Genomic DNA, 57,671 nt, shown 5'->3' on the forward strand with positions numbered 1-57,671 from the left:
GACCATGGGATGTCTGACCCGTCACTCGCGCGGCACGAGCGAGGCCACGAGCGCCGCGCCGCAGACCACCAGCGCCACGTAGGTGCCGGGAACCCCGGGCGGCGTGCCCTGGGTGACCAGGGGCTTCATCCCGCCCACGAGCAGCCGGAGCAGCGCCTCCAGCACGGCGACGGCCAGCATCAGCGGCACGAGCCCGCGGTAGCGCGCGAGCACGACCCAGCCGAGCAGCGCCACCAGCAGCTGCGCGCCACCCCACTGCGCGAGCAGGGCGACCGCGTTGCCGCCGCCCTCGACGTCGAGGTCGATCGTCGCGATCGAGCCGGCGCCGCTGTCGCCCAGGAACAGGTGCAGCAGGCTGCGCACCGTCGTGACCGCGGTGTAGCCGGCCAGGACGACGACCGCCCACCGGGCGCCGCGGTACTCGGCCGCCTGCCGGGGGAGCAGCAGCCCGGGCTGCGGGCGCACGGGAGGTGCCTAGACCCAGAGCTCGAACTGGATGCCGTCGGGATCCTCGAAGGAGACGAACCGGCCGAGATCCAGGACGCGCACCGGCGAGTGCGGCACCCCCAGCTCGTCGAGGTGGGCGATCCACCGGTCCAGCTCCGCCTCGTCGGCGACCTTGAAGGCCAGGTGGTCCAGGCCGGTGCGCCGGTGGTCGAAGGCGTCCGCGGGGCCGTCGTCGTACTGGCAGAGTCCCAGGACGAAGAACGTCGAGGGCTCGAGCAGCAGGATCCGCGGCGAGCCGGCCTCGTCGCCGCCGTAGCGGCGCAGCTCCTGCAGGCCGAGCACGCGCTGGTACCACGCGGCGCTGGCCTCCATGTCCCGGACGGTGAGGGCGACGTGCGACGCGCCGGAGAGGGTGGGCATGCCGCGATCGTGGCAGCCGCCCGGCGGCCTGACCAGCAGCGACGGACCGTCACCGACCGTTCGTGGTGATGTGCCCGACAATTCGTTCCGGCTCCGCTCCGGCCGGCGGTAGGTTCTCGCTGCCGTTCCACGGCATCGCGGGCGTGCCGAGCCACGACCCTCGCGCACACGTCGCCTTCGGACCACCAGGAGCACCGCCCGTGACCACGCACGCGCCGACCAGCGAGCAGGCGTACCCCGAGAAGATCGACGGGGCCGTCCTCAGGATCGCCGGCGTCGTCGTCCTCGGCGCGATCATGTCGATCCTCGACATCACCGTCGTCAGCGTCGCGCTGCCGACCTTCCAAGAGGCCTTCGGCGCCACCTACGCCACCGTCGCCTGGACCATGACGGCGTACACCCTGGCCCTGGCCACCGTCATCCCGCTCACCGGCTGGGCCGCCGACCGCTTCGGCACCAAGCGCCTCTACCTCGCGGCGCTGTTCCTCTTCACCGCCGGATCCGTGCTGTGCGCGATGGCCACCTCGATCGAGCTGCTCATCGCCTTCCGGGTCGTGCAGGGCCTCGGTGGCGGCATGCTGATGCCCCTGGGCATGACGATCCTGACCCGAGCGGCCGGCCCCGACCGGATCGGCCGGCTCATGGCCATCCTGGGCATCCCGATGCTGCTCGGCCCGATTACGGGGCCGATCCTCGGCGGCTGGCTCATCGACATCGCCTCGTGGCACTGGATCTTCCTGATCAACCTGCCGATCGGCATCGCCGCCCTGGCCTACGCGCTGTGGGTGCTCCCCGCGGACGAGCCGAGCGAGAGCGAGTCGTTCGACTTCCTGGGCATGCTGCTGCTCTCGCCCGGCCTGGCGCTGTTCCTCTTCGGCGTCTCGTCGATCGCCGAGGGCGGCGAGGGCGCGTCCTTCGGTCCGCGGGTGTGGGTGTCGGCGGCCATCGGCGTGCTGCTGATCCTGGCCTTCGTCCGGCACGCCCTGCGCACGGAGAAGCCGCTGATCGACCTGCGGCTGTTCACCAACCGCCGGCTGACCATCGCGACGGTGGCGATGTTCGTCTTCGTCATCGCCTTCATGGGAGCCGGGCTGCTGTTCCCGTCCTACTTCCTGACCGTGCGCGGTGAGACGACCCTGATGGCCGGCCTGCTGATCGCGCCGCAGGGCCTGGGCGCGATGGTCACGATGCCCATCGCCGGCGTCCTCGCCGACAGGGTGCCGATCGGCCGCACGGTACCGGTGGCGCTGCTCGTGATGGCCGCCGGCTTCTTCGTCTTCACCCAGGTCGGCGCCGACACGTCCTACGTCGTGCTCTGCGGTGCGCTGTTCGTGATGGGCCTCGGCATGGGCGGCACGATGATGCCGATCATGACCTCGGCGCTGAAGTCGCTGACCCACCAGCAGGTGGCCCGCGGCTCGACGCTGGTGAACATCGTCCAGCAGATCGGTGGCTCGATCGGGACGGCCGTGCTGTCGGTGGTGCTGACCAACCAGCTCACGTCGACGCCGTCGGGTCCGGTGGACCCGCTGGAGTTCGTCGCCGACGGCTTCGGGACGACGTTCACCGTGGCGTTCGTCCTGGTCCTGCTGGCGCTGATCCCGGTCGCCTTCCTGCCCCGCAGGCGCGAGCCGTCGCAGCTCCTGGACGACGTCGACGGTCCGGCCGCCCCGGTCCTGGTGCACTGACCCGCGCGCACGGCGCGATCAGGCCCGGTCGAGCAGCTCCTGCAGAGCCGCGGCGGCCAGCTGCACCGAGGTGATCGCGCTCAGCCCGACGAGGTTGCGCTGCGCGTCGGTGAGGGGCAGCGCGTCCAGGAGCTCGTCCAGCTCCGCCCCGTGGTGCGGGTCCAGCTCGGCGTGGAGGAGCAGGGTGCGGAACGCCTCGGCGCCGTACCCGGTCGCGGTCCGCATCCGCTCGATCTCCTCCGGCGCCGGCGGATAGCCCTCGAGCAGCCCGATGTAGCCGAGCAGGCCGACGGGGTGGACGTGCTGGACCCAGTAGTACTGGGCGCCGACGAGGGCCGCGACCGACGGCGAGGGCACGACGGCGCGGACCTCCTCGGCCGCGACCCCGACGGCCGCCAGGTCGGCGAGCAGCCACTCGTCGTGGCCGCGTTCCTCGGGGACGTGGTGCTCCAGGTAGTCGGCCAGGAGCACGGCGACCGGGTCGTCGGGCAGCCGGCGGCAGGCGGCCAGCGCGGTCTCCATGAGCGGCACGCTGGCCCGGATCTTGGTGTGCGCGAGCACCAGGTACCGCGGATAGAGCTCGCGCAGCGCGGGGTGGCCCATGAGCCGGCGTCCCTGGACGAGCAGGACCGGGAGCGCCAGCTCCAGGATGCCGCGCAGCCGTCGGCTCTCCGCCGTCGTCGAGGACGTCGGGCCGGCGCTCGGCGGGGCCACGGCGGGGCCTACAGGAATTCCTGCTGGCCGCCGGGGTCCTCGAAGTAGAAGTGGTTCTCGACCAGCACGCGCATCGTCGCCATCAGGGCCCGGCGCTGGTCGGGCGTGAGGCTCCGCAGCTGCTCGCGCACCGGCTCCGGGATCTGGTCGTAGTACTCGACCTGGGCGCCGAGCTTCTCGGGATCGGTCTCGGGATCCCGGGTCATGAGCCGGCCCAGGTCGGCGAGCGCGACCCTGGCAGCGTCCCAGCGGGGTGCTTCGTCCATCGGACCTTCCCCCTTCCGACCGGTGGGGCCCGGCCAGTAGGGCGCAGCCCCGCCGGCCTGTCAAGCGGGTCCGTCGCGGTGCGCGAGCCGGGCCGGCGTCCCTTGTGGAGCGTCGGCCGGTTGCCCAGACTGGCCAGCGGCCGAAGACGGGCCACCGCACGAGACGAGCGGCGTCATGGTCAGCAGCCCGCCGGACCGGGTCGACAGTCCACCGGTGATGGCGCACGGCTCGCGCAAGATCGTCACGGTGCTGTTCGCCGACATGGTCGAGTCGACGGTGCTGGCCGAGGAGCTCGACCCGGAGGCCTTCCGCGGGCTCATGGACCGCTACTTCGCAGCGGCCGAGGAGGCGGTCACCCGGCACGGCGGGTACGTAGAGAAGTTCATCGGGGATGCCGTGATGGCGGTGTTCGGCATCCCGAAGCTGCACGAGGACGACGCTTTGCGCGCCGTCTCCGCCGCCGTCGAGCTCCGCGACCGGGTCCGGGCGCTGGGCGAGGAGTTCACCGCCGCCTACGGGCAGACCGTCGTCCTCCGCCTCGGCGTGGAGTCCGGCGAGGCGGTGGCCGGCGTGCGCGGCCGCGACGAGCTCTACGTGACCGGCCCGACGGTCAGCACGGCGGCCCGGCTCGAGCAGGTCGCCCCGCCCGGGAGCGTCCTCGTCGGGGAGGCTGCCTACCGCCTCGTCCGGGACGCCGTGGTGGCCGACGAGCACGGCCCGCTGGCGCTCAAGGGCAAGCGGGACGCGGTGACGGCGTGGGAGGTGCACCGGGTCGTCCCCGGGGCCGCCGGCCTCAAGCGGCGGCTCAACGCCGTCCTCGTGGGCCGCGAGGCAGAGCTCGACCGGCTGCTGGCCGCCTTCGACAGGACCACCGACGGCGGCTTCCAGCTGGTCACCGTCATCGGGGACGCCGGCGTGGGCAAGACGCGCCTGGGCAGGGAGCTGGTCACCCGGCTCGACGGGCGCGCCCGCGTGCTCACCGGCCGCTGCCTGCCCTACGGCGAGGGCATCACCTTCTGGCCGGTGTCCGAGGTGCTCCGCGAGCTCGCCGGCATCGGCGTCGCCGAGTCCCCGGCGGACGCGGTGCGGAAGCTGCGGACCCTGCTCCCGCCCGGCCGCGAGGCCGAGCTGGTCGTCGCCCGACTGGCGGGCCTGCTCGGCGACGACACGACGCAGCCGGCGGTCCAGGAGCTGTTCTGGGCGATCCGCAAGCTGCTCGAGCTGCTGGCCGGCGAGCGCCCCCTCGTCGTGCTCTTCGACGACATCCACTGGGCCGAGCCGACGTTCCTCCAGCTGCTCGAGTACCTCGCCGACTGGGCGGTGCGCGCGCCGATCCTGGTCTGCTGCATGGCGCGCCGCGAACTGCTCGACGACCGGCCCGACTGGGCGATCTCCCGGCCGGGCGCCGAGGTGCTGACGCTGCAGCCGCTGGACGAGGAGCAGACACGGCGGCTGGTCGAGGGGCTGGTCGGCAGCGGCCGGGTGGACAGGGACGCCGAGGCGCGGATCAGCAGCGTGGCGGAGGGCAATCCGCTGTTCGTCGAGGAGATGCTGCGCATGCTCGCCGACTCCGGGGAGCTCCGCCTGGAGGACGGGCAGTGGGTGCTGGACAGGTCGCTGGCGGAGGTGCCGATCCCGTCGACGATCCAGGCGCTGATGTCGGCGCGCCTGGAGCGGTTGGACCCCGAGCAGCTCGGCGTCCTCGAGCGGGCCGCCGTCGTCGGGCAGGTGTTCGGCTGGGGCGACGTGGCCGCGCTGTGCGAGGACGACGGACTGGCCACCCGGACGGCGGCCAACCTGCAGGCGCTCATGCGCAAGCAGCTGATCCGGCCACGGCACGACGACCCCGGGGACGACGACGCGTTCGAGTTCGCCCACGCCCTCGTCCGCGACACCGCCTACCAGCTGATCCCCAAGGCGACGCGGGCCGCGCTGCACGAGCGGTTCGCCGGCTGGGCCGACCGCACCCTCGGCGGCGGGGCGCCCGGCTTCGAGGAGATCGTGGGCTACCACCTCGAGCGGGCCTACCGCCTGCTGCTCGAGCTGGGGCCGCCGACGGCGCACACGGCGGAGCTCGCCGACCGGGCGTTCGCCGAGCTCTCCGTGGCCGGGCTGCGGGCCTACGCCCGCGGCGACATGCCCGCCGCGGTCACGTTCCTGGACCGGGCCCGGCGGGTGCTGGCCGAGGGCCGGCCCGAGCGCGCCACCGTGCTGCCCCGGCTGGCCTTCGCGCTGATGGAGACCGGTGCGCTCGGGCTGCTGCAGGACGTCATGGCGGAGCTGGACACGGCGGCGGAGACCGGCGACGAGGCGCTGCGGGGTCGCGCGACGGTGCTGCGGCTCTACCTGCGGCTGTTCACCGATCCCATCGGCTGGGCCGACGTCGCCGGCCCCGAGGCGGAACGGGCCGCGGGCGCCTTCACCGCGCTGGGCGACGAGCGGGGCCTGGCCATGGCCTCCTCGCTGCTCGGCCTGGTGACGATGATGCAGGGCCGGTTCGGTGCGGCCGAGGGCCGGTGGACCGAGGCGAACCTGCACGCGCGCCGGGCCGGGGACACCCGCGACGAGCTGGAGGCGCTGTCGTGGGTGCCGCTGGTCGTGTGGGCGGGACCGACGCCGTCGGACGAGGGGTTGCGCCGCTGCGCCGCCGTCCTCGTGCAGGGCGAGGGCGACAAGAAGGTGATGGGCAGCGCGTTGACCGCGCGAGGGGCGTTCCAGGCCGGCCTCGGCAGGTTCGAGGAGGCCCGCGACTCGCTGCGGCGGGCGCACGGGCTGCTGGACGAGGTGGCGCTGGCGGTGTGGCTGGCCGGTCCCTACGCGCAGTTCGCCGGCTGGGTGGAGCTGCTGGCCGGGGACACCGGCGCGGCCGAGCGGGTGCTCCGCGAGGGCTTCGTGCGGCTGCGCGAGATCGGGGAGATGTCCTGGTTCTCGACGGTCGCCGGACTCCTGGCGGAGGCGGTGCTCCAGGCGGACCGGCTCGCGGAGGCCGGGGGGCTGGCCGCCGAGAGCCGGGACGCCGCCGCACCCGACGACGTCTACTCGCAGGTCGTCTGGCGGACCGTGGCGGCCGCGGTGGACGCGCGCGGCGGGCGGACCGACGACGCCGAGCGCCTCGCCCGCGAGGCCGTCGAGCTGGTGTCGCGGACCGACTTCCTGCACCTGCAGTGGTACGCGCTGCTCGGCCTGGCCCGCGTCCTGGAGCTGACCGGCCGCGCCGAGGAGGCCGCGACCGCCGCCGACGAGGCAGCGGACGCGGCTCGCCGCAAGGGCAGCACGGTGGCCGAGGCGCGCGCCGTGGAGACGGCGTCCCGGCTGCGGGGGAGCGCGACCGCGACGCCGGGGTGACCGGTCAGCCGGCCCGCGACGGGAGCGGGGGCAGCCCGACGGTGGGGTCGCCGAGGACCACCATGCTCTGCCGGTCCCGCGCCGCCAGCGTCGTGGCCATCGCGACGCCCGCGGTGTCCTCGCCGTCGTCGAAGGCGCGGTAGGCGCTGTCCCGCTCGGCGAAGAGCTCGCCGACGTGCGCGTACGTCTCGCGGAGCGCCAGGCCCACCGCGGCGGGCCGGAACAGGCCGTCGTACAGCCCGGTCCGGATGCTGCTGGTCAGCTTCTGGCCGTTGTAGGGGTTCTGGATGGTCCAGTCGAAGGTCGGCTCGACGTGGCCGATGAAGGCCCGCAGCGGCCGGGGCGCTCCCAGCAGCGCCTCGGGCAGCGGGGCGACGTGCGCGCCGATGCCGGCGATGCCGGTGAGCACCTGGTCGGCCCACGACCCGGGTTCCAGCAGTCCCTCGTAGATCGAGCTGCCGTCGCTGCCGGCCGAGCAGCAGGCGTGCGCGTACCAGATCGCCCCGTCCGGCTGCCAGGCGTCGAGCAGCCGCGCCGGGTCGAGGGTCGAGTAGTCGTCGTCGACCGGTAGCCCGAGGTCGCGCAGCGTGGCGGCGGTGTCGGTCAGCGGGCCGGTCTTGCCGTGGCTCGTGGTCACGACGAGGCCCGGCGAGCGCTCCGGCGAGGGCCTGGCACAGCGCCGCCGCGGTCGCCTGGTGCTGCCCGCCGTCCAGGTACAGGGCGCCGGCGCCGATCTCGGAGTCCCCGGCGAGGGCCTTCTGCACCGGGGCCGCGATCGCCGTGCGCATCACCCGCGTGATGTCGGGGGGCCCGTGGTCCGCGGCCCACACGACGGTGTGCGTGGGTCGGCTCGCCGACCCCGGCCAGTTCCCCAGCAGCGCCGTCACGTAGTTCTCCAGGGCGACACCGGTCAGGGTCAGCCGGCCGACCGCCGCCGACTGGTTGGCGAGGTACTGGAAGTCCCACGGGATGACGTCGGGACCGCCGTGGAGGAGCAGGTACCGGGGGACGGCTCCGACGCCGGTGCCGCGTGTCGAGCCGCTCAGGGCGATGTCCTGCGCGGGCCGGTCGGGATAGTGCCGGCGCAGATGGGTGAACCGCAGCGCCGTCTCCGTGCGGTACCGCAGGACCGGCGAACCGGGTCGGGCCGCCAGGAGTTCCCGGAGCGGTTCGGGGGCGTCCTCGCCGCGGGCCTTCACGTCGTCGGGCAGCGCGTCGTCGTCGGGCAGCACCAGGCCCCAGCCCACCCGGGGGTCGGCCCAGTCGGCCGGGTCCGCCGCGGGCTCGGGGGCGAGGAGCTGGGGGAGCCCCTGGCCGTGCCCGGACAGCGCCCAGCCGCGCGCCCGAGGACCGAGCGGCCCGGCCTGCGCCTCGTCGCCGGTCCAGGCGTTGAGCCGGAGGGCGGACGGATACGCGGGTCCGGGCTCGGTGGTCACCGGGACGGGCTCCTCAGCGCCTCGAGCGCCCGGTCGATCTCCGCGTCGATCATCGCCAGGACGTCGGCGGCGGTCCCCGGCGGGTGCTCGCGGCGGAACCGCAGCAGGATGTCGAGGTAGTCAGTGCTGTCCTTCTGCGTCTGCGCGTCGTGCGAGGGGTCCGCGACCAGTTGCTCTATGACCAGCGGGTCGCGGCGGACGTAGAGGACCGGGAGGGTCCAGTCCCGGTGGACGGCGGCCGCCGCGGTGGGGTCCGCCGCCTGGTGGGTGTCCCGCAGGTCGCGCCGCGGTGCCGCCAGCGCCGCGGCGAGCTCGAGGTCTACCTCCTGGCCGGGGACGAGCTTGTCCCGCAGCTGACCGAGCAGGGCGGCGTAGAAGCCGTAGGTGAAGACCGCGGCGACCGCGCTCGACACCGGCTCGCGCATCCCGACCACCGCGGGACAGCCGGCCCGGGTCAGGAGGTAGGCCAGCGACCGGGCGCCCGCCGAGTCGCTCGCCCCCTCGCACGCGTTGAGCGAGATCAGCCAGGTGGATCGGCCGACGCTGTGCAGCTGGAGGGGCTCGAGGACGACCGAGCTGCCGTGCCCGACCTCGTGCTCGCGCTTCGTGGCCAGCAGGAGGAAGGGGGAGACCCCGCCCCGACCGTGGCAGAACAGGTGGAGCAGATGCGGGTCGAACTCCTTGAGAGCACGCACCAGGTCGTTGGCACCGGTCAGGTACTGCACGGAGCCGGAGAGCCCGTCGTCGGCCAGGTCCGCCTCGATCTGCGTCGCGAGGGCCTCCTCGCCGACCCAGACGGACACCGTCACGCCGACGCCGCCCGGGCTCTGCCGGAGCGCCCGCCTCAGCGCTGCCCATTCGCGTGCCGCGGACACACCGATCGCCGACATCACCGCCATGAGCCGGATCGGCGCCGTGAAGGTCCGCACGCCCCGCTCCGGTGCCGTCGACGCCGCCCGGCGCGCGATCGGCCAGCGGTCCTGGAGCGCGAGGAAGCCGGCGCTGGGTTCGAAGAGCGCCTCCCACGGGATCGCCGCGGCGGCCTCCGACCCTTCCAGGTCCAGGTACACGGGACAGGACTCGTCCGGCGGGGTGTGGTCGAGCGCATAGCGGAGCGCCGCCTGCGTCGCCTCGTGCCGGGCGAGCTCGTCGAGCAGCGCCGTGCCCACCACGCGCATGTTCTCGCACGACGGCGGGTCCTCCTCGAACTGCCGGACCAGCGCCGGATCGCCGTCGAACGGGTAGTACCGCCCGAAACCCGGCACCGTCGCCGGCTCCTCCACCGAGACGAAGACTGCCTGCTGGGCATGGTCGGCGCTGGGCATCGTGCCCACCCGCATCACGACGCGTCTCACCGGTCGTCCCCCTTCGCCCGGACCCCGTCCTCCTGCGCCCGGACCGAGGTCTCGATCGACCTGCTGATGAACGCGAGCGCGTCGGTCACGCCGCGGGAGGCGGGCGTCGGCGCGGCGGGGTCGACCTCGGTCGCCAGCAGATCCGACGTCCAGCGCTCCAGGATCCGCTGGCTGGACGCGACCCAGGCCGACGGCTCGGTGCTGCCCTTCCGGGCCTTGATCAGCACGTCCTCGTCGAGGGTGCAGTCCCGGAGAGCGCGTTCGATCCAGTCCACCGCCGCGTCGTCCTTGTTCGGTGCCGACGACGTCGTCCGCGAGCGCACGAGGAAGGGATGGCAGGCCACCATCAGGCTCGGTGTCGCCGGCATCGGCTGGTGCGACGGGGTGTGCAGGAACCGGTAGGCCGCCGCCAGGTCGTCGGCCGGTCCGGCCGGTGCCTGCAGCACGACCGGGCCGGACAGCAGGCCGGTCATCCGGTGCATGAAGATGCGCAGCCCCGCCTCGCCACGCCGCGGCGTGCGGTCCCCGGGCATGGCCACGCTCAGGCTCCAGGCGCCGAGCCGGGTGAGGACGTCCAGCAGCTGCCCGATGCCGACCAGCCGGATGCTGCGCGGGTTCTCCGTGCCCGCGGGCGAGGCGCCGAAGTCGAGCATCCCGTAGTTCTCCGACACCCGTGCCGGGCAGATCAGGTGCACGACGTCGACGGTGCCCGGCCCGATCTCGTCCAGCATCCACAGCAGCCACGGGTTGTCGGGGCGCGGGTCCGCCGACGGACGCCCGGGTGCCGGCGGCGGCGCCTGTGGGTCCTGGGTCGGAGGCAAATGGAACCGCACATCGGCGTCGGGAGGCACGGCTTCGGCGGCGGTCGTGTCGGCGGCGAAGACGTCGACGCGCGCGCCCGGCAGCACCGGGACGACGGTCCGGAGGAAGTCGCGCAGGGCCGTCGTCCGCACCCACGGCGCGCACACGGCCACCCGGAGGTCGTCGGGTGCCGCCGGGGGCAGCACCGCGGAGAACGGCAGGCGCACCACCGGGCGCCCGAGGTGGGGGACGAGCATGCGCTCCCACGGAACGGCCGGGAGGTGACCGAACGGCCGGCGGAAGTCGAGCCAGACCGGCTCGTCCGGAGGCGCCGGCTCCAGTGCCTGGAGCAGCTCCGTGCGCCACGCCTCGGGAAGCGCCGCCGGCCCCCCTTCGGCCAGGGCCTCGTCCAGCCCGATCAGGTCCAGCGGCAGGCCGAGGTCCTCGACGGTGAGGGTCCGCGGGAGGTGCAGGCCGTCGGGCAGCTCCACCTCCACGTGGACCCCTTGCGGATCAGCCGGATCCTCGCCGTCGGCCAGGTGGAGCGAGGCCCCGATGACGGTCAGCGCGTACGCGTGGATGAGCAGGGCGGCCATCAGGACCACATCAGCTCGCGGAGCGCCCACCAGGTCCGCGGGCCGCTGATGTCGCCGTGCCCGGTGATGCCCTGCGTGCCGTCGAGCGCGACCAGCGTGCGTCCGGGGTCGAGCCGGTACGGGGTGCCCTCGGGCTCCAGCACCCGGCGCTGCGTGTCGGCGTCGGCGCCGTGCGGACCGAACCCGCCGAGGGCGGCGTAGACGCTGGGTGGGTCCGGCCACGGGGCGGGCAGCGGCTCCCGTCGGTCCCCGTCGCGCCGCAGGGCCCAGTGGAAGAACCGGGTGAGCGGCTTGTCATGCGGGCTGTAGGTGCTGAACACGTGCGTCCCCACGCGGTCCAGGACGACGCGGTAGCCGCCCGCCGGTTCGCCGTCGCCGGCCTCGGCGAAGCAGAGGTGGTTCACCGCCGGCTGCAGCAGCAGCATCGAGTGCACCGTGCGGGGGAGTGGTTCGGTCGCGACGGCGGAGAGCACCACCTTGGCGCCGAACGAGTGGCCGACGAGGTGGACCTTCGCCTGGCTCTCCCCGAGGGCATGCCGGATCAGGGGACCGACGGCGCGCGCGCCGACGCGCCCGGCCCGGTCCTTCATCAGCCAGACCGAGGCGCCGCGGATCGCGTTGCGGGGATCGAGGACGTCGCGCAGCCCGGCCGGCTGGGGGCCGTCCCGGGGGCCGGTGACGACCGTGCCGAAGTCGTCGTCGTCCGTGGTCGTGACGGGCGCGGAGACCTCCACCGGAGGCGGAGCGGACAGCCAGCTCGCGGCCAGCACGGGGCCCTCCGGCGGCTCCGGGTGCTCGCCCAGCTCCGGGCCGCCGCTGCGGTAGACCGGTGCGAGCAGCCGTGCGAGCTCCGTGGTGGCGGACGCGTCGAGGGTCGTCCGTGCGGCGAGCTCGCGGACCCGCGCCGCGTCGTCGGGCGGGAGTTCCCCGGCGACGTCCTCCAGCGCGGCGGAGTCCGGATCGGCCGGCGGCGCCGCCTGCCCATCACCACCGGCGGCGAGGTCCGGTTCGCGTTCGCCGGGGAGCACCAGCAGCGCGCTCGGCCAGAAGATGCCCACGAGCAGCGCCCGGCGGCCGGGGTCGTCCGGGAACCGGCCCACGCTCCCGTCGACGAAGTGGTCGTACCGCTTGGTCGCGGCGGCCCAGTCGTTGTTCCAGCCGTGGGCGAAGACGACGACGTCGGTGAAGTGGCCGGACGCCATGGCGTCCCGCACCTGCTGCAGCGTCTCCGGCGAGCGGCTGGCGCCCTTCTTGTCGTACTGGAGGATCCAGAACGGGTTGCGCGCTCCGACGGTTCGATAAGGCTCGAGCTCCGATGTCGTCATCGGGTGCCCCTCGGGGAGAGTGTCGACGACCTGCCGGGTGCGCCTGGGTTACCGCTCTGACCTGCTCCGGTCAACCCGTGCGGGCGCGGCGTCGGCGTCGGCTACCGAGTGCGCCCGGTTCGCTGCGGTGGGTCCGCTGCCTCCCTGACGCGCCGGCTCGATCAGCCCCGCAGCGCGCGGAGCAGGAAGGCGGGCACCGGCTCGCTCTTGCCCTTGACGGGGACCGGCTCCCGGGCCTCCACGACCGCCCGCGCCCCGAGTTGCGCAGCGGTCCGCTCTCCGACGACGACCTCGCCCGGCCCGGCGAGGCCCTGGAGCCGGGCGGCCAGGTTGGTGGTGTCCCCGATCGCGGTGAAGGTGCGCATCTGCTCGGCGCCGATGTTGCCGACCAGCGCCGGTCCGGTGTTGACGCCCACGCCGAACCGCGGCCACCCCACGCGATCCGCGGTCGTCGCGACCGCCTGCTGCAGGTCGAGCGCGGCGCGGGCGGCCCGGAGCGCGTGGTCGGGCTGCCGGGTCGGGGCTCCGAACAGCGCCATCACCTCGTCGCCGACGAACTGCACCACCGTGCCCCCCGCTCGGAGCACGACCGGGACCACCTCGGCGAAGAGGGTGTTCAGCATCGCGACGACCTCGTGCGGGGCGTGTCGCTCGGCGAACGACGTGAACCCGCGGAGGTCGGCGATGAGCACGGTGACGTCCGCGGTGCGCCCGCCGAGCCCGGCCTGGTCGGGGTCGGCGATCAGCGACGTGGCGACCGCCGGGGACATGTAGGACCGGAACAGCCCGTCCAGCTGGTGGTAGAGGCGGGCGTTCTCCAGCGCGATCGCCGCCTGGCCCGCGAACGAGGTGAGCAGGGCGCGGTCCGCGTCGGCGAACGGGCCGGAGGACCGCCGGGCCCGGAGCACCCCGGCCGCCTGCTCCTTCACGACCAGGGGCAGGGCCAGGTCCGCGCCGTCCGGCGAGACGACGGTCTCGCGCCGGTCCACCGCCTCGGCCGAGCGCCGCCGTCCCTCGCGGGTCGCTGGGCAGGCGTCGTCCAGCGGGGCCAGCTCCCCGGAGCGGACGAGCTCCAGCCAGACGTCGTCGGCGGCGAACGCGCGCCGGGTGTGCGCCTGCACGCGGTCGAGCAGGTCGGTCTCCTCCCTGATCACCCGGGCCTCCCGGCCGACGTCGACCAGCGCGCCGAGCCGACGCGCCTGCTCGCGCTCGTGCCGCAGCGCCTCGGCGCTGCGCTCCAACACGGCGAGCTGCTGCTCGGTGACGTCGAAACGCTCGGCCAGCCGTACGGTGACCGCGCCGAGAGGCCGACCCCCGCCCTGCTCCTGGGCGTGCAGCGCCTCGACCATCGACTCCAGCGCCGAGCTGTAGTCGCGGCGGAGGTCGGCGACGGTCTGGTCGAGGGCCACCGCGTCGAACAGCCCACCGCGGGAGCCCTCACGCCGGAACTGGACCCAGGCGCTGTAGGCGATGAACGCGAACGCCGCCGTCATCAGGACGTGCCACGTCCACCAGGACAGCTGCCAGTTGCGGCCGAACACGATCGCGACGGACGCCTCGGCGAGGAGCACGAACGCGGTGAGCACCGAGAGGAGCACCACCCGCGGGCGTCGTCGGTAGACCCGCAGGTACAGCGCCGCGGCGGCCACGTACAGGGCCGGGGTCAGGACGCCGAACAGGGCCTGGGTCGCCGGCGCGTCAGGCCGCTCGACCAGCGCGTCGAGCACGGGCAGGTCCGCGGCCGACATCGCGGCGAAGGCGCCCACCAGGACCCACGGCAGGACGGCCAGGGCAGGCCGACGGCGCACGAGTCGAGCGGCACCGGCGGGGGAGAGCTCGACGGCCGACGCGAGCGCCACGACCGCGCCCACCAGCAGCCCGATCGGGGTCGCCGACGTGAACGCGGGCGTCGGCGTGTCGGCCAGCACGCCCGGCGTGGCCAGCGCGTGCAGCCCGAGGAACGCTGCGGTCACCTGGAACACCAGGGCGACCAGGAACAGCCGGGCGTCGTCCCGTCGCCGTGCCGCGGCACCGACGAGGACCCCGAGGACGACGGCGACACCCGCTGTCCCCGCGACCAGCCCGACGTGGCTCCCGTGGTGCTCCCACCGGAGGTCGGTGGCCGGCCGCTCGATGAACAGCCACAGACCGAGCATCGGCAGGGCGAGGTGCAGCACCCAGACCGCGACCCGGGCGCCACCGTTCGAGCGGACGGGCGTCGCGGTCGGGCCGGGGGCGGCGGTCGGCAGAGCCGGCGTGCCGCCCGGCGGCCGAGGATCGGGCACGGCGGCGGCCACCGGGGCGTTCACCGGGGCTCTGCCGTCCATGGGCCTGCCTCCCGGGCCGCACGGTACTCAGCGGCACGGGGGGAGGACACCGGTTCGCGAGTGGCGCTAGGACCCGCGGCCGACCTCCACACCCAGCTCGAGGGCGGCGGCGAGCGTGGCCGCGTCGTGCGGTCCCGTGTGGCGCCGGCCGTTGACGAAGAACGTGGGCGTGCCGCGGGCGCCGCTGTCCTCGGCGCTGGCGACGTCGGCCCGGACCCGCGCGGCGGTCGCCTCGTCGTCGAGGTCCCGGAGGAACGTCTCGACGTCGAGGTCCAGCTCGGCGGCGTAGCCCGCGAGGTCCTCGTACTCGAGTTCGTCCTGGTGGGCGTAGAGCCGGTCGTGCATCTCCCAGAAGCGCCCCTGCGCCGCCGCGGCGACCGCCGCCCGGGCGGCGAGCTCGGCGTGCGGGTGCACGTCGGGGAGGGGCAGGTGCCGGAAGACGTAGCGCAGCCGTGGCCCGAACCGGGCCTGCAGCTCGTGGGTGACGCCCGTGGCGCGGGCGCAGAAGGGGCACTCGAAGTCGGCGTACTCGACCAGGGTGAGCGGCGCGTCCGGCGGGCCGGCGACGTGGTCGACGCCCACCTCGACGTCCCGGTCGAGGAACCGTGGCAGGTCGGCGTCGGCCTGCCCGCGTCGGGCGGCCGTCACCTGGAAGATCAGCCGGCCGAGGACGACGGCGACGACGGCGCCGATGAACACGCCCACCGTCGCCTCGTCGCGCAGGGTCGGCTCGTCGTCGAAGGCGAGCCCCGCGATGAGCAGCGCGACGGTGAAGCCGATGCCGGACAGGGCCGCCCCGCCGAGCACGTGTCCCGGGGCCACGCCCTGGGGCAGCCGGCCGAGGCCCAGCCGGGCCGCGACCAGCGCCGTTCCACCCACCCCGAGGAGCTTGCCGAGGACGAGGGCGCAGACGACCCCCCAGGTGACCCGCGACGTCAGCGCGTCGGTGAGCACGCCGCCGCGGACGTCCACGCCGGCGTTCGCCAGGGCGAACAGCGGGACGACGACGTAGCTGGTCCACGGGTGCAGGACGACCTGGAGCCGCTCGTTGACCGAGATCGCCCGGTCCAGCCCCAGCCGGGCCGAGCGGCCGACGTGGACCATCGGGGACTGGCGGAAGGCGCGGAACCGCTGCGCGGCCCCCTCCACCGCCTCGCGGGCGGGTGCGCGCGGCCACCAGCAGGCCGGCGAGCATGCCCGCGACCGACGCGTGCAGGCCCGCCTCCACCGTGGCCAGCCACAGGGCGACCCCGAGGAGGGCGAACGGCCAGGCCCGCCAGGTGCCCAGCCGGCTCAGCAGCGCGATCAGGGCGCCGAGCGCGGCCATGACCAGCAGGGCCGGGAGGGACAGTGCCTCCGAGTAGACCAGGCCGATGACGCTCACGGCCACGATGTCGTCGATGACGGTGAGCGTGAGGAGGAAGACCCGCAGCTGGGTGGCGAAGGTCGGGCCGACCACCGCGAGCGCCCCGAGCATGAACGCGGTGTCGGTGCCGATGACCACGCCCCAGCCCCGGGTGGCCTCGCCGGCGGGGACGACCGCGAGGTAGATCAGGGCCGGGACGACCAGGCCACCGAGTGCGGCCACGACCGGGATCGCGGCACGCCGGCGGTCGGTCAGCTCGCCGACGGAGAACTCCCGGCGGACCTCCAGCCCGATGACGAAGAAGAACAGCGCCATGAGGCCGTCGTTGATCCAGTGCTCGAGGTCCATCGACAGCGTCCAGTCGCCGACCGACAGCGAGATCTCCGTCGAGAACAGCGCCTCGTAGGAGCCGGACCACGGCGAGTTCGCCCACAGCAGCGCGAGCAGGGTGGCGGCCAGCAGCAGGCTGGCGCTGCCGGCCTCGGTGGTCAGGTACCGCCGCAGCGGGCTGGACAGCTGCGCCAGCAGCGACCGGCGCCGGGCACGGGTCTGGCCGGGGCGTCCGCGCCGCCATGCGATCACGTCGGTCCTCGTCCCTGCTGGTTGTCGGCGTGATGGACGCCGACAGTGTGCGCGGATGCGCTGTTCCAGGGGCAGGAACGGCGCATCCGCGCACACTGTTCGACCGATCAGCGGTCAGGGGCCGGCGAAGACGCCTTCGCCGCGGGCCTCGGAGCGACCGGGGGCCGGCTCGTCGTACTTGCCGGCCTCGGCACGGCCGACGACGAAGTGGTGCACCTCGTCCGGCCCGTCGGCCAGGCGGAGCGTGCGCTGGCTGGCGTACATGCCGGCCAGCGGGGTCCACTGCGAGACACCGGTCGCGCCGTGGATCTGGATGGCCTGGTCGATGATCTGGCAGACCTTCTCCGGCACCATCGCCTTCACCGCCGACACGTAGACGCGGGCCTGGGCGTTGCCGAGCACGTCCATCGCCTTGGCCGCCTTCAGCACCATGAGCCGGCAGGCGTCGAGCTCGATGCGCGCCCGCGACACCGTCTCCATGTTCTTGCCGAGGTGCAGGATCGGCTTGCCGAACGCCTCCCGGAACTTGCCCCGGCGGACCATCAGTTCCAGCGCCTTCTCGCCCTGGCCGATCGCGCGCATGCAGTGGTGGATGCGGCCGGGGCCCAGGCGCACCTGGCTGATCTCGAAGCCGCGGCCCTCGCCGAGCAGCATGTTGGCGGCCGGGACGCGCACGTCGGTGAAGCGGATGTGCATGTGGCCGTGCGGGGCGTCGTCCTTGCCGAACACCTCCATGGGGCCGAGCACCTCGACGCCGGGCGTGTCCATCGGCACCAGGATCTGCGACTGCTGCTGGTGCGCCGGAGCGTCCGGGTTCGTCTGGCACATGACGATCATGATCTTGCAGCGCGGGTCGCCGGCGCCGGAGATGTAGTACTTCTCGCCGTTGAGCACGTACTCGTCGCCGTCCCGCACCGCCTGGAGCCGGACGTTCTTGGCGTCGGAGCTGGCGACGTCGGGCTCGGTCATGGCGAAGGCGGACCGGATCTCGCCGTTGAGCAGCGGCTCGAGCCACTGCGCCTTCTGCTCCGGCGTCCCGACCCGCTCCAGGACCTCCATGTTGCCGGTGTCAGGGGCCGAGCAGTTCAGCGACTCGGAGCCGAGCGGGTACTTGCCGAGCTCGACGGCGATGTAGGCGTAGTCGAGGTTGGACAGCCCGCCGACCTCGGAGTTCGGCAGGAAGAAGTTCCACAGGCCGGCCTCCTTCGCCTTGGTCTTGGCGCCCTCCAGCGCCTCGAGCTGACCCGGCGCGTACGACCACCTGTCGGCGCGGCCCTCACCGAGCCTGAAGAACTCCTCCTGCATGGGGGCGACGACGTCCTCGAGGAACCGGACCACGCGGTCGTAGAGCGGCCGCGCCTCCTCGCTCATGCGCAGGTCGAACAGTTCGGCGGGCTCGGCGGTCTGCATCAGATGTCCCTCTCAGCTGGTTCCTCAGGCGGCAGGGCGACCCCGCCGGGAGCGTGGTGAGTTCGGCACGACGTGGTCCCAGCGAGGGGCGACCCCCTGAGCCTGGCATGCGAGCGGACCGCAGCACGAACCGGACCCGGCCCGACAGCCGGACGGCGGACGTCGGAGCGCGAACCTCAGCCGGGACCGGCGTCGGCGCCCCGGGGTGGGAGCACCTGGACGCCGACGATGCCGGTCACGGTGCGGGCCAGCGTGTGCAGCACCTGTTCCTCGGTCTCGGCCGACACCTGGGGGGCGCCGCGGGTGCGGCGGATGGTCGCGATGCCCTCGGCCACCGTGAGGTCCCAGCTGTCCTCGTCACCGGTGTAGTCCTCGACGAGCCGCAGCAGGTCGGTGCGCAGCTGCTCGTCCGAGCGGATGAGCGTGCGCAGCACGTCCCGGCGGCTCACGATGCCGACGAGCCGGCCGGCGTCGAGGACCGGGAGGCTGCGCAGGCGCGCTTCGACGAGGACCTCGGCGACGGCGGCGACGTCGGCGGTCGGTTCAGCGGTCCGCACCTGCTCGGTCATCACCGCGTGCACCTCGGTCGGCGGCGGCTCGGCGGCGGTGTCCTCGTCCCGGCGCAGGCTGAGCAGGGGGTTCCGGGGGAGCCGGTCCCGCAGCAGATCGGCTTCGGAGACGATGCCCAGCAGCCGGTGCTGCTCGTCCACCACCGGGAGCGCGGCGAACCCGTGCTCGGCCAGGACCTCCGCCGCCTGCTTGACCGAGGTGTCCGGGCCGACGGTGACGACGTCGGTGGTCATGACGTCACGAACCTGCACGGTTCCTCCTCGGGGGACGACGTGCGGCGAGCCTACGAGGGAGAACCTCCCGCCCGCAGGGGGTGCCGCGTGGGACGTCAGCTCCGCACGCTCCTCCCGAGCGACCGGGCGGCTCCCGCCACCGGTCAGGCGTCGAGCTTCTCCGTCTCGTCGCGGATCTCCGCACCTGCCGCGGCGAGGGCAGCCTCGTGCTCGCGCCCGTGGTGGGCGCAGAAGACCAGGTCGCTGCCGTTCGGCAGGACGGCGCGGATGTAGGCCTGGGCGCCGCAGGAGCCCCGCTGGGTCCGGCCGTCCGAGCCCCCCACCACCGCGGGGGCGTCGCAGCGGTCGGCTGCCGTCAGGGGAGCGATGGCCGGCGCATCGGTCCGGACGTCGTGGTCGAGCATGGCGTGCGTCATCTCTGGATCCTCCAAGTCGTCGTGATCGATGATCCGTTGGGGGGCTGACACTTCCGACGGGCTCAGCGGATGCTCGGTTTCGGCAGCAAGGTGAGATCTGCTGTGCGAAAGTCTTGTCGGTGGTCCCGGGCATGCTCCGGCTGTGACTCCTTCCCGCCCCCGGTTGCCGACTCGGGTGGTCGCGCCGCCGTCGGGTGTGAGCGTGGGAAGTCGGCTGAGGCTGACCGGTTGGGAGCAGCAGTTGCTGGCTGCGGTCGGCGCGCATCTGTCACGGGCGCGGGCCACGGACCTGGCCGCGGCGCAGCGGCGGGAGCGGGCCAACGACCGGCAAAAGATGCTGTCGGCGCGGTTCGGCCTCCACTCCCGGTACGCGGGCAGCATCTGCGTGGACAACGACGCCGCCGTTCGCGCCGCGAAAGAGCAGCTGTGGGCCCACCAGCGGCAGCTGCAGGCGGCGGTCGGGCAGCTGCAGCGGCGCACGGCGCTGCCGAGCAAGGCAGCGGCCTGCGGCTGCCGGAAGCGCCGCTGCGAGCGGTGCGGCGGCGGGTACGCAACGGAGAACGAGCGGCTGATGAAACGCCGCCGGCTGGACGTGCTGCGCGGTGAACTCGCCGACGTGCAACGCCGCCGCGCCGAGGGCCGCTACGGCGTCTGCCTGGGCGGGAGCCGGCTGGCGAACAGCCGCCACCATCTGGCCGACGCCGGCCTGACCGAGCAGCAATGGCGCCGAGCCTGGGAGGAGCGGCGGGCGTGGTTCGGCTGCGTCGGCAACACCGGCAAGCCCGGCGGCAACCCGTGCCTGACGTTGACCCGAGACGATTTGGACCGGCCCGGACAGTGGTTTCTCACCGTGTCGGTGCCCGGGCCGGTGCAGGCCCGGTTCGGCTGCGCCAGCCGGGTCCGGCTCACGCACCCGGTGCCGCTGCACCACCGGCGTGAGGAGCTGGAGGAGCGGCTGCATGCCCGCCGCGCCGTCCGGCTCGACATCGACGTCACCACCGACCGGCGCGGCCGCCAGAAGGTCATGCTGCGCATCGCGTGGGTCCGGCGAGCGCAGCCGGCGCTGACGCTGCAGCAGGCCCGGCTCGGTGGGCTGGTCGGCGTCGACCTCAACGCCGACCATCTCGCTGCCGCCCGGCTCGACCAGGACGGCAACCCGATCGGGCGGCCGGTCCGCATCCCGTTGCAGCTCGACGGCCTGCCGGCGACCACGCGGGACGCGCGGTTGCGCGCGGCCATCACCGCCCTGCTCGACTTCGCCGCAACGACCGGGGCGTGGGCGATCGCGGTCGAGGAGCTTGGCTTCACCGACGACACGACCCGGGAGAAACACGGCCGCAACCGCCGCTTCCGTCGCTTGCTGTCCGGCTTTCCCACGCTGGCGTTCCGGACCCGGCTGGCCGCGATGGCCGCCACCGCCGGCATCGCCGTCATCAGTGTCGACCCGCGCTACACCAGCCGGATCGGCGGCCGGGACTGGCAACGCGTGCTCGCCGGCGGCCCCACCGCCAACTCCATCAAGACGAACGTGACCCGGCACGAAGGTGCCGCGGTCGCGATCGGCCGACGCGCCCTCGCGCACGGCCTCACGGCCGGACCTCGCGGTCCGGAGCGCCGATCCGCACCCCACCAGCGCCGCCGCCCGGACACCCGTCCGGCCGGCCGCGGGGATGGAAGAACCAGCAGCCCGGCTGCTGCGGTGCGGGCACCCGGCACGCCCACGAGGCCGATCCCGCGCGACCGCGCCGGCGCAGAAGCTGCCCGCCGCACCCCGGTGGTCATCTCGGCGCCCGCCCCACCGAACTCCGGTGGGCGCGGACCCGGTGAGACGACCCGCCGAGCGGGCAGAACGCCGCGCATAGGTTCCGCGGCGCCACCAGCCTCACCGGGCTGACGGCACAACGCCGGCAGGGCGTGACGGCTGCGCGACTTGCGCACATCCATCACACCCTGCTGCCGAACCTAGCGGATGCTGATCACGTCGCCGAAGGGGAGCCGGGGCAGGCGATCCATCCACGCGTTCTCCGCGGGCTTGCCCATGTTGATGGCGACGAGCACGCGGTGGCGGCCGTCGGGGAAGAACTCGCGGGCGATCGCGTCGGCGTCGAAGCCGGTCATCGGACCGGCGGCGAGCCCCGCGGCACGGATGCCGAGGATCGCGTAACCGATCTGCAGACCGGTGTTCAGCTCCGCCGTGCGGGCCCGGGCCTCCTCGTCGCCGGCGAACAGGTCCTTGGCCCCGGGGAAGTGCGGAAAGGTGCGCGGCAGCTCCTCGTGGAAGTCGAGGTCTGCGGCGAGGACGGCGGTCGCCGGCGCCGCGGCCGTCTTCGCCCGGTTGCCCTTCGACAGGTGGGGGAGGAGGCGTGCCTTCGCCTCGGCGGAGCGGACGACCACCGCGCGGAGCGGCTGGGTGTTCATCGACGTCGGCGCCCACTTGACGAGATCGAAGATCGCGGTGATCTGCTCGTCGGTCACCGGCTCGTCGGTGAAGGCGTTGGCGGTGCGGGCCCGGCGGAAGAGGAGGTCTTGGGCACCGGCGTCGAGGTGCAGCTCGTCTGGGATCGCGGTCGTGGTCATGACTGGTTGAACGCGAAACCATCGGCCTCCCTTCCTCGGCAGGAGCGGCTCCGATCACACCCGGGGTGCCGGTGTGGCAGGGTCGGGGACGGCCCGTCCGGTCCGGAATGGGTCCCGGACGCCCTGGCGCCGGACGAGGGGAGCCATGAGCGGGAACACCACCCGGCGCGTCGACGCACCGGATCCGTCCCCGCCGCCCGACGTCCCGGTGCCGGCGGTCCCGGTGCCGGGGGTCGCGGTCCCGCCGATGCCGGACGGGACGCTGCCGGACGAGACGCTGCCGGACGGCGCGATGGCGATCCTGCGGATCGGTGCGTTCCTCGTCCTCTTCCTCAACTCCGCCGCCGTGTTCCTCGGTGTCATGGCGCAGGCCATCGCCCGCGGCTGGCTGGCGTTCGAGCTGACCGGGTCGAACGCGGCGCTCGGCGGGATCCTGCTGGCCTTCGGGCTGGCCCTGCTGCTGGCCACCCCGTGGGGCGGGGTGGTCGCCGACCGGCTGCCCAAGCGGCTCGTGCTGCAGCTCTCGGTGGCCCTGCTGGCGGTGTCGAGCGCCTGGATCGGGCTGGCCGTCGTCTTCGACGTCATCGCGTACTGGATGCTGCTCGGCGCCAGCGTGCTCCAGGCCGCCGGCTTCGCGTTGTTCGGCCCGGCCCGGATGGCCTTCCTGGCCGAGCTGCTGCCCCGCAGGGCGGTGCCGCAGGCCGTCTCGCTGCTGCTGGTCAACGCCGAGGTGAGCCGGGTCGTCGGTCCCGCGCTGGCCGGCGCCGTCATCGGTGCGGCCACGTGGGGGATCGAGGCGATCTTCCTGTTCAGCGCGCTCCTGGCAGTCGTGGGCGGCGTCCTCACCACCGCGCTCCCACCCGGGCGCCCGGGAGCAGCGTCCGGCCGGTCCCCGCTGGGCGAGCTCGCCGACGGCCTGCACTACGTCCGGCGGCACCCACGGCTGAACGCGCTGGTGTGGTGCGGCATCGGCGTCACGATGCTGGGGATGCCGTACCTGGCCTTCATGCCCACCATTTCCAGCGACCTGTTCGGCCTCGGCTCGGTCGGCTACGGGGTGCTGTCGGCCACGTCCGCGGTCGGCGGGGTCGTGGCCGGCCTGCTCCTGGGCCGGTGGGGCGCACGGGTCGGCCCGACACAGCTCTTCGTGACCTCGGGCGCCGTCTTCGGTGGTGCGGTCTGCGCGCTGGCGATCGCGCCCGCTGCCTCCGTGGCCGTGGTCGTGCTGCTCGTCATCGGCGGGGCGATGCTCGCCTTCCAGACCAGCAACCAGTCGCAACTCCTCGCGCTGTCGGACGTCGAGTACCACGGGCGGGTGCAGGGCCTGGTCATGCTCAGCTTCGGCGCCTTCGGCATCGCCGCGCTCCCGCTGGGGCTGCTCGCCGACGTCATCGGGCTGCGCTGGACGCTGGGCGGGATGGGCGCCGGCGTGGTCCTCATCGTGGCCGCGCACGCGGCCCTGGCCCGGCGGAGATCGGCCGCGGGACGGCGGTCGGGCGACCTGGCCTGATCCCGTACCGCCCCGATGACATGCTCGGCTCCCCACCAGAGAGGAACCGAGAATGGCGTTCACGGGCAGGACGGCGCTGGTCACCGGCGCGGCATCGGGCATCGGCCGGGCCGTCGCACTGAGGCTCGCGGAAGGCGGAGCCGCCGTCGTCGCCAACGACCTCTCCGAGGCCGGCGTGCAGCAGCTCGTCGACGAGATCGTCGCGAGCGGCGGCCGGGCCGTCGCGGCGGTGGGCGACGTGACCGATCCCGCCCAGGTCGAGGCGGCGGTGGCGCTGGCCGTGCGCGAGTTCGGGGCGCTGCACCTCGCCGTGAACAACGCCGGGATCATCGGTCCGGGTGGCGACGTCGCCGACATCGAGGTCGACGCCTACCGGCGGCTCATGGCCGTGAACCTCGACGCGGTCTTCTACGGGCTCAAGTACGAGATCCCCGCCCTGTTCGAGGCCGGCGGCGGCGCGATCGTGAACATGTCGTCGGTGCTCGGGCTCGTCGGCAGCTCCCTGGTCCTGCCGTACGCCGCCGCGAAGCACGGCGTCACCGGGATGACCAGGGCGGCGGCCCTGACCTACGCGGCGCGCGGGATCCGGATCAACTCGGTGCACCCGGGCTACATCGAGACACCCCTGCTCGAGGTGCTCCCCGCGGAGCTGCACCAGGCGCTCGCGGCCGCGCACCCGATGGGCCGGCTGGGCACCGCCGACGAGGTGGCCGACGTCGTCGCCTTCCTGCTGTCCGACGGCGCCAGGTTCGTGACGGGTGCGCAGTACACCGTCGACGGCGGCTACACGACGCAGTAGCCCCGCTCCTCGTCCGCGCGCGGCGCCCGGTGCAGACTGGCCGGAAGGGCGTGATCGCCGTCACCGTCGAGAGGTAGGACATGGCCGGGGACATGGCCGGGGACATGGCCGGGGACGTGGCGCAGGAGCCGCAGGTGGACGTCGTCGTCGTGGGCGCGGGCTTCGCCGGGCTGTACCTGGTGCACCGCATGCGCGGCGCCGGCTTCTCCGTGCGCGCCTTCGAGGCAGGCAGCGACGTCGGCGGCACCTGGTACTGGAACCGCTATCCCGGCGCCCGGTGCGACATCCCCACCACCGACTACACGTTCGGCTTCGACCCGGAGCTGGAGCGGGAGTGGACGTGGTCGGAGAAGTACGCCACCCAGCCGGAGATCCTGCGCTACCTGCAGTTCGTGGCCGACCGCTACGACCTGCGCCGGGACATCACCTTCGACACGCGCGTCGACGGGGCCGAGTGGGACGAGTCCGACGGCCTCTGGCGGGTGCGGACCTCACGCGGGGAGGCGGTCAGCTGCCGCTTCTACGTCATGGCGACCGGCTGCCTGTCCGTGCCCAAGGAGCCGGACATCCCCGGCGCCCAGCGGTTCTCGGGCGAGGTCTACTCCACCGGCCGCTGGCCGCACGAGGGCGTCGACTTCACCGGCAAGCGGGTCGCCGTCGTCGGCACCGGCTCCTCGGGGATCCAGTCGATCCCGCTGATCGCGGAGCAGGCGGCGCAGGTCACCGTCTTCCAGCGGACGCCGAACTTCTCCATCCCGGCGCACAACGGACCGCCGCCCGCGGAGCGGGTCGAGCGGCTGCGCACGGACCGCGAGGCGTACCGCGAGGCCGGGAAGTGGTCCTCGATCGGCGTCCCGGGTGAGCCGACCGACGTCATGGGGGTCACGGCGCCGGAGGACGTCCGCCGGCAGCGGCTGGAGGCCGCGTGGCAGGCCGGCGAGCTGCGCGAGATCTACAGCATCTTCGCCGACCAGGCGGTGAACCCGGCATCGAACGAGATCATCGCGGAGTTCATCCGCGACAAGATCCGGGTGACTGTCGACGACCCCGCCACGGCCGAGGCGCTCTGCCCGACCGGCTACTACTTCGGCACGAAGCGGCCGTGCCTGGACACGAACTACTACGAGACCTTCAACCTCCCGCACGTGCGGCTCGTCGACCTGCGCGCGACGCCGATCACCACGATCACCGAGACCGGGATCGACACCGCCGCGGAGTCGCTGGAGTTCGACGCGATCGTCTACGCCACCGGCTTCGACGCGATGACCGGCGCCCTGGTCGGCGTCGACATCACCGGCCGCGACGGCGTGACCCTCAAGGAGAAGTGGGCCGACGGGCCGTCGACGTACCTGGGTCTCACGACCGTCGGCTTCCCGAACTTCTTCAGCATCACCGGCCCCGGCAGCCCGTCGGTGCTGTCGAACATGGCCGTCTCCATCGAGCAGCACGTGGACTGGGTGACCGACTGCCTGGTCGACCTGCGCGCGAGGGGCATGACGAGGATCGAGCCGACGCCGGTGGCGGAGGCCGGCTGGGACCAGTACGTCGCCGACAGCGCGGCGATCACCCTCTACCCGACGGCGAACTCCTGGTACATGGGCGCGAACGTGCCGGGCAAGCCGCGCGTCTTCTACCCGTTCATCGGCGGCGTCGACCGCTACCGGGCGGTGTGCGACGAGGTGCGCGAGCGCGACTACCTCGGCTTCCGGTTGAGCGGCCCGGACGGTGAGCAGTGCTCCGACGGCGTCGTCCGGCGGCTGCAGCCGGACGTCGAGCGGGTGCTCGAGGCCATGGCGGAGCTGGGGCTCCCGCCGCTGCACTCGCTGCCGCCCGCGCAGCTGCGGGAGTTCATGGCCATGGCCGACGCCGGACGGCCGCCGGGTCCCGACGTCGCCGAGGTCGTCGACGGCGTCCTGCCCGGCCCGGGTGGCGACCTGGCCTACCGGCTGTTCCGCCCGTCGTCGCCCGGACCGCACCCGGTCGTCCTGTACTTCCACGGTGGCGGCTGGGTGATCGGCGATCACGCCTCCGACGAGCCGTTGTGCCGGGACCTGTGCGCGCGCAGCGACGTCGTCGTCGTGTCGGTGGACTACCGCCACGGCCCCGAGGCGCCCTACCCGGCGGCGGTCGAGGACGCCTGGGCCGCGCTGCGGTGGATGGCCGAGCACGCGATCGAGCTCGGCGGCATCCCGGACGACCAGGTCGTCGCGGGGTGGAGCGCCGGTGGCAACCTCGCCACGGTCGTGGCGCAGCGGGCCCGCGACGAGGGCGGCCCCGCCCTGCGCGGACAGCTGCTGCTGACGCCGGTCACCGACGCGGAGATGGCCACGGAGTCCTACCGGGAGAACGCCGAGGGCTACGTGCTGACCGCCGACCTCATGCGCTACTTCTGGGACCACTACTGCGACCCGGCGCAGCGGAGCGACCCCACGGCGTCACCGCTGCGCGGCCGGCTCGAGGGGCTGCCGCCGGCCGTCGTCGTCACCGCCGAGTTCGACCCCCTGCGGGACGAGGGCGTCGCGTACGCCGAGGCGCTCCGGGCGGCCGGGGTCCCGGTCGAGCACGTCGCCGCCCGCGGTCACACGCACACGTCGCTGACGATGGTCGACGTCGTGCTGTCGGGCGCTCCGGTGCGGGAGGAGCTCGCCCTGCGGCTGCGCGCGCTGTTCCGCGAGCCCGCGAGCGTCTGACGGAGGAGCGACCGGTCCACGGCCGGCACCTGTCAGGAGCGTGGCGGAGCCACGTGCCGAGGCGCTGACATGAGGTCACAGCCCTGCCACGCTTGGCAGCCGTCGAACAGTCGGCTCAGGGGGATGGCAGTGATGGGCATCGACGCGCCACGGGTCATGTTGCTCGACGGCTTCGGGATACGTCCCGCCTCGTACGCCTCGGGGGCGGCGCCCGCCGACCTGCCCCACGTGGTGCAGCGCCTCGTCGCCTACCTGTGCCTGTCCGGACGCCTTCCGCGGCCGGCGCTGGCCGGCCACCTGTGGCCGGACGCATCGGAGGGGCACGCACACGGCAGCCTGCGGTCGGCGCTGTGGCGGCTGCAGAAGACGCTGCCCGGCCTCGTGCTGGCCTGCGGCGACCACCTGGGCCTCGCCGACGGGGTGCGGGTCGACGTCCACGAGCTCGGGCACTGGGCGGAGCGTGCCCGGGACCCGCGGTCCCGGCTGGAGGACGTGGAGGTCCCACCCGCGGGTCTGCGGGGGGAGCTGCTCCCCGGCTGGTACGACGACTGGGTCCTCCTGGAGCGGGAGCGCTTGCGGCAGGTGCGCCTGCACGCGCTCGAGCAGGTGGCGGCCCGGCTCGCCGCCGCGGGCCGGTACGGCGACGCGCTCGAGGTGGCCTACGCCGCGGTGCGGGCGGAGCCGCTCCGGGAGAGCGCGCACCGCACCGTCGTCCGCGTCCACCTGGCGGAGGGGAACGTGGCGGAGGCCCTGCGCTTCTACGACCGGTTCTGCGCGGTGCTCGCCGAGAAGCTGGGCGTCTGGCCCACCGATCTCATGACCCAGCTGGTCGCCCCCCTCCGCGCCCGCCGTCGGACCCGGACCGCTCGCTGACCGGCCGGCCCGGTGGCGGGGGACCCACGGTGACGCTGCGGTGACGCCCCCGCTGGGACCCTCCGGGCGGGGACGGTGCCGCCACCCAGCAGCCAGGCGGCGGAGGCAGAGGGGCCACGGACATGTCACGCAGCTGCGGGGCGGTGCAGAACTACTTCCGGCAGGTCGACTTCTACCCGGCGATGCGCCGCAACCAGGCGATGCTGGAGAGCGTCAGCGCGGCCGCGGCGCGCACCGGCCGCGGTGCGGCACGGTCGTTCCCCGACCGGATCCCGGTCGTGGTGCACGTCCTCCACAACACTCCCGAGGACGACGTGTCCGACGAGCAGGTCGCCTCGCAGATCGAGGTGCTCAACGAGGACTTCACCGGCGCCAACGCGGACCTCGGCCAGGTGCCCGAGCCGTTCAGGGACAGGGTCGGCAACCCCGGTCTGACCTTCCACCTCGCCGAGCAGGACCCCATGGGCAACCCGACCGACGGCATCACGCGGCGGCAGACCGACGTCGTGGAGTTCGCCGTCGACGACAGCATGAAGGACACGTCGAGGGGCGGCACCAGCCCCTGGGACGCCACCCGGTACCTCAACATCTGGGTGTGCCGGCTCAGCAACGGCGTGCTGGGCTACGCCCAGTTCCCGGGTGGGCCACCGGACACCGACGGGGTCGTCGTGCTCACCTCGGCGTTCGGCCGGCGGGGCAGCGCGGTCGGGCCCTTCGACCTCGGCCGCACGGCGACGCACGAGATCGGCCACTACCTGAACCTCTCCCACATCTGGGGCGAGGCGCGCGTGCCGACCTGCTCGGACTCCGACTTCGTCGACGACACGCCCAACCAGTGGGGGCCCAACTCGGGCAAGCCCACCTTCCCGTCGACCTCGTGCGGCAACACTCCGCACGGCGACATGTTCGTCAACTACATGGACTACGTCGACGACGACACCATGTGCATGTTCACCGAGGAGCAGGTCTCCCGGATGCACGCGACCCTGGAGTTCTCCCGGTCGGGGCTGGGCAGCGCCGCTGGATCGCCGATCCTGACCGGGATCTGAACGGGCCGCCGGGGATCTCGGTCGAGAGCGGCGACGAGGGAAGGGCCTGGGCAGCGGTGGACCATCTCGCCGGCCGGACGTGGCTGCGGTCCCACGAGGAGGAGGAGGGCCCGATCCGGGTCTACCGGCCGCAGGGCGGCCACGCCTTCCCGCCGGCTCGGGGACGTGAGGGCCTGGTCTTCCACGAGGACGGCCGGTTCGAGTACCGCCAGGCCGGTCGCGGCGACCGTCCGGACACCGTGCCCGGCACGTGGCGGATCGCCCCGGGTGGTGGGGACCAGGTGCTGGCCGACGCGGGTGGCGAGGAGATCGAGCTGCGCATCACCGAGGCCACCGCTGACGTGCTCCGGCTGGAGTGGCTGCGTCCGTGAGGAGGCATGGACGGTGAAGCTGGTGCTGTTCGACCTGGGGCAGACCCTCGAGGACGGCGGGGTGCTGCGCCCCGGCGCGCTGCAGCTGCTGCAGGACCTCGCCGGCCTGGAGGTCGGGAGGCGCCCGGCGGTCCTGCTCGGGCTGCTGTCCGACGTCACCGAGGCCGACACCCCGGACGACGTCCCGGGGATCCGGGAGCAGTACCACGCCCTCCTGGACGGGCTGGGCATCCGGCGCTTCTTCGAGCCCGTGGACCGCCGCGTCACGCTGTGCACCGAGGTGGGCGTGCGCAAGCCGGCGCCCGCGGCGTTCCGCGCCGCCATCGCGAAGGCCGAGCCCGCACTGTTTCCCGACGACGTCCTGTTCGTCACCGAGGACGTCGACCACGTGCGGGCCGCCCGGCGGCTCGGCCTGCACGCGGTGCGGATCGGTGCTCCGGGAGGTGGTGAGGAGGCCGCGGAACTCCCGGACGTCCTTCCTCTGGTCCTCGAGCTGATCGGGGATAGCGCATCGTCCGCCCGACGAGCGGACGGCGCCTGGACCCTGCTGGGTGCCGACCTGGTCGTCACGGGTCGGCCCGTGGCGGGGCTCCCGGACCAGGTGGCTCGGATCTCAGCGGCTCGGACCTCTGCGGCTCGGACTTCAGCGGTGCCCACGCCCCGGACCCGCACCGTCGCGGCAGCGGGGGAGCGGCTGCACCTGGTCACCCAGCACGGGCGGCTCTTCCAGGCCGACCACCCCGACGTGCCCGTCCTGGTGGACCGCGGCCGGTACCTGGTCGTGGAGCTGGAGGCGAGCCGGGCCGAGGAGCTGCGGTCCGCGGGCAGCGCCTGCTGGTCGGTGCGGCCGCTGCCGACCGGGGTCGTCGCGGCCCAGCGCCCCGCGTCGCCACGGCGGCCCTCCGCCCCGGACGTCGAGTCCCTCCTGAGCGGGCTGTCCGCCGACGAGGTCGCTGCCGACGTGGCGACCCTCGCCGGCCACCGGACCCGCCACTCGGGCAGCCGGGGCTTCGACGAGGCGGCGACCTGGGCCGCGGCGCGGCTGGCGGCCACCGGGTGCACGGTGACCACGCAACCGGTGCCGGCCGGTGGGCCGACCTGCCGGAACGTCATCGGTGACCGCCCCGGGAGCGGGCCCGAGCCCCGCGGCGTCGTCGTCGTCACCGCGCACCTCGACTCCGTGAACCTGCGGGGTCCCGACGAACCGGCGCCCGGTGCGGACGACAACGCCTCCGGCAGCGCGGGCCTGCTGGCGCTGGCCCGTGCCCTCTCCGACCGGGAACCGCTGCTGGACCTGCGGTTCGTCCTCTTCGGTGGAGAGGAACAGGGCCTGCTCGGCAGCCGCCGCTTCGTCGCGGGCCTCGCGGGCCCGGATCGGGCCCGCATCCGCGCCGTGGTGAACATGGACATGATCGGGGTGCGCAACGGTGCCGCGCACGGCGTCCTCATCGAGGGTGCGGCCGTCTCGTCGGAGCTGATCGACGCGCTCGCCGCGGCCGCCGCCGACCACACCGACCTCGCCGTCACGACCAGCCACAGCCCCTACGCCAGTGACCACGTCCCGTTCATCGAGGCCGGGATCCCGGCGGTGCTCACCATCGAGGCCGTCGACGAGGCCAACACCGCGGTGCACACCGAACGCGACCGCGTCGAGCGCATCGATCCGCAGCTCGCGGTGTCGATCCTGCGGATGAACCTCGCCTTCGTCGGGGCGGCGACCGGGGCCGCCGGATCCTGATCAGGACGGTGACGCCGCGGTGACGCAGCCCGAGTACTCCTCCGACCGTGAGCAACGTCGTGATCCCACCGCTGCTGGGCCTCGCGCAGGTCGACGTCGAGACCGCGCTGGAGGAGCTGGCCCGGGCCCGCGACCGCGTCTACTTCGCCCCGGAGGCCGACGCCGCGGCCGCGGACGAGTACTACCGCGGCGTCCCTCCCGAGGAGCTGGGCGATCTCGTGCGGCGCACGCATCGCCGCACGCCCGCCTACAAGCCCGCCCGCGAGCTGTACCCCTGGGTGGACCTGCAGCCGGACGGGACCCTCTGCAGCCTGTACAGCGGGCACCGGTGGGATCCCGAGGAGCTCATCCACGCCGACGAGGCCGTCGCGCGGGCGCGTGCCCACTTCTCGGCCCGCCTCGCCGTCCTCGGGGCGCGGGACGCGGCGGCGGTCGAGGAGGAGATGGCAGCGGCGCTCCCGTTCAACTGCGAGCACGTCGTGCCGCAGAGCTGGTTCGGCAAGTCGGAGCCGATGCGGGGGGACCTCCACCACCTCTTCGCGTGCGAGTCCCGCTGCAACAGCTTCCGCAGCAACACGCCCTACGCGGAGTTCGCCGACTTCCCCGTGACGCAGCGGGCGGGCGGGATCGCGGCGGTCATCCGCAGCGAGTGCGGCAAGAGCGAGGGCAACGGCTTCGAACCGGTGCACGGCAAGGGAGCGGCCGCACGCGCCGTCTTCTACTTCCTGCTCCGCTACCCCGGCCTGGTCGAGGCGGGGGAGATGCCGCCCGAGCGGACGGAGATGCTGGTCGCCTGGCACGAGGCCGATCCGGTCACCGACTGGGAGCGGCATCGCAACGCCGCGATCTTCGAGCGGCAGGGCAACCGCAATCCCTTCATCGACGACCCCGCGCTGGCCGCGGCACCTCGGCCCGCGGCGGCTGCCGGCCGGCGCCACTGATCACGGCCGGGCCGGGCCGCCTACGCGGGCTCGACCAGCAGATCGCCCTCGTCGGGGTACGGCTCGGCGATCGCCCCGTCCGGGACGACGCGCGCCCGGAAGGTGACGCGGGCGCCGGGGCGCGCCCCGCCCAGGAGGTCCCGGCGGAAGACCACCGGGAGGTCGTCGCCGACCCGGCCGGACAGCAGATCCGCCCGCCCGGCCACGGGGCCGGCGTCCTCCACGTGGACGACGACGACGTCCCAGCCGGCCCGCCGCGGGTCGGGCGCACGCGAGACCACCCGGCCGCGCAGCCGGGTCAGGTTCTCGACGCCCTGGACCACGGGTGCCTCCCCGGCGGGCCGCTCAGGCGGGCCCCGCCCCTCCCGGCGCGACCAGCCGCTTCAGCGACTCCAGGTCCGACTCGAGCTTCGCCAGGACGCCGGTGACCTCGCCGTTGCCCCGGGGACTCGGCAGGGTCCGCTCGCCGACCCCGACGGCGGCCGGCGACGGAGCCGGGCTCACCGAGAGCGTCGCCGTCATCGTCTCTCCCGGCGCGGAGATCTCGGTGATCGACACCGCGGTGTCCTGCCCGGCGTAGGAGGCGGTTCCCGGTGTCGTCGTCGGCGTCAGCGCGGTGTTCGCGCTGGTCCCCGGGAAGCAGTCCCCGGAGTCGCCGCGGTTGCGGCTGCGCTCGAGGTCGCGGTTGCCGTCGGCCTGCACCAGCCCGACCAGGTAGTGGCTCTCGTCGGAGTTGTCGGGCTGCTCGTCGTCCACGTGCCAGACCAGCAGCCCGCCACCCGGGAGGAGGCCGTCGTAGCCGCTCTGCTGCCGGTTCTCCACGAGGAAGTGCTCCGACCCGCGCATCCCGTCGCGCCAGAGCCGGTGCACGGTCCGGCTGGTCTTGACGTCGGGGAAGCTGACGGTCCCGCTGCCGGTGACGTCGACCTCCGACACCCAGCCCTGCTGCAGCTTGCACCAGGCCGAGGGGTGGGCCGGGAGGTCCCCGCCCCCGTTCCACGAGCCGCCACCCATGAGGCACCAGTTGCCGACGCCTTCGGAAGTCCCGTCGATGTCGTAGAGATCCGGCAGGCCGAACAGCAGGTGGCCGAGCTCGTGCGCGCTGACCCCGATCCGGGCGTCCTCGGGGATCGTGAGGTAGGCGAAGATGCGGGCGGCGTCCGCGGTGAACTCCGAGGGCAGCACCCACTTGTGCGACCAGATGTCGCCGGGGTCGCCGGTGGCCTCGCCACCCCGCCCCGCGTGGACGACCACGAAGGCGTCCACGTAGCCGTTGCCGTCGTTGTCGTAGGGCCCGAAGTCGACCGCGGGGTTGGCGGCCTTCGCCGTGTCCTGGGCCATGAGGTGGGCCCGCGGCGTCCCGGCCGGCCGGCCGATGCCGAAGTTGTCGTTGGCGTACCACGAGAGCTTCCGCGGGAGCCGCAGCGGGCCGACCACCTCGCCCACGAGGTCGACCAGGCCGCCGCTGACCTCGCGGAAGTACTCGGCGACGCTGCCGTGGGGGAGGATGCCGGAGGAGAAGAACAGGTCGGTGAAGTGCTGGGCGGTCTGGGTCATCGGCCGGTCGGTGAAGTCCACCAGGACCACGATGACCCGCACCGTGCCCCGGAGGGGGGCACGGTCCGCCGCAGCCCGGGCGATCGTGCGGCTGGAGGTGCCGAGCTCGAACCGGTCGGGCGGGATGATCGTGCCGTCGTCGAACCCCGGCCAGCGGGGCCGGCGGGGCAGGGTGAGCTGCCGCAGGATCGGTGAGTCGACGTCGGCGCGGAGCTGGCGGAGCTCCTCGCGGAGTCGTTCGCGCAGCTCCGGGCTGGGCGCCACGGCGCAGAGGTCTCGCCACACGGCTACGGACATGACTCGTCTCCCGCGATCGTCGGATCTGTGATCGCCCATGCTCGGCGCAGCTCCGTCACGGCGCCGTCACCGCTGCGTCATGGCCAGTTGTTCCGCGCCCAGTGCAGCAGGTTGGTCAGCGCGTTGCCTCCGGCGGCCACGTTCTGCCGCGGCTCCCCGACGTTGTTCTCACCTCCGGAGTGGGTGCCCACGACGTCGGGCGAGCCGTTGAACCACGCGAAGACCGGGGCGCCGCTCTGGCCGCCCTCCGTGTCGGCCTGGTACTCCAGCTCGACGCCGGCGCCGTCGTCGTCGTCGTCGATGATCGGGAAGTTCAGGTGCAGCCACGGCCGGTTGCCGCCGTCCTTGTCCCACGGGTAGCCCGGCAGCGTCCACACGCTGAGGTCTTCCCAGCCGGGGTGGTACGTCCGGAAGCCGAACCAGCCGAGGCTCGAACCGAGCGGGACGTCCAGGCGCATGACCGCCATGTCGTCGCCCTGGGCGTGGCTGCTGTACCCGTGGGCGTTGGTCACCCACGAGGCCGCCCAGGCGCCGTGGATCGAGGCGCCGTCGTAGTAGGCCGGCACGAACAGTGCCTTCCAGTTCGCCGAGCCCCACGGGACGACGTGACTCGCGGTCAGGATCGCCCGGGCGCTGATCAGTGAGCCCGTGCCCCACCAGGCCCAGTTGGGAGCGGCGGCGTCCGGCCAGACGAAGATGCGGCCGACGACCGAGTACGGATAGGTGTTCGGGTAGTACGCCGACCGTGCGTCCGGGGCGATCACCCATTCCGGGCGCACCCGGGTCCCGTTGCGGCGCACCAGGACGGGACGCTCCGCTGCAGGAGCGATGGGCGGTGTGGCGGACACGGCGGTCCAGTCGGGGATGTACGACGGGCCGTCGGTCGCCGCGTCGGCGACCTCGGATGCGACGTCCTCCGGGGTGACGGTCTCCACGGCTCCCACGACGACGCCAAGCACGGTTGCGGGGTCGCTGACGGTCATGCGCCCCTCGGGCCCGGCGGCGAACGGACCGCTCGGGTCGTCCGGTGCCTCGGCGCCCGGGAGGCGGTCGAAGACCAGGTAGTTGCGCGGATCCTCGAGCTCGGCGGGCGGGGCTCCCTGCTGCGGACGCGACCAGGCGACGATCTGGTCCAGCGCCTCGGGTCGATCGTTCGACATGTCGTCCTCCACGGTGCCGACCGAGGCGGTCTCGCTCCCGGACGGCGGCACCGTAGGGACGGCGCCGTCACCACGGCGTCACGCCGACGTCACGGGCAGGGGCGACGGTCGGTGTCCCGTCAGGCGTCGGGTGGTGGAGGTATGTCGTCGGCTCCGCCGGGTCCCACGTCCACGACCGGCGGCGGGGGTGTGTCCTGGCCGGCGGCCTCGCTGGGCAGCGACGGCGGCGGGGGTGGAGTGACCCCGTCGTCCGAGGGCAGGACCGGCGGCGGGGGGAGCGCGTCGACCGCTGCGGCCGCCTCCGTCGGGTCCGCCGACGGCGGCGGTGGGATGTCCGGGCCGGGCGTGCGCGCAGGGGTGGCCTGTGCCAGCACTGCGTCTGGTGCACCCGCCACGGCCGCGGTGCCGTCCTGGTTCACGTAGATGTTGATCACGATGACGGGAGCCATGGTTGCCCTCTCGAGGTCTGCTGCCTGGCAGGGACGGAGCGCCCGGTCACCGCAGGGTGGCCTCGGTGATCTCGTTGTTGACGATCAGCACGTCCACCCTGCGGTTGTTCGCCAGGGCGGTCGTGAGCAGCAGGAAGACGTTGGTCACGCCGTCGGGGCTGTTCGGCTTGATGCGCAGCCACCCGGCGAACCCCTGGATGATGGCCCAGGCCTGCTGGGCGGGGTTCTTGCAGTGGGTGCTGACCACGGTGAGGTTGTTGTGCCACATGGTGCGCCTTTCCGTTCGTCGTGATCGGGGGCGTCAGCGGACGGTGGCCTCGGCGATCGACCCCTGCTGCAGGAGGACGTCGACCTTCCGGCCGTTGGCGAGCGCCTCGCTCAGGACGGCGAGGTTGTTCGTGACCCCGTCCGGCGAGCGGGGGGCGACCCGGATCCAGCCCGTGCCGTCGAGGATCGCCCAGGCCATCTGCGTGCCGTTCTTCGCATGGGTCCGGACGACGGTGCGCTGGTTGCTCCAGCCGTCGGCCACCTGGGCGAGCAGCTGCCGGAGGTTCGGCCGGTTGCCGATGCGCTGGCCGGCGGGCCGGCCGGGCTGGTCCTGCTGGGGCGAACCGGTCGCCCGCAGCGCGCTGATGGCGGCGGCGGAGGTGAGCAGGGTGCCGCCCTGGGCGCGGAGGACGCCCTGCGCGCAGGCGATCGCCCCGACGACGATCGGGGAGGCGCTCGACGTGCCGGAGAACCGGTCCGTGTACCAGAGGTCGGTGTCCGAGCCGCCCTGCAGGTCCCCGTACCCGGTGGTGGTCACCTCCCGGCCCCAGCCCTGGCAGTCGACCCGGCGGCCGAAGTTGGAGAAGCCGAGGCGGGACCGGTCGGCTCCGTGGTCGTGGCCGTGGGTGCCCGGTGGTGGCGCCCCGGCACCGACCAGCACCGCCTGCGAGCTGGCGTTCGCCGGATCGAACGGGTTGCGCCAGCTCGTGGGGAAGCCCGCGGGCCGGGTGCCGTAGAGGCCGTCGTCCAGGTTCTCCGCCCCGTTGCCTGCCGCTTCGACCACGACGATCCCGCGGCCGACGGCGTAGCGGATCGCGGCGAGGTCGTCGGGCCACCACTCCACGGCGATGTATCCCAGCTGGTCGTCCCGGCCCTGGAAGTCGTGGCGCGGGCCGGGGCGGTGGATCTCCAGCAGGATGATGTCGCCTGCCCCGAGCTTGTCGGCGGCTCGGGTGATGGTGCTCGCGGACGAGAACGAGGCGAACGACGCGGCCCCGACCGCGGCGTCCGGCGCGATGCCGGTGACGCCCAGGGCGTTCGTGTCGCCGCCGATCTCGCCCACGACGGCGGTGCCGTGGTTCACCGACCGGTTGTTGCTCGTCCCCGCCGTCGGGTCGGCGTCGTAGCTCAACGACGATCCGACCAGCACGCCGGACGAGTTCTGGGTGAGGTCCTCGTGGGTGAAGCGCCATCCCCACTCGCAGTCGATGACGCGGACGCCGGCGCCGCGCCCGCCCGCGACGGTCCAGGCATGGCGGGCGTCGATCCCTCCGGGCGCCGGATCGAGGTAGCCCTGGCGCGAGGTGAAATCCGGCGTGGCCGCGGGCGGCTCGGCGGCATCCGGTGCCATGTCGTTCAGCGGCGCCGTCGCCGGTTCCGCCGGGGGTTTGACGTACGCCGCCGCGACGCCGTCCAGCCGCGCGAGCGACTCGGCGAGAGCCCCCAACCTGTCGTCGGGCGCCTGGACGGCGTAGAAGGAGGCCAGCTCGGGCGTGTCCGGCACGCCGGCCGTGGCTGCCGTCGCCGCGCGCACGCGCTCCTCGCTCGGGCCGAACAGCGGCCGCAGGCTCGCCCCCGCCTCGTCGAGAGCGGCCGTGAGCTCGCCGGCCAGCGCGTCCGATGCGGCCTGCACCCCCGACGGCGTCGCCCGGACGTCCGACCCCGGCTCCACGACGACGATCAACTCGGACCGACCCGGTCCGGGCAGCCGGCGTCCTGCGCCCCGATTTCTCTCCTTCGCCATGGACACGGGTCCTTTCGTGCGCGCTCACGGGGTTCGCTCCGCTACCGGGGTGGCTCGCCCCCCGGCTTCACGTACACGGCTCTGACGCTCGCCAGCTCGCCGATCCGGCGCGCGAGCTCCTGCGCCCGGGTGCGGTCATCCATCACCGCCGTCAGGTACCAGCTCTCAGCCCCCTCGTCGGGAGGCGCAGGGGTGCGCTCGAACGACACCTCGGGGTGGGCACCGGCCAGCCGCGCCGCCTCGTCGGTGCCGCCCGAGAGCACCACCACGAGTTCGCACGACTCGGCCACTGGCCTGCCTCGCTCTCCTGGCCGGGGAGGGTCCGGCCGAGGGATGGTTGACCGCGCCGCCAGTCTCCGGAGCGTGCGTCACGGCGCCGTCACCGTGCCGTCACTGCGGCACGGACCGCGTCCCCCAGGCGTCGATCGGGTCGGTCGTGTCGCTCGCCGGTCACCGCCGGGCGGCGAGGATCTCCCGGCCGCGCTCGGAGGCGGGGAACCTGTCGATCATCGCGCGCAGCTCGTCGGCGCCGACGTTCGCGCCGAAGGGTTCGGTGCGCGGTTCGAGGCGGACGCCGTGCGCGAGCGGACCGGCGACGACCGGGTCGAAGCCCAGGTCGGAGACGATCCGCGCCACGGTGTCGAGGTCGGTCTCGTCGTCGCCGGCGATCGCGATGGCCTTCCGGTCGGGGCTGCCCGCGGGACGGGCCTCGCCCTCGAGGTCGTGGTAGCCCATGTGGTTGAACGCCTTCACCACGCGCGATCCCGGCAGGAACGACTGCACGATCTCGCTGGTCGAGGTGCGCGGATCGGTGAGGTCGTCGCGGATCCCGTCGACCTCCCACCAGTAGTTCATCGCGTCGATGACCAGCTTCCCGTCCAGGGCGTCGACGGGCAGTGCGCGGTGCTTGCCCAGCGGCAGGGCCAGGACGACGACGTCGGCCTTCAGCGCGGCGTCGGACGCGGTGGTGGCGGTCGCGCCCGGGACGAGCACCTCGACGGTCAGCGCGATCTTCGCCGGGTCGCCGGAGCCGGCGATCAGCACCTCGTAGCCGGCCGCGACCGCGAGCCGGGCCAACACGCTGCCGACCTTGCCGGCGCCGAGGACGGCGAGCGTGGTCATGCCGTCACCTCGCTCGACGAGGCCGGCACGTCGTCGGCGGCGAGCAGTTCGCGGACCCGGGGGACGACCTCGGTGCCGTAGAGCTCGACGGCGCGCATCCGGGCGGCGGCCGGGGTGCTGCCGCTGGTGTAGACCATGTCGAACCGGCCGACGTCGAGCGTGCGGACGGCGTCGGCGATCCGCCGGGCCACGGTGTCCGGCGAGCCGATGTAGAGCGACCCCTCGGCGATCTCGGCCTCGTAGTCCTGCCGTCGCACCGGGGACCAGCCGCGCTGTGCACCGATCCGGTCGCGGCTCGCCTTGTAGTGCGGCCACACCGTCTCGACGGCCTCCTCGTCGGTCTCGGCGACGAAACCGTGCGAGTGCATGCCGACCGGGTGCGCGGTCGTGCCGAACTGCGCCGCCGCCCGGCGGTAGAGGTCGACGTAGGGGGCGAAGCGCCCCGGAGGGCCACCGATGATCGCGAGCATGAGCGGGAAGCCGTAGTGGGCGGCGCGGACCACCGACTGCGGCGAGCCCCCGACGCCGACCCACGTGTCGAGGCGCCCCGAGGCGGTCTTGGGGTAGACGTCGGCGTCCTGGAGCGGCGCGCGGGTGGTGCCCTGCCAGGTGACCGGCTGCTCCGCGAGCAGCTCGGCGAACAGCTGGATCTTCTCCTCGAACAGCAGGTCGTAGTCGGCCAGGTCGTAGCCGAACAGCGGGAAGGACTCGGTGAAGGAGCCGCGGCCGAGGATGACCTGCGCCCGCCCGTTCGAGAGGGCGTCGACGGTGGCGAAGCGCTGGAAGACCCGCACCGGGTCGTCGGAGGAGAGCACCGTCACCCCGGAGGCCAGCGTGATCCGCTCGGTGCGCGTGGCGATGCCGGCGAGCACCGTCTCCGGGGTGGAGATGGCGAAGTCGTCGCGGTGGTGCTCGCCCAGGGCGATGACGTCCACTCCCACCCGGTCGGCCAGCACCGCCTCCTCGACGACCTGGCGGATCGCCTCGGGGTGCGAGAGCAGCTCGCCGTTCTCGTCCACGGGGATGTCGCCGAAGGTGTCGAGCCCGAACTGGATTCCTGAGCTGGCCGGCGTGGTCATGGGAGGGCCTCTTCCTGACGCAGAAAGTTGAGCGTTCATCTGCTTCTAACAGCGCAGCGGCCGCTGTGTTCCGGCCGTCAGGGACGTCCGAGCCGCCGCGCGAGGTAGGGCGCGGTGGCGCTGCCCCGCGCCGCGGCGATCTGCTCCGGCGTGCCGGCGGCGACGACGCGCCCACCCGCATCGCCGCCTCCCGGGCCGAGGTCGATGACGTGGTCGGCGGAGGTGATGGTGTCGAGGTCGTGCTCGACGAGGACGACGGTGTTCCCGGCGTCGACCAGCCGGTGCAGCTGGGTCACGAGCAGCCTGATGTCGGCGGGGTGCAGGCCGGCCGTCGGCTCGTCGAGCAGGTAGAGGGCGTGGCCGCGCCGGGCGCGCTGCAGCTCCGTGGCGAGCTTGATGCGCTGGGCCTCGCCGCCGCTGAGCTCGGTGGCCGGCTGGCCCAGCCGCAGGTAGCCCAGGCCGACGTCCTGGAGCGTCTGCAGGCTGCGGGCCGCGGACGGGACGTCGGCGAGGAACCCCGCGGCGTCGTCGACGGACATGCCCAGCACCTCGGCGATGTTCCTGCCGCGGTGCACCACCTCGAGGGTCTCGGGGTTGTACCGCGCGCCGGAGCAGGTGGGGCACGGCGCGTAGGTGCCGGGGAGGAAGAGCAGTTCGACGGCGACGAAGCCCTCGCCCTGGCAGGTCTCGCAGCGGCCCTCGGCGACGTTGAAGGAGAACCGGCTGGCCGTGTACCCGCGGGCCCGTGCCTCGTCGGTCGAGGCGTACAGCCTCCGGACGGCGTCGAACAGGCCGGTGTAGGTGGCCAGGTTGGACCGGGGGGTGCGGCCGATGGGCCGCTGGTCGACCCGGACCAGCCGGTCGAAGGCCTCCAGTCCGGCGGCGTCCCTCAGGTCGACCTCGACGTCGGCGTCCTCGGACTCCTCCGGCGCCGGTCCGAGGTGCCGGCGCACGACCTCGGCGAGCACCTGCGTGACCAGCGTCGACTTGCCGGAGCCGGACACCCCGGTCACCGCCGTCAGCACGCCGAGCGGGACGTCGACGGAGACGTCGCGCAGGTTGTGGCGGGTGATCCCGCGCAGGTGCAGCCAGCCCTGGGGCGATCGGGCGTGCTGCTCGATCGGCTCGGCGCGGCCGAAGAGGTGGCGGCCGGTGGGGGAGTGGGCCACCTGCTCGAGGCCGGCGACCGGGCCGCTGTAGAGCACCCGCCCGCCGCCGGCACCCGCGCCGGGGCCGATGTCGACCACCCAGTCGGCCCGGCGGACGACGTCCACGTCGTGCTCGACGACGAACAGCGAGTTGCCCGACGCCTTGAGCCGGTCGAGCACGTCCAGCAGCGGCTCCGCGTCGGAGGGGTGCAGCCCCGCGGAGGGCTCGTCGAGGACGTAGACGACGCCGAACAACCCGGAGCGCAGCTGGGTGGCGATCCGCAGGCGCTGGGCCTCGCCGGGCGACAGCGTGGTGGAGCTCCGCCCGAGGCCGAGGTAGCCCAGGCCGAGGTCGAGCAGCACGTCGATCCGCGAGACCAGGTCGGCGCTGATCCGCACCGCGACCTCGGTCGACTCCCCGGACCGCGCGGTGGGCGTGGCGGCGCCGGGCTCGGCGAGCAGCGCCACGGGCCGCAGCAGCTCCGCGACCTCGGCGAGCGGCAGGGCGTTGACCTCGGCGATCGTGCGGCCGGCGAAGGTGACCGCGAGCGCCTCCGGCCGCAGCCGGCTGCCGTGGCACACGGGGCAGGCGACGCTCTGGACGAACTGCAGCGCCCGGTCGCGCATCCGCTGGCTCTGGGAGTTCGCCAGCACGTGCATCACGTGCTTGCGGGCGCTCCAGAACTTCCCGTGGTAGCCGTGGTCGATGCGGCCGGGTTCGGGCGCGACCAGCACCGACGGCTGCTCGTCGGTGAACAGCAGCCAGTCGCGGTCCTCCGCGTCGAGCTCGTGCCAGGGCCGATCGACGTCGATGCCGAGCCCGGTGACGATGCTGCGCAGGTTCGCGCCCTGCCAGGCGCCCGGCCACGCCGCGATGGCGCCCTCGCGGATGCTCAGCGACGGGTCCGGGACGAGCAGCTCCTCGGTGACGTCGTGCACCACGCCCAGCCCCTGGCAGCGCGGGCAGGCGCCCGCCGCGGTGTTCGGGGAGAACGCGTCGGCGTCGAGCCGCTCGGCGCCCGGCGGATAGGTGCCGGCCCGGGAGTAGAGCATCCGGAGCAGGTTGGACAGCGTGGTCAGGGTGCCGACGGTCGACCGCGAGCTCGGTGCGCCGCGACGCTGCTGGAGGGCCACCGCCGGCGGGAGGCCGGTGATCTCCCGGACGTGCGGGGCGCCCACATGCTGCAGGAGCCGGCGGGCGTAGGGCGCGACCGACTCGAAGTACCGCCGCTGCGCCTCGGCGTAGAGCGTCCCGAACGCCAGCGAGGACTTCCCGGAGCCGGAGACCCCGGTGAAGACGACCAGCGCGTCCCGGGGGATGTCGACGTCGACGTCGCGCAGGTTGTGCTCGGCGGCGCCGCGGACCCGCACGAAGGAATCGGACGCGGCGTCTCCCACCCCGCGCAGGCTACGCAGGCCGTCCCGCCGAGGCGCCGGCCGACCGTCGGTGGTCAGCCGGGGTCGACCACCTCGACCCGGTCACCGACGGCGATCGTCCCCGGTTCCTCGACGATGGCGTACATGCCGAGGACGACGCCCTTCTCCTCCGGGAGGCGCGCCACCGTGCTGGTGGGATCCTGCGGGAGCATCCGCACCGTGGCCGCGCCCAGCCGAACGCGACGGCCCGCCCATGTGTCCTCCTCGCGGACGTCGCAGCCGTCCACCTCCACGAGCATGCGGAAGCGACGGTGGTCCACCGCCTCTCCGCAGTCGGTGGCCGTGCTCAGGTGCTCGATGGTGGCCGTGGAGACCAACGTCACCGGGTGGAGGTCGACGCCGGCGCCGGGAGCGTCGGTGGCGACGAGGTGGACCGGCTCGCCGACGAACTCGGAGAGCGCGGACGCCCACGGGCCCTCCACCAGGTGACCGGGCACGTCGCCGCCGTACAAGGTCGTGACGACCGGCTCGCCCAGTGAGGTCGTCGTCCCTTCCACCGGCTCGCGCCCCGGGAGGCGGAGGGACAGGTGGTGGCGGTCGGCGTCGTCGTCCGCGCTGACCCGGACCAGGGGGCCTTGCTGCTTGCCGTTGATCAACCGGTGCCGGGCGTCGACGAGGTGGAACCGTCGGTTCTCCTCGACGCCGTTGCGCGTGAGTTCGACACGGGTCCGGGAGTGCAGGGCGGTGCCCTTCACAGGTGTCGTGGACAGCCGCGAGACGACGGGCATGAACGCTCCTCCGGTCGGTGCACGAACGGCCGAGCCTAGGGAGCGGGGTGTCGATCGCCGCATCGCGACTCAGGGGCAGCGCGGTCAGACGCGGACGTGGCCGGCGAGTGGCGCCAGGGAGCTCCAGCGTTCCGGGAGCCGCACGACCTCCTGCTCGGCCAGGTCCAGGACGTGGTCCGGATCGAGCAGCGCGACCTCGGCCCCGTCCACCTGGAGGCGGCGCAGCATCTCGGCGAGCATCCGTCGGGCGGCGTCGTTCACCGACGACACTCGCCGGAGGTCCAGCACGAACAGCGCGACGGACCGGCCGTCGGCGACGGTCCGGAGCACCCGCTCCGCGCTGCTGAACTGCAGCGCGCCCTGCAGGCTGCACACGCGGGCCAGCGAGCCGTCCGCGCGGCGGAGCGTCCGGTCGCGCCGGACCGTCGACCGGGCCGGCTCGGGGGCCTGCATGATGTGCAGCCCCATGTCGCTGGACATGCGGGTGCATATCCGCACACCGCGCGTGCTGTGACCGTGGGAGTCCAGCCGTGGTGAGAAGACGGCGAGCCCGAGCTGGCCGGGCAGCGCCGCCAGGATGCCTCCGGAGACACCGCTCTTGGCCGGGAGCCCGACGGTGGTCATCCAGTCGCCCGCGGCGTCGTACATGCCGCAGGTCATCATCACGCTGAGCACCTGGCGGGCCACCTGCATCGGCAGCACCCGTTCCCCGGTGGTCGGCTGCACCCCGCCCGCGGCCAGCGTGGCAGCCATGGTGGCCAGGTCACCGGTGGTCACCGAGATCGCGCACTGCTGCGTGTATCCGGAAACGACGTCCCGTGGGTCCTGCGAGATCACGCCGTAGCTGCGGAGCATGTGGGCGATGGCCAGGTTCCGGTAGGCCTGGGACATCTCCGACTCGTACATCCTCCGGTCCACCTGCAGCTCCCGGCCGGCGCAGGCGGACATCAGCCGCCGGATCCGCTCCACGCGGGTGTCGACGTCGTCCTCGGGGTCGCCGACGAGGGCGTGGGCCGTGAGCGCCCCGGCGTTGATCATCGGGTTCCGGGGCCGCCTCGAGTCCCGTTCCAGGGACAGCTCGTCGAAGGCCTCGCCGCTGGGCTCCACGTCGATCCACCGCAGGACCTCCGGCAGCCCGCGGTCGGCCAGGGCGAGGGCGTAGACGAACGGCTTCGAGATCGACTGGACGGAGAACTCGCTGTCGCTGTCGCCGGCCCGGTAGAGCGTCCCGTCGATCGTCGACAGGCACACCGCCAGCCGGTCCGGGTCGGCCGACGCGAGCTCCGGGATGTAGTCGGCCAATGCGCCCGCGTCGTCGCCGCAGGCCCTCAGCATCTCCGCCAGGTAGTCGGGGACCGGTGATCGCACGCACTCCGCCTCTCGTCGCTCGCGACGAGGACCATGCCCGGGAAGCCCCGATCGAAAACCGGACCAGGCCTTGGGTGCCTGCGGGGGTGGCTAGCATCCAGCCGTCGGTCCGGACTGGGGAGCTGCCATGGAGCCCGTCGGCGAAGCGCGGAGCATCGAGCGATCGGGGAGCGAGGGGCGACCCCGGCCGCGGGTCGTCGTCGGTGTCGACGGCTCACCCGGTTCGCGCGCGGCCCTGGCACATGCGCTGACCGCGGCTCGGCAGCGCGGCGCGGACCTCGACGTGGTGTCGACCTTCTGGCTCGAGGCGTTGTACTCGGAGTTCGGCTGGATGGTCCGCTCGGAGGTCGAGCCGATCCGCCGGGCGACGCGTGAGCAGGCGCAGGCGCTGATCGACGAGGTCCGGTCGGAGACCGGCCCGCCGGCCGGCTCCCCGGAGCCACGGGTCCGGCTGATCGTCGAGGAGGGGACCGCCGGCTGGGTGCTCGTCGACCGGTCGGCCGACGCCGATCTGCTCGTGGTCGGCAGCCGGGGCCGGGGCGCGCTGCGCAGCCTGGTGCTCGGCTCGGTCGCGCTGCACTGCGTGACGCACGCCCGGTGCCCCGTCGTCGTGGTCCGCCCCACCGGACCGGGCGGCGCGACCGATCGCGTGGTGGCCGGCGTCGACGGTTCGCCGGGCTCCCGCGTCGCGCTCCGGGCCGCCATCGACGAGGCGGTGCGCCGGGACGCCGAGGTCGAGGCGGTGGCGGCGGTGTACCTGCGCGGCGACACCTGGATCGAGCTGGAGACGCTGCCCGGGACCGCGACGATCGAGGGGGTGCGGCGCGAGGTGGCGGCCCGCACCGAGCGGCGGGTGGCCGAGGTGCTGGCCGAACGCGGCGAGGAGTCGCCGGCGCCGGACGTCCGTGTCGAGGTCGTCGACGGCGCACCGGCGGAGGTGCTCGTCCAGCAGGCCGAGGGTGCCGGGCTGCTCGTCGTCGGCAGCCGGGGATGGAGGGCTCTTCGCGGCCTGCTGCTCGGTTCGGTCGCGCTGCACTGCGTGATGCACGCGCCGTGCCCCGTCATGGTGCTGCGCCCCGCTCCGGACGACGGAACGGCACCCGGAGCATGAATGTCCCCGCGCCGCCGACGCTCGCGCCACCGGTGCGGCCGTCCCAGCGGTTCCGCGAGGTGCTGGGGCCCTACGTCCTCGTGATCGCCACCGGCCTCGTGCTCGCCGTGGTGGTCGGCCTCGCGCTGGCGGGGGAGGGGACGGCGGCCCGGTGGGTGGGCAGCGCGTACGCCCTCGGCATGGCGGCCTACACCGCCGTCGGCATGGTGCGCGACATCCTGCGCGGCAACTGGGGCGTCGACGTCCTCGCCGTCACGGCGATCGTGAGCACCGTCGTGGTCGGGGAGTACGTCGCCGCGCTGATCGTCGTCCTGATGCTGACCGGAGGGGAGGCGCTGGAGGAGTACGCCGCCGGTCGCGCCGGCCGGGAACTGCGGGCCCTGCTGGACCGCGCTCCCGTGATGGCGCACCGCCGGGACCCCGAGACCGGGGCCTTCGAGGACGTCCCGGTCGACGCGGTGCAGCCGGGCGATCGGTTGCTGGTGCGCCCGGCGGAGGTCGTCCCGGTCGACGCCGTCCTGCAGTCCGGGGAGGCCGACCTCGACGAGTCGTCGCTGACGGGGGAGAGCTTGCCGGTCTCCCGCTCGGTCGGGGATCCGGTCCTCAGCGGCTCGGTGAACGGCGGCACGGCGATCGAGGTCACCGCCACCGCGCGGTCCGAGGACAGCCAGTACCAGCGGATCGTCGCGCTGGTCGCTGAGGCCGACCAGCGGCCGGCACGGCTGGTCCGGGTGGCCGACCGCTACGCGGTGCCCTTCACGGCGGTGTCGTTCCTGATCGCCGGCCTGGCATGGGCCTGGTCGGGGGATGCCACCCGCTTCGCCGAGGTGCTCGTGCTGGCCACGCCGTGCCCGCTGCTCATCGCCGCGCCAGTGGCGTTCCTGGCCGGCATGGGTGCGGCGTCCCGCGACGGCATCGTCGTCCGTGGTGGCGACGTCGTCGAACGGCTGGCCGCGGTCCGCACTGCCGCCTTCGACAAGACCGGCACGCTGACCTACGGGGAGCCCACGCTGGTGGAGGTGCGCGCCACCGGATCGCTCAGCGAGGAGGAACTGCTCGGCCTGGCGGCCTCGGCGGAGCAGTACTCCAGCCACGTGCTGGCCCGCTCGGTCATCGAGGCCGCCCAGGAGCGGGACCTGCCGCTGGAGGCGGCCACCCAGGCGGAGGAGCGGGCGACGCACGGCGTGCTCGCCCGCGTGTCCGGCCGCGAGGCGCTGGTCGGCAAGCGCAGTTTCGTCGCGGAGCGCACCGGCGCGATCCCGGTCGTCGAGCTGGCCAGCGGGGAGTTGGCGGTCTACGTCGGCGTGGACTCCGGCTACGCGGGCGCGCTGATCATGCGTGACGAGGTGCGGGACGACGCGGCCTTGACCATCGACCGTCTGCATGCCCTGGGTGTGCGGGACACGATGATCCTCACCGGCGACGCGCAGGCAACCGCCGACCACGTCGCCGCCGGACTCGGCATAGACCACGTGCTCGCCGAGTGCCTGCCCGAGGACAAGGTCGAGGCGGTGCGACGCCACCCGGTCCGCCCGGTGATGATGGTCGGCGACGGTGTCAACGACGCCCCCGTGCTCGCCGTCGCCGACGTCGGCGTGGCGATGGGTGCCCGCGGGTCCACGGCCGCCAGCGAGTCGGCCGACGTCGTCGTGATGACCGACCACCTGGTCAAGGTCGCCGCGGCGGTGAGCATCGGCCAGCGGACGATGCGCGTGGCGCTGCAGAGCATCTGGCTCGGCATCGCACTGAGCATCGGGCTGATGCTCGTGGCCGCGTTCGGCTACATCCCCGCGATCGCCGGCGCGCTCCTCCAGGAGATCGTCGACCTCGCCACGATCGTCAACTCGCTGCGCGCCCGTCGGGCCGGTTCCGCGTCCCTCGCCGCAGGGCCGCCCGCCGGGAGGTCCGCGCCGGAGCGGCGATCGAGGCAGACGTCTCCGAGCTCCTGACGACGGAGGGCGGCGGGACGCCTCCGCGTCATCGGATGCGGGCGGCCTCGTAGGCGACCTCATCCTGGCTTGCGGCAGATCACGCTCACCGGGTGCGTGCGGCCCTCCTCGATGTTGCGGGCCGCGTTGCGCCACTTCTCAGCAGCCCCAGGCCCCAGGAGCAGATGCACGTCGAGGGCCGGCAGTTCGCCACGCTCCGCCACTGCCAGGGCCGCCCGATATCCCTGCAGGTAGTCCTGGCCGGTGTCGGTGACGTCGATGTCCATGAAACCCGCGGCGCCGAGCAGTTCTACGGTCTCCTCGGGAGTCACGAGGAACTCCCCCCGGCCGTCCTCCGACCACGGCACCGGGTGGTACGCCGGACCGGCGTCTCCTCGGCCGTGTTCCGTGATCGCGAAGAACCCACCAGGTCGGATCACCCGCCAGGCCTCACCGAAGAACGAGGGCCGGTCCGGCACGTTCATCGTGACGTGCTGGGCGTAGCCGCCGTCGAACGTTCCGTCGCCGAATGGCAGGGCCTGACCGTCCCCCTGTTGCAGGTCGACCACTGCCCCCATCCCGAGCAACTCCGTCAGCCGCCGACCGGCGTCGATGAATGGCCCGGTCACGTCGATGCCGCTGACCCGGCAACCGAAGCGCCGGGCGAAGTAGCGAGCCGGCCCCCCGAGTCCGCAACCGATGTCGAGCAGGTGGTCCCCGGCCCTCACGGGTAGGGAGTCGCCGAGCTCGCTCGTGGCCGGTAACCCGCGAGCGTGGAAGTGGTCGACCGGGGCGAGGTCCTCGATGGTCAGCGCGTCGAGCGACTTCCCCGCCGCATGGAGCGCGGCGACGATCCGACCGTAGACATCCCCGCTGGCCCAGTGCTCGGCGACGGCGGTAGTCATCGAGGACTCCCGGAATCTCGGGCGAAGGACTCGAGAGACATGGCCATCGCCTCCTCGCTCCTCAGCCGGAGTGGCATCTGTAGAGAAGAAGTAGTCGGCGGACGGCGCCGGTTTTCCCACCCCAGCTCGACGATTCGGCTCGACAGGGGCCTGAACCTCAGGAGCCTCGTGCTCCGCTACGGGTCGATGGTGTCGCCCGCTGGTGCGTCACGTCCAGACCCTTCTCCTGCCCACCAAGGCGACGCCGAACGGAGCGCGGCGGCCCGGATGCGCGTGGTCGCCGTTGCGGACCGCTTGGAGCCGCTCATCACTGGCGGCCTGGTCGCCACGTGCGCGACCGTCGATGCCGAGGCGCTCGACAGCGCCCGCAGCCCGGCCGAATACGAGCAGGTGCGTGCGGACCGCCGAGAGGCGTACGAGTACCTACCCACCGACGACGCGATCGCGAAAAAGATCGGAGCCAGCAGCTTCTGAGCCTCGAGCGCTGCGCACCGAGAGCTCTGGTGTCCGCGAACTCGCATCCGTGCTCGAAACCAAGGCGGCTCCGAGGGTGTCAGTGCAGGGCAATGCTCTCGTTGTCGAACTCGGCGACGACACGCAGCCTGCCCCCGAGAGCCTCAACGTAGGACTCGAGTGTTCCCACCTCGGTGTGGCTGAGCGTGCCGTGTTCGATCTTGCTGATGCGCGCTTGGCTGACCTTCATCCGCTTCGCCAACGTCTGCTGATTGAGTGCCTGCGCCTTGCGTATGTCGGCGAGTCGCTGGGCCTGCGCCGCATCGGCGAGGGCCCTCGTGGCATGCGTGACGCGCTCCTCGTCTACTAGACCAGTGCTGACGGCGTCCGCTCGCACGTCCTTCCAATTCCTGGCCATGTCAGACCTCCTCTGATCGGTCGCCGGCCAACCACTGCTCGTAGCGGGCCTCCGCGACCGGAATGTTGATGCGGTACCAGTCTTTCCAGCGGCCTGCCTTGTCTCCGGCGACCAGCAGGACTGCCTTCCGCTCGGGGTCGAAGACGAACAAGATCCTCACCTCCGTACGTCCGGTGGATCCGGGCCGTAGTTCCTTCATGTTGTGCTGGGCGCTGCCTTTGACCCTGTCGACCACCGGCCGCCCGAGCGTCGGTCCCTCCGTTTCGAGCAGGTCGATGGCTGCAGTGACGAGTTCGGCGGTCCTGCCGTCGAGCCCTAGGAACCACGCGTCCCGAGAGCTCGATCGACTCGCCCTGGCGCTGCACCACGCGGGCCGCGGGGTCCAGGGTGAGCGGGCCACACCGCAGGACCGCGGGCCGAGGAGGCGCGCCGCGGCGCTGCAGGGCGCGGAGCCGGCTCAGGAGCTCGGTGAACGCGAACGGCTTGACGAGGTAGTCGTCGGCGCCGGTGTCCAGCCCGTGCACCCGGTCGGGAACGGCGTCGCGGGCGGTCAGCATGAGCACCGGCGTCCACACCTTCCGGTCCCTCATGGACCGGCACACTCCGAATCCGTCCATGCCGGGCAGCATCACGTCGAGCACGATCGCGTCGTACGCACCGGTCGACGCGTAGGTCAGCCCCGCCGGCCCGTCGCCGACCGCGTCGACGGCGTAGCCGGCCTCGGTCAGGCCGCGGGTGAGGACGTCGCGCATGTTGCCGGAGTCCTCGACGACCAGAACGCGCATGCCCGGAGCTTGGCACCCCGCGATGAGGAAGCGATGAGAACGGCGCTCAGGCCGGGCTCCGGCGAACGCCTGGTCGAGGGCCCGACCAAGACGGGTCGGTCACGTGTCGTCGACCTCGATGCGGGCACCGTGGCCGCGCTCCGCGCCTACCGGGCAGCTCGCGGACTGCTGGCGCTTGACCTTGTGCGTGACTCGGCGCTCGTGCTCAGCAACCTCGACGGCACCCAGAGCGGTTTTCCTGCCGCCTCGCCGGCCAGGTCGTCCAGGCGCGGAAGGCCCTGGGAGAGGAGCGACTACCGGTCGCGGTCTTCTCGGCCGGGCGGACGAGATCGCTGACGGCGCACCCGACGGGGGAATGCGGACGGCGCCAGGCGGCCGAACACTGGTGGCCAACCACGGCCGCCCTCGGGTCATCTCTGCCATCGGCCGGGCCGTGGCGCTCGTCGGCCCGGGCAGTCGCGCGCGGCTACCGCGTCGTTGACCTACCCCCGGCGGCCGCGTCGCCGGGCGCCGGGGGCAGCCACGCGTCGGGGTCCTTCTCCAACGCGGTCCAGAACCGCAGCGCCGCGTGCTCCATCTCCAGGCCGAGCCGGAGCGTGACCATGCGCGGGGCGACGCCGCGAACGTCGCCGTACCGCCGCTGCATGTCTTCGTAGACCGCGATCCGCTCGGTGTGTGCGGCGATCTGCTCGCGCGCCAGCCGCGCCACGTTCCCGGGCTCCCCGAGCTCGTGGAAGAAGAGCTTCAGCTCAGCGACGTCGCGCATCTGGAAGTGTTCGTTGGTCGGCGCGGCCAGCCAGGCGCGCAGCTCCCGCAGCCCCTCCTCGGTGAGCGAGTAGGTCCGCCGCCGGCGGCCTTCCTGCTCGCTGGAGGCGGTCAACAGCCCCATCTGCTCGAGCCGCTGCGGCTCCGAGTACAGGGCAGCGTGGGGGAACGTCCAGAAGTAGCCGATCGACCGGTTGACCGCCCGCTTGAGGTCGTAGGACGTGGACGGCCCGCGCAACCCGATCGTCCCGAGCACCACGTAGGAGGTCGGGGAGAGCCGTTCGGACGCCACGTTGCCAGCTTAATCTTCCGGTCTGTATGGTCCAATACAGATCATCGGCGATCGGCTTTCGGAGGGTCACGCATGGACCTCGCCACCGCCCTGTCGTGGACCGCGGAGCGCCATCCGGACCGCCGGGCGGTCGGTGGCCCCCGGCCCATGTCGTACCGCCAATGGGACGCGCGCACCAACCAGCTCGCCCGTGCCCTGGCCGATCTCGGGGTCCGGCGTGGCGACCGGGTCGGGCTCTTCCTGGCCGGCGGCGAGCCCCTGGCCAGCCTGCACCTGGCTGCCCAGAAGCTCGGGGCCGTCAGCGTCCCGCTGTCGACGCGCCTCGGTCCCGAGGAACTCGGCTACTGCCTCGGTGACGCCGAGGCAGCACTGCTGGTCACCGACGAGACCACGGCTCCGACGGCGGAGAAGGCCGGGATCTCGACGCAGCACCGCGACGTGGGGGAGCTGGCCGTGGACGGGCAGCCGGACGGTGCCCTCGGCGACCCGCCCGACGAGTCCGACATCAGCGTCATGCTCTACACCTCCGGCACGACCGGCCGGCCCAAGGGCGTGCCGCGGTCGCACCGCGCCGAGCACACCGCTGCGGTCGCCCACCTGGTGCAGACCCAGCTGCGGCACGGCGAGGTCGTCCTCGGAGTCATGCCGATGTTCCACACGATGGGGTTGCGTACGCTGCTGGCCAGCATCGTCTGCGGTGGCACCTGGGTGCCCCAGGTGCGGTTCGACGCGGCCGAGTCCGTGCAGCTGATCCGGGAAGAGCAGGTCAGCTCGCTGTACCTGGTGCCCACCATCTACTGGTCGCTGCTGCGCGAGGACGGCTTCGCCGCCACCGGGGTCGACCGCCTGGCCTACGCCGGCGCGGCGATGACCCCGGCCCTCGCCGAGCAGCTCGCCGAGGCGCTCAATCCGCAGGTGCTGGTCAACCACTACGGCAGCACCGAGATCTACACCTTCACCATCGGCCCCGACGGGCTGCGCAAGCCCGGCTGCGCCGGCCGCGCCGGGCTGTTCTCCCGCGTCCGGCTGGTCGAGCCCGTCGTCGGCGCCGCGCCCGAGGCGCTGGTCGGTCCGGGGGAGCAGGGCCAGGTCATCGCCAGCATGGCCAGCCCCGAGGCGTTCGGCGGCTACTGGCGCCGCCCGGACGCCGACGAGAAGTCGATCCGCGAGGGCTGGTACTTCACCGGCGACCTCGCCACCGCCGACGAGGACGGCGACCTGCGGGTCTCCGGCCGGGTCGACGACATGATCAACTCAGGCGGCGAGAACATCTACCCCGACGAGATCGAGGCCGCCCTCGTGCGCTGCCCGGCCGTCGCGGACGTCTGCGTCGTCGGGATGCCGGACGAGCGCTGGGGCAGCGTGGTCACCGCGTTCGTCGTCCCCGCCGACGGCCGCGCCCCCGACCACGTCGTGCGCGAGCTGCAGGACTACGCGACGACCCACCTCCCGTCGCTGAAGCGGCCCAAGCGCGTCGTGGCGATCAGCGCCATTCCCCGCTCCGCCGTCGGCAAGACCCTCCGTCGCGCACTGACCGCCGGGGAGTACGAGTCCCTGGCCGCACTCGATCCCGGGAGCTCCCGTGCCTGACGTCGACACCGACACCGTCCCGCGCTGGACCCCCACCCGCATCGAGGACGCCCCGCTGGTCACCGGGCAGGGGAGGTTCCTCGACGACCTGGACCCGCTGCCGGGCACGTTGACCGCGGCGATCGTCCGCAGCCCCCACCCACACGCCCGGATCCGCAGGGTGGACCTGTCCCGTGCCCGCCGGCATCCCGGCGTCGCCGCCGTCATCGGGCCGGAGGAGGTGGCCGCCGAGCTCAGGCCCTTCCCGCTGTCGGTGACCACCCGGATGCCGTACTTCCCGACCGGCACCGACAAGGTCCGCTACGTGGGCGAGCCGGTGGCGGTCGTCGTCGCCGGCGACCGGTTCATCGCCGAGGACGCCGCCGAGCTCGTCGACGTCGAGTACGAGCTGCTCGACCCCGTCGTCGGCGTCCGCGCCGCACTGGCCCAGGACGCCCCGCTGCTGCACGACGACCAGGGCTCGAACGTCGCCACCGATCGCACCTTCACCTTCGGCGAGGTGGACCGCGCCTTCGCCGAGGCCGCCCAGGTCGTCACGGGCACCTACGACTTTCCGCGCTACTCCTCGGTGCCGATGGAGTGCTACTCCGTCGTCGCGAACTGGACCGACGACCCGGCCGGTCCCGCGGTCGAGGCCTGGGCCAACTTCCACGGCCCGTTCACGATGGTCCCGGTCATGGCGGGGGCACTGGGCATCCCGACCTCCCGGGTGCGGCTGCACGTGCCGGCCGACATCGGTGGCAGCTTCGGCATCAAGGCGGGCATCTATCCCTACGTCGTCCTGCTGGCGCTGGCCTCCAAGTACGCCCGGACACCGGTGCGCTGGTCGGAGGACCGGGTCGAGCACCTGCTCGCCAGCTCCACCGGGGCCGACCGGATGATGCAGTTCGAGGCCGCCGTCGACGACGACGGCCGGATCACCGCGCTGCGCGCTGACCTCGTCGACAACGTCGGCGCCTACATGCGCCCGCCGGAGCCCAGCACGCTCTACCGCTGTTACGGCAACATCACCGGCGCCTACCGGATCCCGGCCGTGCAGATTCGCGCCCGCGCCGTCGTCACCAGCACCATGCCCACCGGGCTCAACCGCGGCTTCGGCGGCCAGCAGCTGTACTTCGGACTGGAACGGCTGATGGACGACGTCGCCAGGGCGACCGCGCTCGACGTCGTCGAGGCACGCTGCCGCAACCTGGTGCCTGCCGACGCCTTCCCGTACGAGACACCGACCGGCGGCGTCTACGACTCCGGCAACTACGAGGAGGCCATCCGCCTCGCGGTGCGCAACGCCGACCTCGACGAGCTGCGACGCCGGCAGGCGGAGGCCCGGGAGCGCGGCGAGCTCTACGGCATCGGCCTGGCCGCGGTCGTCGACCCCTCCGGCACCAACATCGGCTACGTCGGGCTGGCCACGCCCGCCGCCGACCGCAAGCCCGGCCGCGACAAGTCCGGATCCACCGAGCACGTCCGGGTCAGCGTCGACCTCCAGGGCATCGTCACCGTGCTGCTCGGCAGCGTCCCGCAGGGCCAGGGGCACGCCACCACCGCGCGGCAGGTCGCCGCCCGGCGGCTCGGGCTGCCCGAGGAGCAGGTCCGCGTCGTCATCGAGATGGACACCGCGACCACCCCGTGGACGGTCACCTCGGGCAGCTACTCCTCCCGCTTCGCGCCGCTGGTCACCAGCGCCGTCGTCGCGGCCTGCGACCGGATCGCCGGCACGGTGAAGGCCGCCGGCAGCGTGCTGCTCGAGACCCCACCCGAGCAGCTCGAGCTCGCCGACGGCGCGGTCCGAGTGGCCGGTGACCCCGACCGGTCCGTGCTCTTCCGGCACGCCGCCGGCGTCGTGCACTGGGATCCCGGCGCGCTGCCCGAAGGCACCCCGGCCCGGCTCTACGAGGAGGCAGCCTTCGCTCCGCGCGAGTTGCGTGCGGCCACCCGCGACGAGCGGATCAACTCCAGCCTCTGCTACGGCTTCGTCGCCGAGCTCGTCGCCGTGCGGATCGACCCCGACACCCTCGAGATCACCATCGAGCGGGTCTCCTCGGTGCACGACGCCGGCACCGTGCTCAACCAGACACTGTTCGACGGCCAGGTCCACGGCGCGCTCACCCAGGCCCTCGGCGGGGCGATGTACGAGGAGTTCACCTACTCGGCGGGCGGCCAGCCGACGGCGGCGACCTTCCTGGACTACCTCTGCCCGACCACCGCGGAGGCCGGGTTCCCCCTGGTGACCGACCACGTGGTGACGCCGTCGCCGCTGACCCCGCTCGGGGCGAAGGGCAGCGGCGAGGGCAGCTCGATGAGTTTCCCGGTGGCCGTGGCCAACGCGGTCACCGACGCGCTGTCCCCGCACGGCCTGGCCATCGACCGGCTGCCGGTGCACGGCAACGTCCTGTTCGACCTGCTCGACGGCGCCCGCCGTCCGGCCTGACTCCCTTCAACCGAGGAGCTCCCGCATGCCCACGACCGGTGGCGACGTCCTGCTCGATTACGGCCACGACGGCCAGGTCGCCTACCTGACCCTCTCCCACGGTGGCTACACCGTCGTCACGATGGAGATGCGGGCCAGGATGGCCGAGCGCTTCGCCGAGATCGACCGGGACGAGCGGGTGCGCGCCGTCGTCATCCGGTCCGATGGCAAGCACTTCACCTCCGGCGGTGACATCGCCGGGTTCATGGAGGTCGACCCGATCGACCTCTCGCACCTGGGCCAGGACATCACCGCCCCGGCGCGCAGCGGCAAGCCGGTCATCGCGGCCATCGACGGCTACTGCTTCGGCGTCGGCCTCGAGCTCGCGCTCTCCTGCGACATCCGGCTGGCCACCGACCGCAGCCAGTTCGCGCTGCCGGAGATGAACCTCGGGATGATCCCCGGCAGCGGCGGCACCCAGCGGCTGTCCCGGCTCATCGGCCTCTCCCGGGCGAAATACCACATCCTGACCGCCACCCGGATCCAGGCGCAGGACGCGCTCGACTGGGGCCTGGTCTCCGAGGAGCTCTTCGCCGACCGCGACGCTCTCAACGAGGGCGTGGAGAAGCTGGTGACCAAGCTGCTCGGCTTCTCGCCGATCGCGCTGCAGACCGGCAAGGAGGTGCTCGACCGGGGCATCGACGGCCCGCTGTACACCGGCATCGAGCTGGAGCGGAAGGCCTACGCGATGCTGCGGGCGACGCAGGACTTCGCCGAGGGCGTCAGGGCGTTCGGCGAGAAGCGCAAGCCCGACTTCGTCGGGCGGTGAGCTGAGTGAAGCCGGCCCCGTTCGCCTACGTGCGCCCGGCCACGCTGGACGACGCCGTCGCCGAGCTGGCCGCGACCGACGGTGACGGCAAGGTGCTGGCCGGGGGGCAATCCCTGGTGCCGGTCCTGGCGATGCGCCTGGGCCGGCCGGGCACCCTCGTCGACATCAACGCCGTCGCCGGCCTCGACGGGTTCGAGCGCCGCAAGGGCGCCCTGCGGATCGGTGCCACGGTCCGGCAGCGGCACGTGGAGCGCAGTTCCGCGGCAGCCGCCGTGCCGCTGCTCGGGCTGGCGCTGCCCTTCGTGGGGCACCGCGAGCTGCGCAGCCGCGGCACGGTCTGCGGCAGCCTGGCGCACGCCGACCCGGGCGCCGAGTTGCCCGCCGTCGCTCTCTGCCTGGGTGCGACCCTGGAGATCACCGGACCCAGCGGCCGGCGCACCGTGCGCGCGGCCGACTTCTTCCAGGGCGCGATGACCACCGCGGTCGGCCCGGACGAGATTCTCTCGGCCGTGGAGTTCCCGGCGGCCGGGCCGGGGGAGGGCTTCGGCTTCGCCGAGCTGGCCCGCCGGCACGGCGACTTCGCGCTGGCCGGCGTCGTCACCCGGGTCCGTTCCCGGGACGGCTCCGTCGCCGACGCGGTGCTCTCCGGCTTCGGCGTCTCCGACCGCCCGGTCACCCGCGACGTCACCGAGCTGGTCCGGGCCGCGGCCGGGGAGGCCGACGTCGAGACCGCGCTGCGCCCCGGCACCGAGGAGCTGGCCCGGGTGATGGTCGACACGGCGGGGGACGCCCACGGCTCGCAGGGCTACCGGCGGCGGCTGTTCGCCGTCCTCGCGGCCCGGGAGCTGGCCCGCGCCAACCGCCGAGCAACGGAGAGCACCTCATGACCACCACCGAGCACCAGCGCGCGGTGAAGGCCGCCGCGGACGAGCTGATCGACGTCTCGTTCACGGTGAACGGAACGCCCGTGACGATCCGGGTTCCGGCCCGCATGCACCTGGCCGACGCGCTGCGCCAACACCTCGGCCTGACCGGCACGCACCTGGGCTGCGAGCACGGCGTGTGCGGCATGTGCACGGTGCTCGTCGACGGCGACGCCGCCCGCGCCTGCCTGGTCTTCGCCGTGCAGGCCGAGGGCACCGACGTGGTCACGGTCGAGGGGCTGGGCACCCAGGACGACCAGCACCCGCTGCAGCAGGCCTTCAGCCACCACCACGCGCTGCAGTGCGGCTTCTGCACGCCGGGCTTCCTGATGAGCTCCTATGACTTGCTCACGCACGAGCCGGGCGTCGACGACGAGCGCTTGCCGGAGGAGCTGTCCGGGGTGATCTGTCGGTGCACCGGCTACCGCGGCATCCTCGCGGCGGTCGCCGACGTCGCCGAGGCGCACCCCGAGGGGGTGCCGGCACCTCACAACTGCGCGCCGCGCACCCTCGTCGGCCGCGGCGGCGCCGCCACCGCGGCAGCTCCGGAAGCGGCGCCGGTGGGGGACGCCGAGGAGGCGGTGCCCACCGACATCACCCGGCCGACCGGCACCCCCACCATCACCGTCGAGGTCACCCGGCTGCTGACCAGCCCGCTCGACGGCATCTGGGCGGTCATGACCGACGTGCACCGGCTGGCCCGCTGCCTGCCGGGTGCGGAGATGACCGAGGACCTCGGCGACGATCGCTACCGGGGCCGGGCCACGGTGGCGCTCGGCCCGGTGCGGCTGGCGTTCCGGGGGCAAGCGCGCATCACCGAGCGCGACGAGATCTTGCACCGGCTGGCACTGCTGGCCCAGGGTGCGGACACCGGCGGCAACCGCACCGCCGCCGACATCGGGCTGCGCGCGACGGCCACCCCCGACGGCGGCACCGAACTACGCGCCGACGCCGCGGTGTTCCTCTCCGGCCGGATCGCCCAGTTCGGCCGCGCGCTGGCCGGTGACGTGAGCCAGAGGATGTTCGAGCAGTTCGCGCACGCCCTCGACGAGACCGCGCGGAC

The 57,671-nt window shown here is 73.5% G+C and carries 49 protein-coding genes and 2 pseudogenes (1 of these 51 running past the window's edge); 19 read left to right on the forward strand and 32 right to left on the reverse strand.

Features of this window, described 5'->3' with window-relative positions; translation table 11 throughout:
* Positions 1-21 precede the first annotated feature (21 nt).
* Together A6V29_RS18895 and A6V29_RS18900 are read right to left on the reverse strand one after the other, a co-directional pair.
* A complete protein-coding gene (locus A6V29_RS18895; protein WP_137161739.1) occupies positions 22-465 on the reverse strand; it encodes a hypothetical protein in 444 nt (147 codons plus the stop codon).
* A gap of 9 nt (positions 466-474) precedes the next feature.
* On the reverse strand, positions 475-867 hold the full coding sequence (locus A6V29_RS18900; RefSeq protein WP_137161740.1) for a VOC family protein: 393 nt from the start codon (positions 865-867) through the stop codon (positions 475-477).
* 200 nt (positions 868-1,067) lie between these two features.
* Between A6V29_RS18900 and A6V29_RS18905 the strand changes: the two genes are divergently transcribed.
* On the forward strand, positions 1,068-2,555 hold the full coding sequence (locus tag A6V29_RS18905; protein ID WP_212719618.1) for a DHA2 family efflux MFS transporter permease subunit: 1,488 nt from the start codon (positions 1,068-1,070) through the stop codon (positions 2,553-2,555).
* 18 nt (positions 2,556-2,573) lie between these two features.
* On the opposite strand, the gene A6V29_RS18910 is transcribed toward A6V29_RS18905, so the two are convergent.
* Together A6V29_RS18910 and A6V29_RS18915 are read right to left on the reverse strand one after the other, a co-directional pair.
* The gene (locus tag A6V29_RS18910; RefSeq protein WP_212719620.1) at positions 2,574-3,269 is read right to left on the reverse strand and encodes an iron-containing redox enzyme family protein; all 696 of its coding nucleotides are present in this window, start codon (positions 3,267-3,269) and stop codon (positions 2,574-2,576) included.
* Between the two features lie 8 nt (positions 3,270-3,277).
* Positions 3,278-3,535, reverse strand: a complete 258-nt coding sequence (locus A6V29_RS18915) for a hypothetical protein (RefSeq protein ID WP_137161741.1) — start codon at positions 3,533-3,535, stop codon at positions 3,278-3,280.
* 175 nt (positions 3,536-3,710) lie between these two features.
* On the opposite strand from A6V29_RS18915, the gene A6V29_RS18920 reads away from it, so the two are divergent.
* Positions 3,711-6,881 carry an ATP-binding protein gene (locus A6V29_RS18920; RefSeq protein WP_137161742.1) on the forward strand — a complete coding sequence of 1,057 codons (3,171 nt, stop codon included), beginning with the start codon at positions 3,711-3,713 and terminating at the stop codon, positions 6,879-6,881.
* Between the two features lie 4 nt (positions 6,882-6,885).
* Here the strand turns inward: A6V29_RS18920 and A6V29_RS18925 are convergent, their stop codons facing one another.
* The 10 genes and pseudogenes from A6V29_RS18925 to A6V29_RS18965 all read right to left on the reverse strand — a co-directional run bounded on the left by A6V29_RS18925 (position 6,886) and on the right by A6V29_RS18965 (position 19,298).
* Positions 6,886-7,518 (reverse strand): hypothetical protein, encoded by a 633-nt coding sequence (locus A6V29_RS18925; protein WP_137161743.1) that lies wholly within the window; start codon positions 7,516-7,518, stop codon positions 6,886-6,888.
* A 795-nt stretch (positions 7,519-8,313) separates the two neighbouring features.
* Positions 8,314-9,672 carry a CHAT domain-containing protein gene (locus A6V29_RS18930; RefSeq protein ID WP_137161744.1) on the reverse strand — a complete coding sequence of 453 codons (1,359 nt, stop codon included), beginning with the start codon at positions 9,670-9,672 and terminating at the stop codon, positions 8,314-8,316.
* Positions 9,669-11,069, reverse strand: a complete 1,401-nt coding sequence (locus A6V29_RS18935) for a hypothetical protein (protein WP_137161745.1) — start codon at positions 11,067-11,069, stop codon at positions 9,669-9,671. Before A6V29_RS18935 ends, A6V29_RS18930 begins: the two co-directional genes overlap by 4 nt.
* Positions 11,069-12,394 (reverse strand): hypothetical protein, encoded by a 1,326-nt coding sequence (locus A6V29_RS18940; protein ID WP_137161746.1) that lies wholly within the window; start codon positions 12,392-12,394, stop codon positions 11,069-11,071. The genes A6V29_RS18935 and A6V29_RS18940 overlap by 1 nt, the downstream gene beginning before the upstream one ends.
* 161 nt (positions 12,395-12,555) lie before the next feature.
* Positions 12,556-14,721, reverse strand: coding sequence for an adenylate/guanylate cyclase domain-containing protein (locus A6V29_RS18945; RefSeq protein WP_137161747.1), 2,166 nt, complete (start codon positions 14,719-14,721; stop codon positions 12,556-12,558).
* Between the two features lie 66 nt (positions 14,722-14,787).
* Positions 14,788-15,870 carry a Na+/H+ antiporter NhaA gene (locus A6V29_RS22010; RefSeq protein ID WP_212719622.1) on the reverse strand — a complete coding sequence of 361 codons (1,083 nt, stop codon included), beginning with the start codon at positions 15,868-15,870 and terminating at the stop codon, positions 14,788-14,790.
* Positions 15,871-15,940: 70 nt separating this feature from the next.
* Positions 15,941-16,765 (reverse strand): annotated as a pseudogene (locus tag A6V29_RS22080) (Na+/H+ antiporter NhaA); the annotation flags it as partial.
* A gap of 18 nt (positions 16,766-16,783) precedes the next feature.
* On the reverse strand, positions 16,784-18,079 hold the full coding sequence (locus A6V29_RS18955; RefSeq protein ID WP_137161748.1) for an acyl-CoA dehydrogenase family protein: 1,296 nt from the start codon (positions 18,077-18,079) through the stop codon (positions 16,784-16,786).
* A gap of 176 nt (positions 18,080-18,255) precedes the next feature.
* A complete protein-coding gene (locus A6V29_RS18960; RefSeq protein ID WP_137161749.1) occupies positions 18,256-18,900 on the reverse strand; it encodes a CBS domain-containing protein in 645 nt (214 codons plus the stop codon).
* Between the two features lie 125 nt (positions 18,901-19,025).
* Positions 19,026-19,298, reverse strand: coding sequence for a DUF7455 domain-containing protein (locus tag A6V29_RS18965; protein ID WP_249933351.1), 273 nt, complete (start codon positions 19,296-19,298; stop codon positions 19,026-19,028).
* Between the two features lie 202 nt (positions 19,299-19,500).
* On the opposite strand from A6V29_RS18965, the gene A6V29_RS18970 reads away from it, so the two are divergent.
* Positions 19,501-21,192 carry a hypothetical protein gene (locus A6V29_RS18970; RefSeq protein ID WP_137161750.1) on the forward strand — a complete coding sequence of 564 codons (1,692 nt, stop codon included), beginning with the start codon at positions 19,501-19,503 and terminating at the stop codon, positions 21,190-21,192.
* 68 nt (positions 21,193-21,260) lie between these two features.
* On the opposite strand, the gene A6V29_RS18975 is transcribed toward A6V29_RS18970, so the two are convergent.
* Entirely contained in the window at positions 21,261-21,875 is a 615-nt protein-coding gene (locus tag A6V29_RS18975) for a malonic semialdehyde reductase (RefSeq protein ID WP_137161751.1), read from the reverse strand.
* 145 nt (positions 21,876-22,020) lie between these two features.
* On the opposite strand from A6V29_RS18975, the gene A6V29_RS18980 reads away from it, so the two are divergent.
* The 8 genes from A6V29_RS18980 to A6V29_RS19015 all read left to right on the forward strand — a co-directional run bounded on the left by A6V29_RS18980 (position 22,021) and on the right by A6V29_RS19015 (position 31,846).
* Positions 22,021-23,385 carry an MFS transporter gene (locus A6V29_RS18980; RefSeq protein WP_137161752.1) on the forward strand — a complete coding sequence of 455 codons (1,365 nt, stop codon included), beginning with the start codon at positions 22,021-22,023 and terminating at the stop codon, positions 23,383-23,385.
* 52 nt (positions 23,386-23,437) lie between these two features.
* Positions 23,438-24,184, forward strand: a complete 747-nt coding sequence (locus A6V29_RS18985; RefSeq protein WP_137161753.1) for an SDR family NAD(P)-dependent oxidoreductase — start codon at positions 23,438-23,440, stop codon at positions 24,182-24,184.
* A gap of 80 nt (positions 24,185-24,264) precedes the next feature.
* A complete protein-coding gene (locus A6V29_RS18990; RefSeq protein ID WP_212719624.1) occupies positions 24,265-26,874 on the forward strand; it encodes a flavin-containing monooxygenase in 2,610 nt (869 codons plus the stop codon).
* A 123-nt stretch (positions 26,875-26,997) separates the two neighbouring features.
* Positions 26,998-27,747 (forward strand): AfsR/SARP family transcriptional regulator, encoded by a 750-nt coding sequence (locus A6V29_RS18995; RefSeq protein ID WP_249933352.1) that lies wholly within the window; start codon positions 26,998-27,000, stop codon positions 27,745-27,747.
* 122 nt (positions 27,748-27,869) lie between these two features.
* Positions 27,870-28,796: a zinc metalloprotease gene (locus A6V29_RS19000; protein ID WP_137161754.1), complete on the forward strand. Its 927-nt coding sequence runs from the start codon at positions 27,870-27,872 to the stop codon at positions 28,794-28,796.
* Positions 28,797-28,852: 56 nt separating this feature from the next.
* Complete coding sequence (locus A6V29_RS19005) at positions 28,853-29,167, forward strand: hypothetical protein (protein WP_137161755.1); 315 nt, start codon at positions 28,853-28,855, stop codon at positions 29,165-29,167.
* Between the two features lie 13 nt (positions 29,168-29,180).
* Complete coding sequence (locus tag A6V29_RS19010; protein WP_137161756.1) at positions 29,181-30,905, forward strand: M20/M25/M40 family metallo-hydrolase; 1,725 nt, start codon at positions 29,181-29,183, stop codon at positions 30,903-30,905.
* A gap of 47 nt (positions 30,906-30,952) precedes the next feature.
* Positions 30,953-31,846: an endonuclease I family protein gene (locus A6V29_RS19015; protein ID WP_137161757.1), complete on the forward strand. Its 894-nt coding sequence runs from the start codon at positions 30,953-30,955 to the stop codon at positions 31,844-31,846.
* 20 nt (positions 31,847-31,866) lie between these two features.
* Here A6V29_RS19015 and A6V29_RS19020 read toward each other — a convergent pair whose 3' ends face one another.
* The 12 genes from A6V29_RS19020 to A6V29_RS19075 form a co-directional block, all read right to left on the reverse strand.
* The gene (locus A6V29_RS19020) at positions 31,867-32,169 is read right to left on the reverse strand and encodes a hypothetical protein (protein ID WP_137161758.1); all 303 of its coding nucleotides are present in this window, start codon (positions 32,167-32,169) and stop codon (positions 31,867-31,869) included.
* 22 nt (positions 32,170-32,191) lie between these two features.
* Complete coding sequence (locus A6V29_RS19025; protein WP_137161759.1) at positions 32,192-33,700, reverse strand: M6 family metalloprotease domain-containing protein; 1,509 nt, start codon at positions 33,698-33,700, stop codon at positions 32,192-32,194.
* A 77-nt stretch (positions 33,701-33,777) separates the two neighbouring features.
* Entirely contained in the window at positions 33,778-34,860 is a 1,083-nt protein-coding gene (locus A6V29_RS19030) for a trypsin-like serine peptidase (RefSeq protein WP_137161760.1), read from the reverse strand.
* Between the two features lie 119 nt (positions 34,861-34,979).
* Entirely contained in the window at positions 34,980-35,309 is a 330-nt protein-coding gene (locus A6V29_RS19035) for a hypothetical protein (protein ID WP_137161761.1), read from the reverse strand.
* A 46-nt stretch (positions 35,310-35,355) separates the two neighbouring features.
* On the reverse strand, positions 35,356-35,577 hold the full coding sequence (locus A6V29_RS19040) for a hypothetical protein (RefSeq protein ID WP_137161762.1): 222 nt from the start codon (positions 35,575-35,577) through the stop codon (positions 35,356-35,358).
* Positions 35,578-35,610: 33 nt separating this feature from the next.
* Entirely contained in the window at positions 35,611-37,320 is a 1,710-nt protein-coding gene (locus tag A6V29_RS19045) for a S8 family serine peptidase (RefSeq protein ID WP_137161763.1), read from the reverse strand.
* 41 nt (positions 37,321-37,361) lie between these two features.
* Positions 37,362-37,610: a hypothetical protein gene (locus tag A6V29_RS19050; RefSeq protein ID WP_137161764.1), complete on the reverse strand. Its 249-nt coding sequence runs from the start codon at positions 37,608-37,610 to the stop codon at positions 37,362-37,364.
* 160 nt (positions 37,611-37,770) lie between these two features.
* Entirely contained in the window at positions 37,771-38,442 is a 672-nt protein-coding gene (locus A6V29_RS19055; protein ID WP_137161765.1) for an NADPH-dependent F420 reductase, read from the reverse strand.
* Positions 38,439-39,521, reverse strand: coding sequence for an LLM class flavin-dependent oxidoreductase (locus A6V29_RS19060; protein ID WP_212719627.1), 1,083 nt, complete (start codon positions 39,519-39,521; stop codon positions 38,439-38,441). Before A6V29_RS19060 ends, A6V29_RS19055 begins: the two co-directional genes overlap by 4 nt.
* 77 nt (positions 39,522-39,598) lie before the next feature.
* Entirely contained in the window at positions 39,599-42,067 is a 2,469-nt protein-coding gene (uvrA, locus tag A6V29_RS19065) for an excinuclease ABC subunit UvrA (RefSeq protein ID WP_137161767.1), read from the reverse strand.
* A 53-nt stretch (positions 42,068-42,120) separates the two neighbouring features.
* Positions 42,121-42,834: an MOSC N-terminal beta barrel domain-containing protein gene (locus A6V29_RS19070; protein ID WP_170977964.1), complete on the reverse strand. Its 714-nt coding sequence runs from the start codon at positions 42,832-42,834 to the stop codon at positions 42,121-42,123.
* An 84-nt stretch (positions 42,835-42,918) separates the two neighbouring features.
* Positions 42,919-44,202 (reverse strand): glutaminase, encoded by a 1,284-nt coding sequence (locus A6V29_RS19075; protein WP_137161769.1) that lies wholly within the window; start codon positions 44,200-44,202, stop codon positions 42,919-42,921.
* A gap of 127 nt (positions 44,203-44,329) precedes the next feature.
* Between A6V29_RS19075 and A6V29_RS19080 the strand changes: the two genes are divergently transcribed.
* Positions 44,330-45,313: a universal stress protein gene (locus A6V29_RS19080; RefSeq protein WP_137161770.1), complete on the forward strand. Its 984-nt coding sequence runs from the start codon at positions 44,330-44,332 to the stop codon at positions 45,311-45,313.
* On the forward strand, positions 45,310-47,262 hold the full coding sequence (locus A6V29_RS19085) for a heavy metal translocating P-type ATPase (protein ID WP_137161771.1): 1,953 nt from the start codon (positions 45,310-45,312) through the stop codon (positions 47,260-47,262). The genes A6V29_RS19080 and A6V29_RS19085 overlap by 4 nt, the downstream gene beginning before the upstream one ends.
* Before the next feature lie 59 nt (positions 47,263-47,321).
* On the opposite strand, the gene A6V29_RS19090 is transcribed toward A6V29_RS19085, so the two are convergent.
* Positions 47,322-48,266 carry a class I SAM-dependent methyltransferase gene (locus A6V29_RS19090; RefSeq protein WP_212719629.1) on the reverse strand — a complete coding sequence of 315 codons (945 nt, stop codon included), beginning with the start codon at positions 48,264-48,266 and terminating at the stop codon, positions 47,322-47,324.
* A 147-nt stretch (positions 48,267-48,413) separates the two neighbouring features.
* Here A6V29_RS19090 and A6V29_RS19095 point away from each other — a divergent pair, with 147 nt between their 5' ends.
* Positions 48,414-48,620 (forward strand): PIN domain-containing protein, encoded by a 207-nt coding sequence (locus A6V29_RS19095; protein ID WP_212719631.1) that lies wholly within the window; start codon positions 48,414-48,416, stop codon positions 48,618-48,620.
* A 79-nt stretch (positions 48,621-48,699) separates the two neighbouring features.
* Here the strand turns inward: A6V29_RS19095 and A6V29_RS19100 are convergent, their stop codons facing one another.
* From A6V29_RS19100 to A6V29_RS19115, 4 genes and pseudogenes are all read right to left on the reverse strand, one after another.
* A complete protein-coding gene (locus tag A6V29_RS19100; protein ID WP_137161772.1) occupies positions 48,700-49,017 on the reverse strand; it encodes a helix-turn-helix domain-containing protein in 318 nt (105 codons plus the stop codon).
* A gap of 1 nt (position 49,018) precedes the next feature.
* On the reverse strand, positions 49,019-49,417 hold the full coding sequence (locus tag A6V29_RS19105) for a type II toxin-antitoxin system RelE/ParE family toxin (protein WP_137161773.1): 399 nt from the start codon (positions 49,415-49,417) through the stop codon (positions 49,019-49,021).
* A 61-nt stretch (positions 49,418-49,478) separates the two neighbouring features.
* Positions 49,479-49,802 (reverse strand): annotated as a pseudogene (locus A6V29_RS19110) (response regulator); the annotation flags it as partial.
* A 466-nt stretch (positions 49,803-50,268) separates the two neighbouring features.
* Entirely contained in the window at positions 50,269-50,859 is a 591-nt protein-coding gene (locus A6V29_RS19115) for a PadR family transcriptional regulator (RefSeq protein WP_137161774.1), read from the reverse strand.
* Between the two features lie 72 nt (positions 50,860-50,931).
* On the opposite strand from A6V29_RS19115, the gene A6V29_RS19120 reads away from it, so the two are divergent.
* The 5 genes in view from A6V29_RS19120 to A6V29_RS19140 are tightly spaced (at most 25 nt apart) and all read left to right on the forward strand, a layout consistent with a single transcriptional unit that may run on beyond the window.
* Entirely contained in the window at positions 50,932-52,449 is a 1,518-nt protein-coding gene (locus A6V29_RS19120; RefSeq protein WP_137161775.1) for a class I adenylate-forming enzyme family protein, read from the forward strand.
* Positions 52,442-54,877, forward strand: coding sequence for a xanthine dehydrogenase family protein molybdopterin-binding subunit (locus A6V29_RS19125; RefSeq protein ID WP_212719633.1), 2,436 nt, complete (start codon positions 52,442-52,444; stop codon positions 54,875-54,877). Before A6V29_RS19120 ends, A6V29_RS19125 begins: the two co-directional genes overlap by 8 nt.
* 25 nt (positions 54,878-54,902) lie before the next feature.
* The gene (locus A6V29_RS19130; RefSeq protein ID WP_137161776.1) at positions 54,903-55,685 is read left to right on the forward strand and encodes an enoyl-CoA hydratase/isomerase family protein; all 783 of its coding nucleotides are present in this window, start codon (positions 54,903-54,905) and stop codon (positions 55,683-55,685) included.
* A 5-nt stretch (positions 55,686-55,690) separates the two neighbouring features.
* Positions 55,691-56,572, forward strand: coding sequence for an FAD binding domain-containing protein (locus A6V29_RS19135; RefSeq protein WP_137161777.1), 882 nt, complete (start codon positions 55,691-55,693; stop codon positions 56,570-56,572).
* Positions 56,569-57,671, forward strand: partial view of a xanthine dehydrogenase family Fe-S subunit gene (locus tag A6V29_RS19140; RefSeq protein ID WP_137161778.1) — the 5' portion only. Its footprint extends 139 nt past the window's final position; 1,103 of the gene's 1,242 nt are visible here — the first part of the coding sequence; the start codon lies at positions 56,569-56,571; the stop codon falls past the right edge of the window. The genes A6V29_RS19135 and A6V29_RS19140 overlap by 4 nt, the downstream gene beginning before the upstream one ends.

The organism is Blastococcus sp. CCUG 61487 (genome assembly GCF_005222955.1).
Classification (GTDB): Bacteria; Actinomycetota; Actinomycetes; order Mycobacteriales; family Geodermatophilaceae; genus Blastococcus.

What these genes read in the sequence shown, in the direction of transcription:
- A6V29_RS18985 (WP_137161753.1), top strand. Translation starts at nt 23,438, where the DNA reads ATGGCGTTCACGGGCAGGACGGCGCTGGTCACCGGCGCGGCATCGGGC.
- A6V29_RS18935 (WP_137161745.1), bottom strand. Translation starts at nt 11,069, where the DNA reads ATGGCCGCCCTGCTCATCCACGCGTACGCGCTGACCGTCATCGGGGCC.
- A6V29_RS18990 (WP_212719624.1), top strand. Translation starts at nt 24,265, where the DNA reads ATGGCCGGGGACATGGCCGGGGACATGGCCGGGGACGTGGCGCAGGAG.
- A6V29_RS19060 (WP_212719627.1), bottom strand. Translation starts at nt 39,521, where the DNA reads ATGACCACGCCGGCCAGCTCAGGAATCCAGTTCGGGCTCGACACCTTC.
- A6V29_RS19085 (WP_137161771.1), top strand. Translation starts at nt 45,310, where the DNA reads ATGAATGTCCCCGCGCCGCCGACGCTCGCGCCACCGGTGCGGCCGTCC.
- A6V29_RS18975 (WP_137161751.1), bottom strand. Translation starts at nt 21,875, where the DNA reads ATGACCACGACCGCGATCCCAGACGAGCTGCACCTCGACGCCGGTGCC.
- A6V29_RS19000 (WP_137161754.1), top strand. Translation starts at nt 27,870, where the DNA reads ATGTCACGCAGCTGCGGGGCGGTGCAGAACTACTTCCGGCAGGTCGAC.
- A6V29_RS19045 (WP_137161763.1), bottom strand. Translation starts at nt 37,320, where the DNA reads ATGGCGAAGGAGAGAAATCGGGGCGCAGGACGCCGGCTGCCCGGACCG.
- A6V29_RS18920 (WP_137161742.1), top strand. Translation starts at nt 3,711, where the DNA reads ATGGTCAGCAGCCCGCCGGACCGGGTCGACAGTCCACCGGTGATGGCG.
- A6V29_RS19080 (WP_137161770.1), top strand. Translation starts at nt 44,330, where the DNA reads ATGGAGCCCGTCGGCGAAGCGCGGAGCATCGAGCGATCGGGGAGCGAG.
- A6V29_RS19100 (WP_137161772.1), bottom strand. Translation starts at nt 49,017, where the DNA reads ATGGCCAGGAATTGGAAGGACGTGCGAGCGGACGCCGTCAGCACTGGT.
- A6V29_RS18900 (WP_137161740.1), bottom strand. Translation starts at nt 867, where the DNA reads ATGCCCACCCTCTCCGGCGCGTCGCACGTCGCCCTCACCGTCCGGGAC.
- A6V29_RS19120 (WP_137161775.1), top strand. Translation starts at nt 50,932, where the DNA reads ATGGACCTCGCCACCGCCCTGTCGTGGACCGCGGAGCGCCATCCGGAC.
- A6V29_RS18955 (WP_137161748.1), bottom strand. Translation starts at nt 18,079, where the DNA reads ATGCAGACCGCCGAGCCCGCCGAACTGTTCGACCTGCGCATGAGCGAG.
- A6V29_RS19035 (WP_137161761.1), bottom strand. Translation starts at nt 35,309, where the DNA reads ATGGCTCCCGTCATCGTGATCAACATCTACGTGAACCAGGACGGCACC.
- A6V29_RS19095 (WP_212719631.1), top strand. Translation starts at nt 48,414, where the DNA reads ATGCGCGTGGTCGCCGTTGCGGACCGCTTGGAGCCGCTCATCACTGGC.
- A6V29_RS18980 (WP_137161752.1), top strand. Translation starts at nt 22,021, where the DNA reads ATGAGCGGGAACACCACCCGGCGCGTCGACGCACCGGATCCGTCCCCG.
- A6V29_RS19025 (WP_137161759.1), bottom strand. Translation starts at nt 33,700, where the DNA reads ATGTCCGTAGCCGTGTGGCGAGACCTCTGCGCCGTGGCGCCCAGCCCG.
- A6V29_RS18940 (WP_137161746.1), bottom strand. Translation starts at nt 12,394, where the DNA reads ATGACGACATCGGAGCTCGAGCCTTATCGAACCGTCGGAGCGCGCAAC.
- A6V29_RS19030 (WP_137161760.1), bottom strand. Translation starts at nt 34,860, where the DNA reads ATGTCGAACGATCGACCCGAGGCGCTGGACCAGATCGTCGCCTGGTCG.
- A6V29_RS19055 (WP_137161765.1), bottom strand. Translation starts at nt 38,442, where the DNA reads ATGACCACGCTCGCCGTCCTCGGCGCCGGCAAGGTCGGCAGCGTGTTG.
- A6V29_RS19070 (WP_170977964.1), bottom strand. Translation starts at nt 42,834, where the DNA reads ATGCCCGTCGTCTCGCGGCTGTCCACGACACCTGTGAAGGGCACCGCC.
- A6V29_RS18965 (WP_249933351.1), bottom strand. Translation starts at nt 19,298, where the DNA reads ATGACGCACGCCATGCTCGACCACGACGTCCGGACCGATGCGCCGGCC.
- A6V29_RS18915 (WP_137161741.1), bottom strand. Translation starts at nt 3,535, where the DNA reads ATGGACGAAGCACCCCGCTGGGACGCTGCCAGGGTCGCGCTCGCCGAC.
- A6V29_RS19040 (WP_137161762.1), bottom strand. Translation starts at nt 35,577, where the DNA reads ATGTGGCACAACAACCTCACCGTGGTCAGCACCCACTGCAAGAACCCC.
- A6V29_RS19130 (WP_137161776.1), top strand. Translation starts at nt 54,903, where the DNA reads ATGCCCACGACCGGTGGCGACGTCCTGCTCGATTACGGCCACGACGGC.
- A6V29_RS18945 (WP_137161747.1), bottom strand. Translation starts at nt 14,721, where the DNA reads ATGGACGGCAGAGCCCCGGTGAACGCCCCGGTGGCCGCCGCCGTGCCC.
- A6V29_RS18995 (WP_249933352.1), top strand. Translation starts at nt 26,998, where the DNA reads ATGGCAGTGATGGGCATCGACGCGCCACGGGTCATGTTGCTCGACGGC.